The sequence below is a fragment of the Streptomyces sp. NPDC102462 genome (assembly GCF_044765425.1).
In the GTDB taxonomy this organism is placed as follows: Bacteria; Actinomycetota; Actinomycetes; order Streptomycetales; family Streptomycetaceae; genus Streptomyces.
This window is the reverse complement of the sequence record NZ_JBIWKB010000012.1, coordinates 27,353-84,499: the sequence shown is the minus strand read 5'-3', so window position 1 is coordinate 84,499 and position 57,147 is coordinate 27,353. Positions and strand designations below refer to the sequence as shown.

Here is a 57,147-nt window from a genome sequence, read left to right as displayed (position 1 = left end):
CATTGTGACCTTGGAGATAGGCGTCCCCCCGATCCAAGTCCACTTCTTGAAGAGAGGAATCAGCGGAGCCGCTGCGAGATGACCTTCGACACACCGTCGCCCTGCATGGAGACACCGTAGAGCGCGTCGGCGACCTCCATCGTGCGCTTCTGGTGGGTGATCACGATCAGCTGGGATGCCTCCTGCAACTCCTGCATGATGCGGATCAGCCGCTGGAGGTTGGTGTCGTCGAGGGCGGCCTCGACCTCGTCCATGACGTAGAAGGGGCTGGGCCGGGCCTTGAAGATGGACACGAGCAGCGCGACGGCGGTGAGCGAGCGCTCCCCGCCGGACAGCAGGGACAGCCGCTTGACCTTCTTGCCCGGCGGCCGGGCCTCCACGTCCACGCCCGTGGTGAGCATGTTGTCCGGGTCGGTCAGCACAAGCCGTCCGTCGCCGCCCGGGAAGAGCCGGCTGAAGACGCCCTCGAACTCCCGGGCCGTGTCCCGGTACGCCTCCGTGAAGACCTGCTCGACGCGCTCGTCGACCTCCTTCACCACTTGAAGCAGGTCGGCGCGCGTCTTCTTCAGGTCCTCCAGCTGCTCACTGAGGAACTTGTGCCGTTCCTCCAGCGCCGCGAACTCCTCCAGGGCGAGCGGGTTCACCTTGCCGAGCTGCTGGTAGGCGCGCTCGGCGGCCTTCAGCCGCTTCTCCTGCTCGGCGCGCACGAACGGCCGCGGACGATTGCGCGGGTGCTCCGGGTCGTCGGGCAGCTCCTCGCCCTCGGCGGGCGGTGAGGGCGGCACGGGCTGGTGCGGGCCGTACTCGCCGACGAGCCCGGCCGGCTCCACGCCCAGCTCCTCCAGCGCCTTGGTCTCCAACTGCTCCATCCGCAGCCGCTTCTCCGCGCCGAGCACTTCCCCCCGGTGCACCGAGTCGGTCAGCTTGTCGAGTTCGGCCTTGAGGTCACGCCCGGCGTTCCGGGCGGCGGTCAGCTCCTGCTCCCGGCGCGCCTTGGCCGCCTCGGCGGCGGTGCGCTCCGCGTCGGCCCGGCCCAGCGACACCTCGACGTGCGCGAGCAACTGCCGCGCGCCGAAGGCCACGGCCTGCGCCACCGACGCCTCGTACCGCAGGCGGGCGCGCCGCTGTTCGGCACGCGCGCGTGCCTCGCGTTCGGCGCGGGCGCCCCGGTCGAGCGCGTCGGCCCGGCCGGCCAGTCCCTTGACCCGCTCCTCGTGGGTGCGGACCTGGAGCCGTGCCTCCATCTCGGTCTGCCGGGCGTTGGCACCGTCTGCGGCCAGCCGGTCCCGCACAAAGGTGTCGGGCTCCTCCTCGATCGGCATCTCCTCGGCGACGGCGAGCCGTTCGGCCAGCTCCTCGGCCTCCCGCACGGCCCGGTCCAGTGCCTCCTGCGCCCGGGCCGCCGCCGCGGTGGACCGCTCCGCCTCGCCGGCCGCGCCCCGCGCCTGCCCGGCGAGCCGCCCGAGCTGCTGGGCGACGGCCGACTTCTCCCGGTCGGCGGCCCGGCGCCGCTCCCCCAGCTCCTCCACCAGCGCGGCGCACTCCCGGCGCCGCTCCTGGGCCGCGCCCTGCGCCTCGGTCAGCGCCGCGCACCGCACGCCCAGCTCGTCGAGTTCGGCGGCCGCCTCGTCGACGGACGCCTGCACCTCCAGCAGGCTCGGCGCCCCGGCCGACCCGCCGTGCGCCACATGGGCGCCGAGCAGATCGCCCTCGGCGGTGACGGCGGTCAGCTCGGGCTGCGCCTGGACCAGGTCCTCGGCGTCTTCCAGGGTGCCGACCACGACGACGCCGCGCAGCAGCCGCCGCACGGCGGGCATCAGCTCGGCGGGGCCCTGGACGAGATCGGCGGCGTACGGGGGTCCGTCCGGGCGTGGCTGCCGCGGTACGTCGTCGGGGGCACCGCCGAGCAGCAGCGCCGCGCGGCCCGCGTCCTGCTTGCGCAGCAGCCGGATGGCGTCGGCGGCCGTGGCGGGCGTGGTCACCGCGATGGCGTCCGCTGCAGCGCCGAAGGCCGCCGCGAGCGCGGTCTCGTGGCCCGGCGCCACGGTGAGCAGTTCCGCCGCCGGGCCGAGCACGCCGGTGAGCCGGTCCCTCGCCCCGAGCAGCGCGCCGGTGCCGTCCTTGCGGCGCAGGCCGAGCGCCAGCGCCTCGTGCCGGGCCTGGGTCGCGGCGCGCCGGCGCTCCGCCGCGGTGGCCGCCTCCCGCGCGGCCGTCAGTGCGGACTCCGCCTCGGCCAGCGCCGCCTTCGCCGCGTCGTGCCGCTCGGCGAGTTCGGCGTCGCCGGCGTCGAGGCCGTCGACCTCGGCCTTCAGCGCCTCGTACTCCTCCTGTGCCCGTACGGCCCGCTCCTGGGCCTCGTCTCGTGCCGCGGCCAGCCGGTCGATCTCGGACTGGGCCGCGGCGGCGCGCGAGCGGGCCGCGTTGACCTGCCCGTTCAGCCGGGCCAGGCCCTCGCGGCGGTCGGCGATGGCGCGTGCCATGTCCTTCAGCCGGCGTTCTTCGACGGCGAGTTCGCGTTCCAGTTCGGCGCGGTGGGTGACGGTGTCGTCGAGGGCGCGCTGGGCCGCCTCCAGGGCCGCCTCCAGCTCGGCCTCCTGCTCACGGATGCGGGCGGCCTCCCGTTCCATGTCCTCCGGGTCCCGGCCGCGCCGCTCCTCGGGCGGTGCGGCCGTGGCGCTCTTGACCCGGGCGTTGGCCAGCGAGATCGTCCCGCGTACCCGCTCGGCCAGCTGGGACAGCTCGTACCAGGTCTGCTGGGCGCGCTGCAGCCGGGGCGTGAGCCGGCGCACCTCGTCCTCAAGCAGCGCCTCGCGCTGGAGCGCCTTCCGCAGTTCCTGTTCGGCGGTCTCCTTGCGCTCCTTGAGCGCGGCCTCGTCGGCGATCTCGGCCTTCAGCGCCTCCCGCAGCCGTACCAGGTCGTCGGCGAGCAGCCGCAGCCGCGCGTCCCGCAGGTCGGCCTGGATCACGGCCGCCCGGCGCGCGACCGCCGCCTGCCGGCCGAGCGGCTTGAGCTGGCGGCGCAGTTCGTCGGTGAGGTCCTGCACGCGCGCGAGGTTGGCCTGCATCGCGTCCAGTTTCCTGAGCGCCTTCTCCTTGCGCTTGCGGTGCTTGAGGACGCCGGCGGCCTCCTCGATGAAGGCGCGGCGGCCCGTGGGATCGGCGTGCAGGACGGAGTCGAGCTGGCCCTGGCCGACGATGACGTGCATCTCGCGGCCGATGCCGGAGTCCGACAGCAGTTCCTGGATGTCGAGGAGGCGGCAGGTGTCGCCGTTGATCTGGTACTCGCTGCCGCCGTTGCGGAACATGATCCGCGTGATGGTGACCTCGGAGTACTCGATGGGCAGCGCGCCGTCGGAGTTGTCGATGGTCAGGGACACCTCGGCCCGGCCGAGCGGCGGGCGGCCGGTGGTGCCGGCGAAGATGACGTCCTCCATCTTGCCGCCGCGCAGCGACTTGGCACCCTGCTCGCCCATGACCCAGCTGAGCGCGTCGACGACGTTGGACTTGCCCGAGCCGTTCGGTCCCACGACGCACGTGATCCCCGGTTCGAACCGGAGCGTGGTCGCCGAGGCGAACGACTTGAACCCGCGCAGGGTCAGGGCCTTGAGGTGCACGCCGGTGGACTTTACCCGCCGCCGTCATCTCACTCCATGAACCCTCGCAACCTCGCGGTTTCACGCATGAACATGCAGGGCACACCACACGTTAAAGACGGTGAAAGGATGCGCGGGGCAGGGAAAGACCCGGGCGGCGGGGCCGGGCAAGAAAGAAGGGACGCCGAGGCGTCCCTTGCAACTCTGACAACTTAGCGGTTGATACGGGCGGCCCAACCACTGCGTATGCCGTCGTGGAGCGATGCAGTGATCAGGTGAGCGCAGGCTCCGCCTGGTGTGCGTCGATGCTCTCCATGATCCTGTCGTGAGAAGCGGCAGCCGTCAGCGCCTCGTTCTCGGCCTGGATCCGTACGAGCTCGGATTCCAGGTCCTGGACGCGCTGCTGGAGCCGTCGCATCTCGGCGAGGAGTCGAGGGTCGGAGCCGCCGACGTAACCGAGAAGCGCCTTTGCCATGATGGATGGTCCTCCACACTGAGTGACCGACCGAAGCGGTGTGGGTCGTGAGGGATTCGCACCCGCGGTGCTTGACACTGTCGAGTGTTGCTCTGCCGATGCTCCATGCCAAACAGCTAAGGTGCGCGGGGCTTTCAGCGTCTCACCAAAAAGTTTGACGGTCAACACGATCACGCCCCGTATCGGCGCTCGTCCCGGGGGCGCGCGGCCCGCAAAGGGGCTGCGCTGCGGCTCCTGCGGGGTCCTCAGGGCGTGGCGATCAGTTGTGCCGGGGAGCCTGCCACGACCGGGCGTTCTTGGCAACCACCAGGTCATTTCCGCTTCGGGCGGGTGCCGGTGGCAGGCCCGTCCGCTGCGGCCCGCGGCGCCGCTCCGTGGGGCGTCAGCGTACGGCGAATCCCTCATAGCCCCCGCGGGGTGTGTCCCATATCTCGGTGACGCCGTCCACCCGCCCGGGCGTGTCGCCGCGCTGCAACCAGTCGAGGAGCCCTTCGCAGCCCTCTCGGGGGCCCTCGGCGACCACCTGGACCCGTCCGTCCCCCAGATTGAGAGCAAAACCACTCAGGTCGCCGATCTCCAGGGCCTTGGCGCGCGTGAACCAGCGGAAACCCACGCCCTGGACGTGTCCGCGCACCCAGGCGACCAGCCGTACTTCCTCGCTCATGGCTGCAACCTAACCGGCCAATGTCTCCAGGGGCACTTCCGCCCCAGGCGCCATGCGGTACCGTCCCGACCCAATGAATCTCATATGAAACTCACTCGATCGAGTGAGTTGGGTTGGCCCACGGGATCGCATGGGGGGGTCGACCGCGAGACCGAGGAAGGCCAGGACATGGGACGCCACCGACGCTCCGCCGCCGGCCGCGCCACGGGTCGCGCCACGGGTGTCACCCCGCCGCGCGGCTCCGCTCCGCGGAACCCCGACTCGCGGTACGCGCACGTGGACGGCCGCGCCCCGCTGGGCATCGCCCCCTATCTGAACCCGGGTGCGTACACCGAGGCCGACGCGAGGAGCACGGCGTACCTGTACGCGACGGACGACGGCTATGTCCCCGGGCCGGACAGGGGTCACGGTCCCGGGGCATACGGCGATGACGGACCCGGTGCAGCCGGCGGTCACGGCCCCGGGGCAGCCGGCGGTCACGGCCCCGGGGCGGACGGCGGCGGCTTCTTCGCGGCGGAGCTCGCCGACGCGGACGACGACACGGCCCGTGAGCCCGGGCACCGGCGCAGGAAGAAGGCCGCGACTCCGGTACGCACGGGTCTGCTCGGTGTCTCCGCGGCCGTCGCCCTCGGCACGGTCGCGGTGGCCACGGGCGTGGTGCCCGGACTGGAGGACTACAAGATCGGCGGCACCGGCGGCAGCGACAACGTGCAGGCCGACGGGGCGCCCGGCAACACGGCCACCGAGCAGGGCGGCACCTCCGGTAGCGCCGCACCCGGCCGCGACACCGGCCGGGGCACCAGCCCCGAAACCCCCGGGGCGGCCTCTCCCGCGCCGTCCGCCCCGGCCTCGTCGGCGCCCGCCCCGTCCCGGACGGCGACGACGAAGCCGTCGGCCACGGCCACGCCCACGAAGCCGCGGACCGAGCGACCGTCGGCGCCGGCCGCCGCGGAGCCGGCGAAACCGACGAAGCAGGCGTCCGCGCCGGCGACGGTCTCCGCGCGGGCCGCCGCCGAGGCGGAGGTGCTGCGGCTGGTCAACGAGGAGCGGGCGAAGGTGGGCTGCGACGCCCTGGTGGCGAACGGCGCGCTGGCCCGGCTGGCCGAGGCGTTCAGCGAGGACATGGCCGCGCGTGACTTCTTCGACCACACCGACCCCGACGGGGCGACCCCGTGGGACCGGGCGACCGCGGCCGGCGTCACCGGCCTCGGCGGCGAGAACATAGCCCGGGGGCAGGCCGACGCGGCCGCCGTGATGGCCGCCTGGATGGACAGCCCCGGGCACCGGGCCAACATACTGAACTGCGACTTCAAGACCCTGGGCGTCGGCGTGCACTTCGCCTCCGGCGGCCCCTGGTGGACCCAGGACTTCGGCTACTGACCCGGCCCGGGCCGCAGCGCTGTCTTTTGGTTAGTGCAACCTACCGGTTAGCGCTGTGCTCACGTACGCTTGCGGCATGACCGCGACCCAGGAGCGCCCCACGGAGCAGCGCCTCCCCTACGACGTGTTCGCCCGGGCCTGCCCGTCGCGCGGCACGCTGGAGCATGTCACGGGGCGCTGGGGCGCGCTCACCCTGGGCGCCCTGCACGAGGGCTCGTACCGCTTCAACGAATTGCGCCGCCGTGTCGACGGCGTGAGCGAGAAGATGCTGTCCCAGACGCTGCACGCGCTGGAGCGCGACGGCCTGGTGCACCGCGAGGCCCAGCCGACGAACCCGCCCCGGGTGGACTACGAGCTGACGGCCCTGGGCCGCGAGGTCGCCGAGCGGCTGCTGGCCCTCATCCAGTGTGTGGAGGGCTCCATGGACGACATCCTGACCGCCCGCGCGGCGTACGACGCCCGTACCGCTACCCCCTGACGCGCGGCGGGCGCTGGCACGTCGGGCAGAAATAGCTGGACCTGTTCATCCAGGGGCGGCGGCGTATCGGTGTGCCGCAGCGCCGGCAGGGCAGCCCCTCGCGCCCGTACGCGTCCAGGGACCGGTCGAAGTAGCCCGATTCGCCGTTCACGTTGACGTAGAGGCTGTCGAAGCTGGTGCCGCCGACGGCGAGGGCCGCGTTCAGCACGTCGCGCACATGGCCCAGCAACTCGGCCGTGCGCGGCCGGGTGAAGTGCTCCGTCGGACGCTCGTAGTGGATCCGGGCCCGCCAAAGGGCCTCGTCCGCGTAGATGTTGCCGACGCCGCTGATCAACGACTGGTCCAGCAGGGCCCGTTTGATGGTGGTCCGCTTCCGGCGCAGCGCCCGGTGGAAGGCGTCGTCGTCGAAGAGCGGATCGAGCGGGTCGCGGGCGATGTGCGCGATGACGTCGGGCAGCCCCTCGGGGGTGGTGGGGTGCAACGACAGCCCGCCGAAGGTGCGTTGGTCGACGAAGCGCAGCTCCGTGCCCAGGTCGTCGGCGAACCGCACGCGGATCCTCAGGTGCTTCTCGTCCGGCGCCGCGTGTGGCCGGACCAGCAGCTGACCGCTCATCCCGAGATGGGCCAGGACCGACTGGTCCGTGTCCTCCAGCGGCAGCCACAAGTACTTGCCCCGGCGACGGGGAACGCCCAGGCGGTGGCCCTTGAGGCGGTGGGCGAAGTCGTCGGCGCCGGCCATGTGACGGCGTACGGCACGCGGGTGCAGCACCTCGGTCTCGGCGACGGTGCGGTGCGCGACCCACCGCTCCAGACCGCGGCGTACGACCTCGACCTCGGGCAACTCGGGCATGGGACCCCCGTGACGGACCGTGTGGGAAGCCGAGCGCCCGCCCCCCGTCGGGGGGCGGGCGGTTCGGATGTGCTGGTGGTCAGGCGGGCGCGGCCGTCGCGTCGGGGTCGTCGCCGGCCTCCGCGGCGCCCTGCCCCGTCTTGGCGCGCTCGTCCGCCGCGGCCCGGATGGACCGCCAGGCGGACTCGGCGGCCTGCTGTTCCGCCTCCTTCTTGCTGCGGCCGGTGCCGGTGCCGTACGAGACGCCTCCGACGCGGGCGGCAGCAGTGAAGGTCTTCTCGTGATCGGGTCCGGTCTCCGTGACCAGGTACTCGGGCACGCCGAGCCCTTCCATCGCGGTCAGTTCCTGGAGGCTGGTCTTCCAGTCCAGGCCGGCTCCGAGGTTCGAGGACTTCTCGATCAGCGGGTCGAAGAGCCGGTGCACCAGCTCGGACGCCGCGTCGAGGCCCTGGTCGAGATAGACCGCGCCGATCACCGCTTCGAGGGTGTCGGCGAGGATGGATGCCTTGTCCCGGCCGCCCGTGCCCTCTTCACCGCGGCCGAGCCGGATGAAGGAGCCCAGTTCGAGACCGCGGCCCACCTCCGCGAGCGCACGCGAGTTCACCACCGCGGCCCGCAGCTTGGCCAGCTGGCCCTCGGGCAGGTCGGGGTGGATGCGGTACAGCGTGTCCGTGACGACGAGGCCGAGGACGGAGTCCCCCAGGAACTCCAGCCGCTCGTTCGTCGGCAGACCGCCGTTCTCGTACGCGTAGGAACGGTGGGTCAGTGCTCGCACCAGAAGGGCGGACTCGACCTTGTAGCCGAGCCGCCCTTCCAGAAGCGTGTGGGACGAGGCCGTGTTGTCCGCTGGTCCGCTTCCGCTCGCGCGGGAAGAGTTTTTCTTCGGCGTGGACACAGTGCCTCTCACCAGCCGCTCAGACCTCTAGAACCTGGCGCTTGTTGTAGGTGCCGCACGACGGGCACGCGATGTGCTGCTGCTTGGGCTCGTGGCAGCGCTCGCACGCAACCAGGGTGGGGACCGCAGCCTTCCACTGCGACCGGCGGTGGCGCGTGTTGCTGCGCGACATCTTCCGCTTCGGAACAGCCACGGCTACTTCTCCTGCTTCTCGTCGGCGCGTGCTGATCGAAGCACGTCGCCGCCCATCTCGTCCTTCTCGCCGTCCGTCATGGTGTCGGCGAGTCCCTGCAAAGCCGCCCACCGGATGTCGACGGCGGCATGGTGGTGGTCCGGTTCGTCCGCGAGCCGCGCTCCACACTCGGAGCACAGACCCGGACAGTCGTCCCGGCACACCGGCTGCATCGGCAGTGCGAGCACCACCGCATCGCGCAGCACGGGTTCGAGGTCGATGAGTCCGTCCTCGACGAAGAGCCTGCTCTCGTCGTCCTCGGCGTCGTCGCCCGGTTCCGCGATCACGCGGCCCCGGTCGTCGGCGTCAGGGTACGAGAACATCTCCTGGAAGTCCGCTTCGAGCCGCAGCTCGACCGGCTCCAGACACCTTACGCACTCCCCCTGGGCGTTGGCACGGGCGGTACCCGTGACGAGCACCCCTTCCATGACCGACTCAAGTCGGAGTTCGAGTTCCACCGGGGCGCCTTCCGGTACCCCGACGACCCCCTGCAGACCGAAGTCCCGGGGGGCGTCGACCATGCGGGTCAGCCGCTGGAGCGCGCCCGGACGCCGCCCCAGCTCGTGTGTGTCGAACACGAACGGGTTGCGGTGGTCGAGGCGGGTGTTGGCGGCCATTCCTGCTTTCGGTCTTCTGAACTCAGAGGGACGCCGCCCGGCGGTGTTCCGGGGCAGCGCTGATCGCGGATGTGGGTGCGACCGAAGAGCCAGGATACTGGACCTTTCGCTCACGGCCCAATCCGTGGCCGGCTACAGGCCCCGGCCCTGCTCGTAGGCGCGCAACTGCTCGGCGCTGATCATGCTGGTGTCGAAGAGGCTGGTCTCGTCGAGGGCGTAGCCCTGCTGGGCCGGCGGCCGGCCCTGGGCGTCCTGTGCCGGGTCGTAGCCGGCCTGCTGGGCGTCGTAGCCCTGGAAGGCGGCGTCCGCGGCCGGGGCGTAGCCGGGGGCGGCGTACTGGTCGCTCTGCTGGTAGCCGTACGGGTCCTGCTGCGCGTAGCCCTGCTGGCCCTGCTGGTGCGGGAAGCCGGCGTACGGGTCGGGCTGCTGCTGGTAGCCGTAGGCGGGCTGGGGCTCGTATCCCGCGGCGGGCTGCTGGGCGGGCCGGGGCGGCGCGGGCTGCTGCTGTGCCGGCATCCCGGCCGGGGCGTCGGCCAGGGCGGCGAGGTCGGCGAGGTAGTCGGCGTCGCTGGAGTGCTGGTAGGTCGTCGTGTCGTCGGCGAGGGCGCCGAGGTCGTCGGTGGCGATGCGGCCGTGCAGCTTCTGGCGGCCGCGGCCGACGGCCTCCAGGGTCTTGGCCAGCACCGCTTCGAAGGCGCCCAGCTTGACGTCCACGTACTCGTCGGCGGTGCGCCGCAGGGTCTCCGGGTCGTGGCTGCGCTCGGGGGCGTCCTCGTCCTCGTAGCCGGCCTCGTCCAGGCCGGGGCCGGTGCCCAGCAGCTTCTCGCGGCCACGGCCGACGGAGCCGAGGGTCTTGGTGAGGACGACCTCGAAGTTGGCGAGCTTGGAGTCCACGTAGTCGTCGGCCTCGGCCCGGATCTCCTCGGCCTCCTTGCGGGCCTCGGCGAGGATCCGGTCCGCCTCGGACTGGGAGCGGCGGGCGATCTCGGTGCCGGCGACCAGCGAGCCGCGCTCGGCGTGCGCGCTCTGGATGATCTGCTCGGCCTCCTGGCGGGCCTGCTCGACCATCTGCTCACGGCCGCCGATCAGCTCCTGGGCCTGGGCGAGGGAGCCGGGCAGGGCCTGGCGCACCTCTTCGAGCATCGCGAGCAGGTCGGCGCGGTTGACCACGCACGACGCCGACATGGGCATGGCCCGGGCGCTGGAGACCGCGGCCACGATCTCGTCGAGCTTCTTCTGCACGTCCACCTGTGCTCGCCACTCTCTACAGCTGTGTTGGAGACGGACGGGACGACTGTAGCCCCATCAGTCCTTGCGGAGGCGCTTGTTGAGGGCGTCGAGGACCACCGGGGGCACCAGGTGCGAGACGTCGCCGCCCCATGTCGCGACCTCCTTGACGAGGGAGGAGGAGAGGAAGCTGTAGGTGGGGTTGGTGGGCACGAAGAGGGTTTCGACGCCGGACAGGCCGTTGTTCATCTGCGCCATCTGCAGCTCGTAGTCGAAGTCGCTGACGGCGCGCAGGCCCTTGACGATGGCGGGGATGTCGCGCTCCTTGCAGAAGTCGACCAGCAGGCCGTGGAAGGACTCGACCCGGACGTTGCCGTACTCGGCGGTGACCTGGCGGATCAGGTCGATCCGCTCGTCGATCTCGAACAGGCCCTTCTTGGACTTGTTGATCATGACCGCGACATAGACCTCGTCGTACAGACGGGAGGCGCGGGAGATGATGTCGAGATGTCCGTTGGTGATGGGGTCGAACGACCCGGGACAGACGGCGCGGCGCACTTGTGATCCCTCGCTCTCCGATCCGGTCATCGTGCGTCTTCGCACGTAGAGGCGGCGCGACCGTACCAAAACGTTCCCTCGCCGTAGCGACGGGCCCGGAGCGCTTCGAAGCCGTCCGGCCAGTGGAAATCCCCGCCTCTGGTGCTGCGCTCCACGGTGACGAGGGCTTGCCTGGCGAGCCAGCCCTCCGTGCGGAGTGTGAGCAGGATCTCCCGAAGATCGTCGTCGGATACGGCGTACGGGGGATCGAGGAAGACGATGTCGTACGGCTCGGCCGGCGCCGGCGCGCGCACGACCTGCTCCGCGCGGCCCGCCCTGACCTCGGCGCCCGGCAGGCCCAGGGCGCGCACGTTCTCACGGACCGTGCGGGCGGCCCGGGCATCGGCCTCCACGAGCAGCGTGTGGCCGGCCCCGCGGGACAGCGCCTCCAGGCCGACGGCGCCCGAGCCCGCGTAGAGGTCGAGGACCCGCTCGCCGTCCAGGGGGCCGCCCAGCAGGGACTGCCAGGTGGAGAAGAGCCCTTCACGCGCCCGGTCGGAGGTGGGGCGGGTTCCGTTGCCCGGCGGAACGGCCAGACGGCGTCCGCCGGCCCGGCCGGCGATCACGCGGGTCATCTCGGGTCCTTGTCGGGGTGCTGGGGCACGGGGTGCGCTCGGGTGGTGGCGCTCCCAGTGTCTCAGCCCTTGTCGAGATACTGCTCCCGCTCCTCGTCCAGCAGGGCGTCAAGGGCCGTCCGCAGCCCGGGCAGCCGCTCCAGTTCGGGGTCGGCGGCGACCACCGCGGCCGCCTCCTCGCGGGCCTCGGCGATGATCTCCTCGTCCTCGATGACGGCGAGGACCCGCAGGCTGGAGCGGGCGCCGGACTGGGCCTGGCCGAGGACGTCGCCCTCCCGGCGCTGTTCCAGGTCGATGCGGGACAGTTCGAAGCCGTCGAGGGTGGCGGCGACCGCGTTCAGCCGCTGGCGGGCCGCGCTCGCCTCGGGCATCTCGGTGACCAGCAGGCACAGCCCGGGTGCCGAGCCACGGCCGACACGGCCGCGCAGCTGGTGCAGTTGGGAGACGCCGAAGCGGTCCGCGTCCATGATCACCATGGCGGTGGCGTTCGGCACGTTGACGCCGACCTCGATGACGGTCGTGGCCACCAGGACGTCGGTCTCGCCGGCCGTGAAGCGCCGCATGACCGCGTCCTTGTCGTCGGGCTGCATCCGGCCGTGCAGGACCTCGACCGTCAGGTCGCGCAGGGGGCCGGCCGAGAGCTGGGCCGCCACGTCCACGACGGCCAGCGGGGGCCGCTTCTCGGCCTCGTCCTCCGGTGACTTCCCGGCGCCGCTCTTCTTCGGATCGTCGCCCTCCTCGCCGTCGTCGCCGATGCGCGGGCAGACGACGTACGCCTGGTGCCCGCCCGCGACCTCCTCGCGCACCCGCTCCCAGGCACGCGCGAGGAAGTGGGGCTTGTCGGCGGCCGGCACGACATGGCTCGCGATCGGCGAACGCCCGGCGGGCAGTTGGTCGAGGACGGAGGTCTCCAGGTCGCCGAAGACGGTCATGGCGACGGTCCGCGGGATCGGCGTCGCCGTCATGACCAGCAGATGCGGGGGCTGCCTCCCCTTGCCGCGCAGGGCGTCGCGCTGCTCCACGCCGAAGCGGTGCTGCTCGTCCACGACGACCAGGCCGAGGTCGTGGAACTGCACCTTGTCCTCGATCAGCGCATGCGTGCCGATCACGATCCCGGCCTCCCCGGTGACCAGGTCGAGCAGTGCCTGCCTGCGGGCCGCGGCGCCCATGGAACCGGTGAGCAGCACCACCTTGGTGGCCTGTTCGGCGCCGCCCAGCATCCCGCCCTCGGCCAGCTCGCCCATCATCTCCACGATCGAGCGGTGGTGCTGCTGGGCCAGCACCTCGGTCGGCGCGAGCATGGCGGCCTGGCCGCCCGCGTCCACCACGGCGAGCATGGCGCGCAGCGCGACCATGGTCTTCCCGCTGCCCACCTCGCCCTGGAGCAGCCGGTGCATCGGGTGGTCGGTGGCCAGGTCGTCGAAGATCTCCTGGGAGACCTTGCGCTGGCCGTCGGTGAGCGTGAAGGGCAGCCGGTCGTCGAAGGCGGCCAGCAGGCCGTCGGGGGCGGGTCTGCGCGGCACGGCGGGAAGCTGGGCGTCGGCGTGCCGGCGGCGGGCGAGGGCCACCTGGAGGACGAACGCCTCGTCCCACTTGAGGCGGGCGCGGGCGTCGGCGATGTCCGCCTTGGTGTGCGGGCGGTGGATCTTGAGCAGGGCCTCGGGCAGGCAGACCAGGCCGCGGCCCTCGCGCAGGGACTCGGGCAGCGGGTCCGCGGCGTCGCGGGCGCCGGGCAGCACCGTCTGCATCGCCTTGCCGATCTTCCAGGACTCCAGCTTGGCGGTGGCCGGGTAGATCGGGATCAGGGCGCCGGCCCAGCTCTCCGCGGTCTCCGCGGCCTCGTCGTCGGCGCCGCGCAGCAGTTCGTACGCCGGATGGGCGAGTTGGAGCCGCCGGTTGAAGACGGAGACCTTGCCCGAGAACATCGCGCGGGTGCCCGGCAGGAGTTCCTTGTGCGGCTTGTGCACGCCGTTGCCGAAGAAGACCAGTTGGAGCCGCCCGCTGCCGTCCGTGATCGTCACCTCCAGCCGCTGGCCCTTGCCGCGGGGGGCCCTGGCGGAGGCGAAGGTGTGCAGCCGGGCGTCGGCGACCTGGGCGACCACCGTGACGTGCTCGTCCATCGGGAGGTCGGCGAGGTGGGTGAGCTGCCCGCGCTCCTCGTATCTGCGGGGGTAGTGGTGCAGCAGGTCGCCGACGGTGCGCAGGCCGAGGTGCTCGGCCATCACCTTCGCGGTGGCGGGGCCGAGCACTGACCTCAGCGGTTGGTTCAGTGGTTCTTCCAGTGCGGGCACGAGATCCATTGCACACCACACCACCGACAATGCCGTATACGTCGAGGGAAACCCCTGGTCAGACGGGCTGTTCGGGCTCTAGGATGACGCGCTCAGGACCATGCCCGCGGTCACCGCCTCACCGGACCGCCCGACCCCGCGCCGTCGCGAAGTCCCCCCACCGGCGCTGCGACGATGGACTCCCAGACCTCACAGCAGTCCCAGTTACCCCCATCACCTCATACGTTCCAGGTCGACCTGCGTGGACTGGTGGACCTGCTCTCCCATCACCTGTACTCCAGCCCGAAGGTCTATCTGCGCGAGCTGCTGCAGAACGCGGTGGACGCCATCACCGCCCGGCGGGCCGAACAGCCCGGCGCCCCGGCCCGGGTGCGGCTGCACGCCGACGGCCGCACGCTGCGGGTGGAGGACACCGGCGTCGGGCTCACCGAGCCGGACGTGCACGCCCTGCTGGCGACGATCGGCCGCAGCTCCAAGCGGGCGGACGGCCTTCAGGAGGCCCGCTCGGACTTCCTCGGCCAGTTCGGCATCGGGCTGCTCGCCTGCTTCCTGGTCGCCGAACGCATCCGGGTGGTCAGCCGCAGCGCCCGCACGCCCGGCGCCCCGCCCGTGGAGTGGACCGCGCGCGACGACGGTTCGTACACGGTGCGGACCCTGCCGGACGCCGAGCGGCCCGAGGCGGGCACCACCGTCCACCTGGTGGCGCGGGCCGGGGCCGGCGCCTGGCTCGCGCCCGAGCGGGTCCGCGCGCTGGCACGGGACTTCGGTTCCCTGCTGCCGTACGACGTGCGGGTCGGCGACGAGCCGGTCACCGACCTGCCGGCGCCCTGGGACCGCCCCCACCCCACCCCCGCGGCCCGCCGGGTGGCGCTGGCCCGGCACTGCCACGACCTGTTCGGCTTCACCCCGCTCGACTCGATCGACCTGGACGTGCCGCTGGCCGGCGTCCGCGGGGTGGCGTACGTGCTGCCGGCGGCGGTCAGCCCCGCACAGCGGGCGACGCACCGGGTGCACCTGAAGGGGATGCTGCTCACCGAGCACGCCGAACAGCTGCTGCCCGACTGGGCGTTCTTCGTGCGCTGCGTGCTGGACACGGACAGTCTGCGGCCCACCGCCTCGCGGGAATCGCTCTACGAGGACGAGACCCTGGCCGCCGTGCGGGACGCGCTCGGCGAGCGGATCCGCTCCTGGCTGACCGCGCTGGCGGCGAACGACCCGGAGCGGCTCGCCGGCTTCCTGTCGGTGCACCACCTCGGCGTGAAGTCCCTGGCGCGGCACGACACGCAGATGCTGCGCACGATGCTGCCATGGCTGCCCTTCGAGACGACCGACGGGCAGCTGTCCCTCGAGGAGTTCGCGCGGCGCCACCCGGTGGTGCACTTCACACGCACGGTCGAGGAGTACCGGCAGGTCGCGCCGATCGCGTCCGCGCAGGGCATCGGCGTGGTCAACGGCGGCTACACGTACGACAGCGAACTGGTCGCGGCCCTGCCGTCGGTGCGCCCGGGCACGGTGGTCGCCGAACTGGACGCGGACACCGTGACCGCCCACCTGGACGCGGTGGACCCGGCCGAGGAACTGGCCCTGTCCGGGTTCCTGGCCGCCGCCCGGGCGAAGCTCGACCCGCTGGGCTGCGACGTGGTCCTGCGCGCCTTCCACCCGCTGTCCGTGCCCGCGCTGCACCTGGACGACCGGGCGGCCCGGCACGAGCAGGCCCGCGCCGAGGCCGAGGGGCAGGCCGACGACCTGTGGGCGGCCATCCTCGGCTCGCTGCGCGGCAGCGCCCCGCGCGCGCGGCTCGTGCTCAACCACCTCAGCCCGCTGATCCGCAGGATCGGCGCGCTGCGGGACGCCGAGCTGATCGGCACGGCCACCGAGTCCCTGTACGGGCAGGCCCTGCTGATGGCGCAGCGCCCGCTGCGGCCCGCCGACTCGGCACTGCTCAACCGCGCGTTCATCGGCCTGCTGGAGTGGGCCACACACGGGGAGGACGGTCGCCGATGAGCGGCATCACGGACTTCGACGCGCTGCGCCGGGCGATGGCCGAGAACAGCGAGCGGCCGGAGGGCCCGGCGCGCAACGCGCGCGCGGAACAACTGCTCGCCGACGCGGAGCGGCTGGACATCCCGCTCGCCGTCATCGAAGCGCTCGGACACCAGCTGAAGGTCTACAACTACAGCTCCGAGAAGGACAAGATGTTCGTCCCGTTCGCGCGGCTGCTGCGCATGTGGGACGAGCGCCCGGAGGACTTCGACGCGTACGAGACCCACTCCCTGCACTGGGTCTTCAAGTGGATGTCGGCCGGCATGCTGGACCAGCCGCACATCCCGCTCGCCTCCGTCGAGAGATGGCTGGCCGAGATGGCGCACCGCTACCGGCTGGCCGGGTACTCCGAACGGGCCGTGCACGCGGCCGAGTTCAGCGTCGCCGCGCACATCGGCGAGCTGGACCGCGCCGAGCGGGCGTACGCGGCATGGCTGGCCGCCGACCGGGACGACATGGCCGACTGCCACGCGTGCGAACTGCACGGGCAGGGCGGCTGGCAGGTGCGGCGCGGCCGGGACGCCGAGGCGATCGAGCTGTGGCGGCCGGTCCTGGCGGGCGAGTACACCTGCGCCCACGAGCCGCACACCGTCCTCGCGTCCTCTCTGGCGCCGCTGCTGCGCCTCGGCCGCGCGGAGCAGGCCCGCGCCCACCACCTGCGCGGCTTCCGGCTGGTGCGGCCCATGGAGAGCATGCGCGGCGCGTACGCGGACCATGTGGAGTTCTGCGCGCTGACCGGCAACGAGGCGCGCGGCCTGGAACTGCTCGCCGAGCGTCCTGCGTACTTCACGGACACCGGGCAGCCACGCAGCCGGCTGGACTTCCTCGCCGTGGTGACCCTGCTGATGGACCGCATGACCGAGCTGGGGCTCGGCGGGCAGCGGGTGCCCGGCCCGGAAGGACGGGCGTGGAGCGCGGGGGAACTCGCCGCCCACGCGCGCGCGAAGGCCCTGGAGCTGGCCGCGCGGTTCGACCGGCGCAACGGCACTTCGTACGTCGGCGAGCGCACGCGCACGCGGATGGCGCAGCGCCCGCTCGTGGAACGGCTGCCGCTGGGGGTGCGCACGGCCGTCGTGCGCAGCCCCGCACCGCCCGCGCCCGCCGCCGCCCCGGCAGCCCCGGCGGCCGAGCCCGACCTGCCCGCCCTGCTCGCCGAGGCACGGCGGCTGACGGACACGCTGCGGCCGCACGCCGTCGAGGCGTGGGCGGCGTTCGCCCGAGCCGCCGAGGGCGCCGAGCTGGACGCGCGCACCCGCGCGGAGATCGCCGACCACGCGGCGATGGACCGCGGTCCCGACGGCGTCGAGCTGTTCGAACGGGCCGCCGAGCTGTACGCGGAGGCGGGCGACGCCGGGGAGGCACTGGCGGCACGCGCGCGTGCGGCGTACGTACGCGCCCTGTCGGGCCGCATCGCCGAAGGGCTCGCGACGGTCGCCGGTCCCTACGACGACGTGCTCGCGCTGTACGCCGAGGACGCCACCGGCCTGCGCCAGACGGCGGCGGTGCTGATGAGCCGGGCGCGGATCCTGATGCGGCGGCTGTACGAGGACCATGACGGGGCGCCGGACGCCGCCCCGGCGGCCGAGCGGGCCGTACGGGAGCTGCTGGCCCTGGTCGACGGCCGCACGGAGGGCGACGTACGGCTGATCTCCCGCCTCGCCGAGGGGCGGGCGATGCTCGCGCAGCTCGCCGAGCACTCCGGGGACGTCGACGCGGCGGCCGGCCTGTTCCGGCAGGCCGTGGACCGGTACGTGGACGCGGGACTGCCGTGGTTCGCGGTGGAGTACGAGGCACGGCTGGCCGCCCTCGCCCACCGGCGCGACGACATGGCGGAGGCGGAGCGTGCGCTGCGGGCGGCCCTGGAGCACGGCGGGCCGTACGTGGAGGCCGTCGGCCGGGCCCAGCTGCACCTCCAGCTCGCCGAGGTCGTCGGCGGCCGGGGCGAGCTGCGGGAGGCGGCGGAGCATGCGCTGGAGGCGGCGCACTGGGCCGACGAGGCCGCGCAGAGCGGCACGCTGGGCTCCTGGGCCCGGCACCAGCTGGGCGGCTTCCTGCTGCGGCAGGGGCGGTTCGCGGAGGCCGCCGAGGTGCTGGAGTCGGCGCTGCCCGACCTGAGGGCCGAGACGCACGGCGAGGGCGCGATCGTGCAGACGCAGTGGTGGCTCGGGGACTGCCTGAGCGAGCTGGGCGAGCACCGGGCCGCCGCCGAACGCCGGCTGCAGGCCGCCGAGATCGCCCGGCACTGGCCCGAGCAGCACGATCACGCCACGCTCGCCCATCTCGCCGCCGAGTCCCTGGGGCAGGCCGGGCTGCCCGCCGAGGCGGAACGGGCCTATGCGCGGGCGGGCGGCCTGTGGCGCTCGCTCGGCGACGTCCACGGCCTGGTGCGCTCGCTGCGCGCCCGGGCGTGGCTGGCGCTGGGCGACGCGGCCGGGGCCGACGGGGCGCGGGAGCTGATGACCGAGGCGGTCCGGGAGTGCGCGGCGGCACGGGAGGCGGCCGGCGACGGGCCGGCCCGGCACCGGCTGACGTTCGAACTCGCGCACACGCACCGGCAGTTCGGCGATCTGCTGGCCCGCTCGGTGGCCGAGGAGGCCGACGACGACGCGATCCGGGCCGCGTTCGAGGACGCGCTGTCCCAGATCACCCTGGCGATCGAGGTGTTCGCGGTGCAGGCCGGCGAGGCCCTGCACGAACGCACCGGAGCCGAGCTGGCCGCGGGCTGGCTGGAGGCCGACCTGGGCCGGCCGACCGCGGCGGCCCTACGCGCGCGTACGGTGCTGGAGGCGTACGCGGGGGCCGACGAGGCGGACCGGACGGTACGGGAGCGGCGGGCGGAGGCGGCCCAGATGCTGGACCTCGCGACCCGGCAGGAGGAGGACTGACGTCCGGGGCACTCGACGTCACTCCCGGTCACTCCACGCCGACCAGGAGCAGTGCTCCCTGCCGCCCTCCTCGGTAGACGACCGTGTCGACGGCGAGGTACGACTCGCGCACGCGTGCCTCCAGCCGGTCGGCGGCCTCGGGGGGCGCGTCGTCGCCGAGGACGATGGTGACCAGTTCCCCGCCGGCCTGAAGCATGCGGTCCAGGACGGCCTCCGCGGTGGCGGTGACGTCCGAGCCGATCACCGCGACGTCGCCCTCGATGAGGCCGAGGACGTCGCCGGCCTGGCAGATGCCGGCCATGGTCCAGGACTGCCGTTCGGCGACCGTGACCTCGGCGTAGCGGGTGGCGCCCGCGGCGGAGGTCATCTGGACGACGTCCTCGTCGAAGCGGCGCTCCGGCTCGTGCACGGCGAGCGCGGCGATCCCCTGGACCGCTGAGCGCGTCGGGATGAGGGCGACCCGGACGCCCTCGGCGCGGGCCTCCTCGGCCGCGGCGGCGGCGGTGTGCCGCAGTTCGGCGTCGTTCGGCAGCAGCACGACCTCGCGCGCGTGGGCCCGCCGTACCGCCTCGACCAGTTCGCCGCTCGCCGGCGGCTCGCCGGGACGGGCCAGCACGGTGGTGGCCCCGGCCTCGGTGTACAGCCCGGCCAGTCCCTCACCGGGCACGACCGCGACGACGGCCCGCTGCGCCCGCTCCCGGGGCGGCAGTACGCCGCCGCGGGTGTGGACGTCGCCACGGCCGAAGTGGGTGATCCGGATCCGGTACGGCCGCCCGGCCTCGATGCCCGCCTCCACCGCGGCACCCGCGTCGTCGACGTGCACATGGACGTTCCACAGCCCGTCGCCGCCGACCACGACGAGGGAGTCCCCGAGACCGTCGAGCCGGTCCCGCAGCCGGTCCACGGCGGCGTCGTCGGCCTCCAGCAGATAGATCACCTCGTAGCCGGGGCCGCCCGGCTCCGCCCCGCCCCGGCACCCGGCGTCCTCGGCACCGGCCGCCCCGGGCCCGGACGCGGGTGCGGCGGGCCGCTCCATGTCCGTGCCGGGCGCCACGCGCGCGTACGCCCCGCGTACCGGAACCGCTGCGCCCGGTGCCTCGCCGGTGAACGTCTCGACCAGGGCGGCGAGCACCGCCACCAGTCCCCGGCCGCCCGCGTCGACCACCCCGGCCCGCTCCAGGACGGCCAGCTGCCCCGGGGTCGCCGCCAGGGCCGTGACTGCCCCCGCGTAGGCGGCCCGCGCCACCGCCCCGCAGCCGCCCTCGACGTCCCCGGCCGCTTCCGCCGCCGCCGAGGCGACCGAGAGCACGGTGCCCTCGACCGGATGGGCCACGGCCCGGCGGGCGGAGTCGGCGGCGTGCCGCAGGGCGAGCCGCAGCTCGGGCCCGTCGATGTGGGCCGTTGCACCCGGGCCGCCCGTCCCGTCCTGGCCGGCGCCGGCGGTGAGCACCTGCGCCATGCCGCGCAGCAGCTGCGCGAGGATCGTCCCGGAGTTGCCGCGGGCCCCGATCAGGGCGCCGTGCGCCATGGCGTGCAGGGCCTCGGCCGGCGACGGCGCGGCGTCCTGTCCGGCGCCCGCCTCGTACCCGGAGAACACCGCCTCGACCGCGGCGGCGGCCGACTCCAGCGTCAGGTACAGGTTCGTCCCCGTGTCGCCGTCCGCCACCGGGTAGACGTTGATCGCGTCGATCTCCTCCCGGGCCCGGCCCAGCGCCCGGAGCGCATGACCGCACCAGCTGCGCACCGCGAGAGCATCGAAGAATGTCTGCGGCACCTGGGCCACCTGCGCCTCCCTGAGCCGGCCGGACGTGGACGCAGCGTAGACCCAGGACCCCCGCGGACCCGAGCAGGGCCGCGCACGGGCCCTGAGCTGCCATGGTAGTTTCGTGGTACCGGCGCAGACGTTGTATGCTGCTCCGGTTGCCCGATCCCGATCGGGCCATTCCCCTGGCAACGCCACTCAAGATCTCGGATCCAAGGATCTCGATCCCGGCATGCCGGGATCAACCGTAAGTGCATCTGAAGTCTTTGGAGTGACCCGTGGCTGCCAACTGCGACGTCTGCGGCAAGGGGCCGGGCTTCGGCAACAACATCTCGCACTCGCACCGCCGTACGTCCCGTCGCTGGAACCCGAACATCCAGCGTGTGCGTACCGTGGTCGGCGGGACGCCGAAGCGCGTGAACGCCTGCACCTCGTGCATCAAGGCCGGCAAGGTCTCGCGCTGACGCACTGCTGAGCGCGCGGCCACCGTCGGTTCGCCGCATAGAGCCGGTCCACTTCCGGGTGGACCGGCTTTTTGCCGTGTCCGTACGTCGCGGTGTCTCACCGGTGACGCCGTGTGCCCGCCGGGCGTCCGCGCGGGTCCTCAGCCCTGCCGCAGGCGCCACCCGTGGTCCACGGGACCGATACCGTCGCCCAGTGCGAACCCGCCCGCGATGGCCCCGGTGACGTACTCCTTGGCCGCGGCCACCGCCTCTGGCACGGACCGGCCCCGCGCCAGCCCCACGGCGATCGCGGACGCCAGCGTGCAGCCGGTGCCGTGCGTGTGCCGGTTGTCGAGCCGGGGCGATCTCAGCCAGTGCTCCCGCGTACCGTCCGTGAGCAGGTCCACGGCGTCCCCGGGCAGATGCCCGCCCTTGATCAGCGCCCAGGCCGGCCCGTACGCCAGCAGGGCCGCGGCGGCCTCGCGCATCCCGGACTCCGAGGCGACGCGCACGCCGGTGAGTTGGGCGACCTCGTCCAGGTTCGGGGTGACCACCGTCGCCACCGGAAGCAGCCTCCCGAGCACCGAGTCCAGGGCCGTGGCGGCCAGCAGCGGATCGCCGTGCTTGGAGACGCTGACCGGGTCGACGACCGCGGGCACATCGGTCCCGCCGATCAACTCGGCGACCGCCTCCACGAGTTCGGCGGAGCCCAGCATCCCGGTCTTCACCGCCTGGACGCCGATGTCGTCCACGACGCTGCGGTACTGGGCCCGCACCGCCGCCACCGGCAACTCCCAGGCGCCCTGCACTCCGAGCGAGTTCTGCGCGGTGACCGCGGTGATCACGCTCATGCCGTGCGCACCCAGCGCCAGCATGGTCTTCAGGTCGGCCTGGATGCCCGCTCCCCCGCCGGAGTCGGAGCCGGCGACCGTCAGCACCCTCGGTGGCGGGCTCATGACTCGATGCCCCCGAAGTGGTCCCAGCCGCCCTTGCTGGTCCAGGGCGCCCCGTCGACCGTGACCTGCGGCAGCGCCGAGGGGTTCAGGACCTCGCCGATCACCTTCCAGCGGGCCGGCAGCTTCACGTCCGGCGGGAAGGTCGCCACGATCGCATGGTCCTCGCCGCCCGTCAGCACCCACTGGAGCGGGTCGACGCCGACGGCCTGCCCGATGTCGTTCATCTGGGACGGGATGTCGATGGCGCCGGACCGGATGTCGATGCGGACCTTGCTGGCCTCCGCGATGTGCCCGAGGTCGGCGATCAGACCGTCGCTCACGTCGCACATCGCGGTCGCGCCAAGACCCGCGGCGGCCGGACCCGCGTGATAGGGCGGCTCGGGGCGCCGATGGGCCTCGACGAAGGCGCGCGGCGAGCGAAAACCCCGGGAGAGCACCGCGTACCCGGCGGCGGACCAGCCGAGCCAGCCGGTGACCGCGACGAGGTCGCCGGGCTGCGCGCCCGCCCGGGTCACCGGCTCCTGGTTGCGCAGATCGCCGAGCGCGGTGATCGACACCATGATCGTGTCACCGCGCACCACATCGCCGCCGACCACCGAGGCGCCGGCGACCTGGCACTCGTCGCGCAGCCCGTCCATCAGCTCGCTGGGCCAGGTGACCGGGAGTTCGGCGGGCACGACCAGGCCGAGCAGCAGGGCGGTGGGCACGGCGCCCATGGCCGCGATGTCGGCGAGGTTCTGCGCGGCGGCCTTGCGCCCCACGTCGTACGCCGTCGACCAGTCGCGGCGGAAGTGCCGCCCCTCCAGCAGGATGTCGGTGCTCGCCACCACCCGGCGGTCGGGCGCGGCGACCACCGCGGCGTCGTCGCCGGGCCCCACCCGGACCGCCGGGGTGGTCGTCAGACGGGAGGTGAGCTCCCTGATGAGCCCGAATTCCCCCAGCTCACCAACAGTGCCCTTCATTTCCCTTTCGCCCCTTCTATGCCTGCCCGCGCCCGCTCGCGCTGCATCGTCGTCCTCGATACGGTCGAGACGGCCGTCAACTTCCGTCGTGCCCGCACCCCGGCGCGCGGTCCCCGCTCTCCGCAGGTCTCCCCGTGGCGAGCGGCGACGCGATACCGTGGCGTTCCTTTTCCCCACATGATCCTCGTGGCCGCCCTGGAGGTTCCGTGGTACAGGCGTACATCCTGATCCAGACGGAGGTCGGCAAGGCGTCGACCGTCGCCGAGACGATCAGCAAGCTCCCTGGAGTGATCCAGGCCGAGGACGTGACGGGACCTTATGACGTCATCGTGCGCGCACAAGCGGACACCGTGGACGATCTGGGCCGCATGGTGGTCGCCAAGGTCCAGCAAGTGGACGGCATCACCCGCACCCTGACCTGCCCGGTCGTCCATCTGTAGCCCCCGTCTACCCTTGGCCGGTGAACATCTACCGTCGCCGGCCGTTCGGTCTGCCCGCGCTGGCCCTGCTGATCTCCGTCGCGGGCTGCTCCTCAGCAGACGACGACGCCACCGTCGCGGTTCCCAGCCCGGACGCGAAGACGGCCGGGTTGTGTCAGAACCTGGACAAGGCGCTGCCACGGACGCTGGACGGGCGGAGCCGCAAGGACCCCGAGCCCCGGTCCGCCTTCACGGCGGGCTGGGGAAGCCCGGCGATCATACTGCGCTGCGGTGTCGCCCGGCCGCCGAAGATGGTCGACCCCCGGGTCGCGAAGGGCGACGACCCCGACGCGATCAGTGGCGGCGTGAACGGCGTCGACTGGCTGATGGAGAAGCAGTCCGACGGATCGATGCGGTTCACCACGGCAAACCGCGAGGCATATGTACAGGTAACGCTGCCGAAGGCGGACGCCGACCGGTCGAGTTCAGCGGTACTGGTCGCCCTGGCCCCGGCGGTGAAGAAGGCGATCCCCGAGGGAATCGCCTCAATGACCTGATGGATCCCGCCTACGTTCCTGCAGCACCCGAAGGGGCGCGGGGCTCTGTCGATATGCGGCTCCGCCGCGCGGGCGCGACCAGCCACGACGTACCCGCAGCCGACAACGCAACCGCGGACACCCGAGGACGTCAACCGGCTGAACCGCGGAGCACTCAGCGGAGGCCCGTAGAACGCCGCAGCGCCGCCCGTACCAGCAGGTCCACCAGTTCGGGATAGCTGATCCCGGACGCCTGCCACATCTGCGGGTACATCGAGATCGGCGTGAAGCCGGGCATCGTGTTGATCTCGTTGATCACGAACTCGCCGTCCTCGGTGAGGAAGAAGTCCGCGCGGACCAGTCCCTCGCAGGAGGCCGCCTCGAAGGCCGCCACGGCCAGCCGCCGCACCTCGGCGGTCTCCTCCTCGGACAGCGGCGCGGGCACGATGCCGGGCGTGGAGTCGATGTACTTGGCCTCGAAGTCGTAGTACGCGTGCGCCTCCGGCGGCGGGATCTCGGCCGGTACGGAGGCCCGCGGCCCGTCCTCGAACTCCAGCACCCCGCACTCGATCTCGCGGCCCCGCAGCGCGGCCTCGACCAGGATCTTCGGGTCGTGCGCCTGGGCCTCGGCGATCGCCTCGTCCAGCCCGGACAGGTCGTCGACCTTGGTGATGCCGATCGACGACCCCGCGCGCGCGGGCTTCACGAACAGCGGCCAGCCGTGCTTCCCGGCGAAGTCGACGATCCGTTTGCGGGCCGCGGACTCGTCCCGCGCCCACTCCCGCGGCCGGATCACCAGGTACGGGCCGACCTTGAGCCCGAAGGAGGTGAGGATCCGCTTCATGTACTCCTTGTCCTGGCCGACGGCCGAGGCGAGCACGCCCGAGCCCACGTACGGCACACCGGACAGTTCCAGCAGCCCCTGGAGGGTGCCGTCCTCGCCGTACGGGCCGTGCAGCACCGGGAAGACCACGTCGACCTCGCCCAGCGCCTTCGGCACGGAGCCCGGTTCGCTGTAGACGACCTCGCGGTTGCCGGGGTCGACGGGGAGGACCACGGCCCCCTCGCTCGACTCGGCCAGTTCCTCGACGTCGGGCGTGCGCCGTTCGGCGATGGCCATGCGTTCGGGGGCGTCCGCGGTGAGCACCCAACGCCCGTCCCGCGTGATGCCGATCGGCAGCACGTCGTACTGGGTGCGGTCGATGGCGCGCAGTACGGCGCCCGCGGTGACCATGGAGATCCCGTGTTCGGAGCTGCGCCCGCCGAACACGACGGCCACACGCGGCTTGCGAGGCTGCTGCCCGGGGCTCTGGGGGAGGTTCTCGGTGCTCATATCGCGTTGAGAGTACCCGTTGGTAGAGGTCGGAGACAGCGTCGACCCCGAACGCAAACGGACCAAATACGGCCCACTTCGCTCAGCGTCGTTCGGGTTTGGCGCTGCGCGACATGAGTTCCTTGAGGGCCACCACCGGCGGCTTGCCCTCGTGCACGATGCCGACGACCGTCTCCGTGATGGGCATGTCGACGCCGTGCCGGCGGGCCAGATCGAGCACGGACTCGCAGGACTTGACGCCCTCGGCGGTCTGGCTGGTGACCGCGATGGTCTCCTCCAGGGTCATGCCCTTGCCGAGGTTGGTGCCGAAGGTGTGGTTGCGGGACAGCGGCGAGGAGCAGGTGGCCACCAGGTCGCCGAGGCCCGCGAGTCCGGAGAAGGTCAGCGGGTCGGCGCCCAGGGCCGCGCCGAGCCGGGTGGTCTCGGCGAGCCCGCGCGTGATCAGCGAACCCTTGGCGTTGTCGCCGAGCCCCATGCCGTCGGCGATGCCCACGGCCAGGCCGATGACGTTCTTCACGGCGCCGCCCAGCTCGCAGCCCACCACGTCCGTGTTGGTGTACGGACGGAAGTAGGGCGTGTGGCAGTGGGCCTGGAGCCGCCGGGCCACCGCCTCGTCGGTGCAGGCGACGACGGCCGCCGCCGGCATCCGGGCGGCGATCTCACGGGCCAGGTTGGGGCCGGTGACCACGGCGATCCGGTCGTGGCCGACCTTGGCGACGTCCTCGATCACCTCGCTCATCCGCATCGTGGAGCCGAGTTCCACGCCCTTCATGAGGGAGACGAGGACCGTGTCGGGCGCGAGCAGCGGCACCCAGGCGGCGAGGTTGTCGCGCAGCGTCTGCGAGGGCACCGACAGGACCGTGAAGTCGGCGCCCGCGGCGGCCTCGGCGGGGTCGACGGTGGCCCGCAGGTTCGCCGGCAGTTCGACCCCGGGGAAGTAGTCGGGGTTGGTCCGGGTGGAGTTGATCGCCTCCGCGACCTCCGGGCGCCGGGCCCACAGGGTGACCTCGCATCCCGCGTCGGCCAGCACCATCCCGAACGCCGTGCCCCATGAACCGGCGCTGAAGACCGCCGCCTTGACAGGCTCGCTCACTTGCCGCCGTCCCCTTCCTGACCGGTCTGCGCCCGCGTCCTGCGCCGCTGCTCGATCCGCTCCCGGCGCGGATCGTACGGGGTGTCGGGCGCCTTCTCGCCGCGGATCTCCTCCAGCTGGCGGGTGATGGCGGCCATGATGACCTCGGTGGCCTCCTTGAGGACGTCCGCGGTCATCTCCTGGCCGTAGAAGCGCGACAGGTCCACCGGCGGGCCCGCGAGCACGCGGTGCGTCTTGCGCGGCAGCAGGTTCGGCTTCTTGGCGTACGGCGGAAGCAGTTCGTTGCAGCCCCACTGGGCGACGGGCACGACCGGGCACTTGGTCTGCAGGGCCACGCGCGCGGCACCGGTCTTGCCCGTCATGGGCCAGCCGTCCGGGTCGCGGGTGAGGGTGCCCTCGGGGTAGAAGGCGACGCACTCGCCGCGCTCCACCGCGTCGATGGCGGCCCGGAAGGCGCTGAGCGCGTCGGTGCTCTCCCGGTACACGGGGATCTGCCCGGTGCCGCGCATCGCGGCGCCGACGAATCCCTTCTTGAAAAGACCGCTCTTCGCCAGGAATCGCGGCACCCGTCCGGTGTTGTACTGATAGTGCGCGTACCCGAGGGGATCGATGTGGGAATTATGGTTCACCGCGGTGATAAATCCGCCCTCGGCCGGAATGTGCTCCATTCCACGCCAGTCCCGCTTGATCAGAACCACCAGCGGCGGTTTGCAGATCACCGCGGCGAAGCGGTACCAGAAGCCGATTCTGCGGCGGGACACTCGTCCACCTTCCTCTAGAGCCTGGGGAGCCGGACAAGTGTCGCTCCAGGCCGCCGGTCTGTCGAGAACACCGTACGCCCCGCCACCCGGGCCACCCGATGACCCGGGTGACAATGAGCGCGACGAGAGAGGGACGGTACGTCGGTGCAGTGGACCTTGGTCATCCCCCTGAAGCCCTTGGCGCTGGCCAAGAGCAGACTCTCGGACACCGCCGCAGACGGGCTGCGTCCGGGACTGGCCCTGGCGTTCGCACAGGACACGGTGGCGGCGGCGCTGGCCTGTGCGGCGGTGCGGGATGTGGCGGTCGTCACGGACGACGCGGTGGCCGGCCCGGAGCTCGCGGCGCTGGGCGCCCGCATCGTCCCGGACGAGCCGGGCGACGGTCTGAACGCCGCCCTGGCGCATGCGGCCGAAGTCGTCCGGTCGGCACGCCCGAAAGCCCCGGTGGCGGCGCTGAACGCCGATCTGCCGGCCCTGCGTCCGCCGGAATTGGCCCGGGTGCTCGATGCCGCGGCCGCATTCCCGCGCGCCTTTCTCCCCGATGCCGCCGGAATCGGCACGACGCTCCTTGCGGCGACCCCGGGCCGGGAATTGCGCCCGGCTTTCGGCGGCGATTCCCGCGCCCGGCACGGTGCGTCGGGTGCGGTGGAACTCCGGCTCGACGCGGTGGACTCGGTACGGCAGGACGTGGACACCGGCGACGATCTGCGCGCGGCGCTGGCGCTCGGCGTGGGCCCGCGCACCGCGGCGGCGGCCGCGGGCCTGCTGACCCCCGGGCAGTAGGCTGCGGCCATGCAGGCGACCGCGTACACGTACGACCCCGAGACCCGCAGCGGGCAGGTGCTGCTGGACGACGGCACCCCGGTGCCCTTCGACGCGCCGGCGTTCGACGCGGGCGGGCTGCGGCTGCTGCGGCCGGGACAGCGGGTGCGGATCGAGACGGAACCGGCGGCCGGCACCGGCCCAGGGCTGCGGATCACCCTGGTGACCCTGCAGACGCTCTGAGCGTCGAATTGGGCGCCGGGAACGCCGAAAAGCCCCCGGGACGCGCCGCGGGCCGGACTCCCGAGGGAGTCCGGCCCGGCGTGTGAGTGCCCCGGGTGCCCTTACGCCTTGCGGGCGGTGGCCTTCTTGGCGGTGGTCTTGCGAGCCGTCGACTTCTTGGCCGGAGCCTTCTTCGCGGGGGCCTTCTTGGCCGTCGCCTTCTTGGCGGTGGCCTTCTTCGCCGTGGTCTTCTTGGCGGCCGCCGTCGTCTTCTTGGCGGTCGTCTTCTTCGCCGTGGTCTTCTTGGCGGCCGGCGTGGTCTTCTTGGCCGGCGCCTTCTTCGCCGCGGCCTTCTTCGTCGCTGCCACGCCCTTCTTGGCGGCGGTCTTCTTGGCGGCGGCCTTCTTGACCGTCGCGGAAGCACCGCCGGTCAGGCTGCCCTTGGGTGCCTTCTTGACCGAGACCTCGCCGCCACGCGGGAGCTTCTTCGAGCCGCTCACCAGGTCCTTGAAGCCCTGACCGGCACGGAAGCGGGGCACCGAGGTCTTCTTGACCCGAACCCGCTCGCCCGTCTGGGGGTTACGGGCGTAGCGGGCGGGGCGGTCCACCTTCTCGAAGGACCCGAAGCCGGTGACCGAGACCCGCTCGCCCGCGACGACCGCGCGGACGATGGCGTCCAGGACATGATCGACAGCATCGGCGGCCTGCTGGCGGCCACCCATCTTGTCGGCAATCGCTTCTACGAGCTGCGCCTTGTTCACGTCTTCCCCTTCGGAGACATCGCCAGAACGAAAGTGATCTAGCTTTTTCGCACGTTAGGCAGATATATACCGCAAATCAAACACGAAACGGGCTAATCACCCTTGTGCCGCAACGGACTCGGTCCTCTCGGACTTGTTCAGCGTTCCTCTTCGGGGAATCGACCCGCGTCGAGGTCCGCGGTGAACCGGTCGAGCCGCCTTGCCGCGTCGGCGAGATCGTGCTTGGCCGCGGCCGTAATGACCAGCAGCTTCCGGGTCAGCGCCATCCGTACGCCCTCCGGGACTTGCAGTGCGCGCACCCTTGTGTGCGCTTCCTTCAGTTGGTCCGCGACCGCCGCATAGAGCTGGAGTTGGCCGTCGTGTTCCATGCACAGATTGTGCCATCTGGGGCGAGTTGTCGCCTGCCCAGGGGGCAACTGCCGCCGCTGAGGCCCCTCCGGACGCCCGCGCGATCCATCGCCCCGCTGGACGTCTACCCCGCTGATCACCCACGTAACGTGGGGAGTTGAGAGGCGGACGGGGGCGGTCGGGGTCCGTTCGGGTGCAGACATGGCTGTACCCCCAATCGTGGCGATCGGGGGTACAGAGGGGGTGTTGGCGTGGCCGAAACTCGACCTGTCGGGCCGGTTGGCTCAGACCTTCAGCGTCCGCGGCTTGTGGGCGGGCCGCTTCGCCTCGTACGCGGCGATGTCGGCCTCGTTCTGGAGGGTGATGGAGATGTCGTCCAGTCCGTTCAGCAGCCGCCAGCGGGAGTTCTCGTCCAGCTCGAAGGAGGCGGTGATGCCCTCGGCACGCACCTCACGTGCCTCAAGGTCCACAGTGACCTCAGCAGTGACGTCCTTCTCGGTCAGCTCCCACAGCGCGTCCACGATCTTCTGCTCCAGGACCACCGTGAGCAGGCCGTTCTTCAGCGAGTTGCCGCGGAAGATGTCGGCGAACCGGGCGGAGATCACCGCCTTGAAGCCGTAGTTCTGCAGCGCCCAGACCGCGTGCTCACGGGAGGAGCCGGTGCCGAAGTCGGGGCCGGCGACCAGCACGGTCGCGCCCTGCCGCTCGGGCCGGTTGAGGATGAACTCGGGATCCTTGCGCCAGGCCTCGAACAGCCCGTCCTCGAATCCGTCCCGCGTCACCTTCTTCAGCCAGTGGGCGGGGATGATCTGGTCGGTGTCGACGTTGCTGCGGCGCAGCGGTACGGCCCGGCCGGTGTGCGTGGTGAATGCTTCCATGGCTCTCAGACTCCAGCGGGCGTACGGGTGTCGGCGTCGGACAGATCGGCGGGGGACGCGAGGTGGCCCAGGACCGCCGTGGCGGCCGCGACCTGCGGCGACACCAGGTGCGTACGGCCGCCCTTGCCCTGCCGGCCCTCGAAGTTGCGGTTGGAGGTGGACGCGGAGCGCTCACCCGGGGCGAGCTGGTCGGGGTTCATGCCCAGACACATCGAGCAGCCCGCGTGCCGCCATTCGGCGCCGGCCTCCTTGAAGACCACGTCCAGGCCCTCGGAGACGGCCTGGAGACCGACCCGCGCGGAGCCCGGGACGACCAGCATCCGTACGCCGTCGGCGACTTTGCGGTCCTTGAGGACGCCGGCGGCGGCGCGCAGGTCCTCGATGCGGCCGTTGGTGCACGAGCCTACGAAGACGGTGTCCACCCGGATGGAACGCAGCGCCTGTCCGGCCTCCAACCCCATGTATTCCAGGGCCTTTTCGGCGGCCAGCCGCTCCGAGGCGTCGTCGTACGAAGCCGGGTCGGGGACCGCGGACGAAAGGGGTGCGCCCTGGCCGGGGTTGGTGCCCCAGGTGACGAACGGCGAGAGCTCGTCGGCCTTGATGACCACCTCGGCGTCGAAGACCGCGTCCTCGTCGGTGCGCAGCGTCTTCCAGTACTCCACCGCGGCGTCCCAGTCGGCGCCCTCGGGGGCGTGCGGGCGGCCCTTGAGGTAGGCGAAGGTGGTCTCATCGGGGGCGATCATGCCCGCGCGGGCGCCGGCCTCGATCGACATGTTGCAGATGGTCATCCGGGCCTCCATCGAGAGCTTCTCGATGGCGGAGCCGCGGTACTCCAGGATGTAGCCCTGGCCGCCGCCGGTGCCGATCTTCGCGATGATCGCCAGGATCAGGTCCTTGGCGGTGACGCCCGCGGGCAGTTCGCCCTCGATCGTGATCGCCATGGTCTTCGGGCGGGCCAGGGGCAGCGTCTGGGTGGCCAGCACGTGCTCCACCTGGGAGGTGCCGATGCCGAACGCCAGCGCGCCGAAGGCGCCGTGCGTGGAGGTGTGGGAGTCGCCGCAGACGACCGTCGCACCGGGCTGGGTCAGGCCCAGCTGGGGGCCGACCACGTGCACCACGCCCTGCTCGACGTCGCCCAGCGGGTGCAGCCGCACCCCGAACTCGGCGCAGTTCTTGCGCAGGGTCTCCAGCTGGACACGGGAGACCGGGTCGGCGATCGGCTTGTCGATGTCGAGGGTCGGGGTGTTGTGGTCCTCGGTCGCGATGGTGAGGTCGAGGCGGCGCACCCGGCGGCCGTTCTGCCTGAGGCCGTCGAAGGCCTGCGGGCTGGTCACCTCGTGCAGCAGGTGCAGATCGATGAAGAGGAGGTCGGGCTCGCCCTCGGCGCGCCGGACGACATGGTCGTCCCAGACCTTCTCCGCGAGTGTCCTACCCATCGCTTTCCCTCCGGCCGGCAGTGCTGCACCGGCCCAACTAGAGATTTCTCCGGAAACGGCGCCCGCGCCCCTGTTCCCCGGGCGTCCGCCGCCAAGCCCGTCGGTCTGCGGGCCACTGTGTCTTCCAGGGTGGCGTGTTCCACCGAAAATTGAACTTGCGTTTCACAGAGTGAGACGCGAGTATCGTTGCATGGACAACAGTAGCGGCGTCGGCGTTCTGGACAAGGCGGCCCTCGTCCTGAGCGCTCTGGAGTCCGGTCCGGCCACCCTCGCGGGTCTGGTCGGCGCCACCGGACTGGCACGACCCACGGCCCACCGGCTGGCCGTGGCGCTGGAACACCACCGCCTGGTGGCACGCGACATGCAGGGCCGTTTCATCCTCGGACCGCGGCTGGCCGAGCTGGCCGCGGCGGCGGGCGAGGACCGCCTGCTGGCGACGGCGGGCCCGGTGCTCACGCACCTGCGGGACATCACCGGAGAGAGCGCACAGCTCTACCGGCGCCAGGGCGACATGCGCATCTGTGTGGCCGCCGCGGAACGGCTGTCCGGACTGCGGGACACGGTCCCGGTCGGCTCCACGCTCACGATGAAGGCGGGTTCGTCCGCGCAGATCCTGCTCGCCTGGGAGGAGCCCGAGCGGCTGCACCGCGGTCTGCAGGGCGCGCGCTTCACCGCGACGGCCCTGTCCGGAGTGCGGCGCCGCGGCTGGGCCCAGTCCATCGGCGAGCGCGAGCCGGGCGTGGCGTCGGTCTCCGCGCCGGTGCGCGGCCCCTCGAACCGCGTCGTGGCGGCCGTGTCCGTCTCCGGCCCCATCGAGCGACTCACCCGGCACCCGGGCCGGATGCACGCCCAGGCGGTCATCGACGCCGCCGCCCGCCTCTCCGAGGCCCTACGCCGCTCAGGCTGACCCCCAGCAGACCGCGTCCCCCGTCGGAAGGACCAGCCCCAACGCCGCGGCCCCAACCGACGGGCCCCCACCCCACCCACCCCAGGGGCGCGAGGAACTGCGCGCTCAACCACGCACGACCCGCAGATCAAACAACACCCCAGCCACCCCAAGGGGCGCGAGGAACTGCGCGACAAGCCACAACGCACCCGCACCCGAAGGACAGCCGAGGCCCCACAGAGGGGCGCGGGGAACTGCGCGACAAGCCACAACGCACCCGCACCGGAAAGACGGCCGAGGCCCCACAGAGGGGCGCGAGGAACTGCGCGACAAGCCACAACGCACCCGCACCGGAAAGACGGCCGAGGCCCCACAGAGGGGCGCGGGGAACTACGCAACCAGCCACAGACCGACCAACAGGCCGAACAACAGAAAACGGCCCCCCACCTCAGCACACCGGCTAAGGCGAAGAGCCATCGTCCCGTACCCCCGACCGGATTCGAACCGGCGCTACCGCCTTGAGAGGGCGGCGTGCTAGGCCGCTACACAACGGGGGCGAGGATCGTGCGTTTCCGCAGATCCGAGCTGGTCTACCTGGACTCGAACCAAGACTAACTGAACCAGAATCAGTCGTGCTGCCAATTACACCATAGACCAATGATGGTTTAGACCAGTTCAGTACCCCCGACCGGATTCGAACCGGCGCTACCGCCTTGAGAGGGCGGCGTGCTAGGCCGCTACACAACGGGGGCCCAAGCGTCCCGACAGGATCGAGACCGTACCCCCGACCGGATTCGAACCGGCGCTACTGCCTTGAGAGGGCAGCGTGCTAGGCCGCTACACAACGGGGGCTTGCGGATGAGATCCGCGGATGCAGATGAGCTCTGCGAGCTGGCCTACCTGGACTCGAACCAAGACTAACTGAACCAGAATCAGTCGTGCTGCCAATTACACCATAGGCCACTGGAACGCAAGCCCCTGAGGGGATCTTGTTCTAGCTGTGCGCCCGGTTCCCTGGCCTTCCGGCCCGCTCACCGCGGCGCAGGAAGAACATTACCCGAAGGTGGACGGGGCTCCAAAACGGGTATCCGCGCGGACGATCGCGGGAAGTTCGGCCAGCGAGGAGATCCGGTGGGCCGCCGCGACGGCCGCGGCGACGGCCGGCGCCCCGCCGCGGTCGATCCACACGGACAGCAACCCGGCGTCGGCCGCGCCCCGTCCGTCGATCTCCGGGTGGTCGCCGACGTACGCCACCTCGTGCGGTGGCAGGTCCAGGGCCGCGCAGGCCGCCAGGAACGCCTGCGGCGCGGGCTTGGAGACGCCGAGTTCCGCCGCGCACAGCACCGTCTCGAAGCGGTCGCGCACCCCGAGGGCGCGCAGCTTGTGCTCCTGAACGTGGATGCTCGAATTGGACAGCACGGCGTGCCGGTGGCTTACGGCGAGGTCGTCGAGGACGGGCAGCACGTCGGGGAACAGGCTCCACGCGGCCTCGTAGTGCGCGATGTAACGCCGAAACCACGCCTCGGCCTCGTCGTCGGTCAGCTCCGCCCCGAGGAAGTCCCGCACCCGGTCCCGGCGCTGCTCCTCGAAGCCGGCCTCACCGGCTCCGAACCGCGCCCACTGAAGGTCGGTGATCTCCCGCCAGCGCGCGAGGGCCTGCTCCACGCCGTCGTACGCGTGCAGCAGGCCCTCGGCCGCCAGATGGGCCCGCATGCCGGCCCGGTCGGCGGACGTGTAGTCGAAAAGGGTGTCGTCGACGTCCCAGACCACGGCTCGGATGCTCATGGGCCGACGGTAGCGCGCGGCCGGGCCGCGCGCCGCCGTCATGCGCCGTGCCGTTATGCCGTAAGCCGTGCCAGGGCCGCGTCGACGCGGGCCAGCGTCCGCTCCTTGCCGAGCACTTGCAGGGACTCGAACAGGGGCAGGCCGACCGTACGGCCGGTGACCGCGACCCGCACCGGGGCCTGGGCCTTGCCCAGCTTGAGACCGTGGGCCTCGCCGGCCGCCAGGACGGCCTCCTTCAGCGAGTCCGGGGACGTCCAGTCGGCGGACTCCAGCCTCTCGCGGGCCGTGCGGAGCAACGCGTCGGAGCCCTCCTTCATCGCCTTCGCCCAGCTCGCCTCGTCGAAGACCGGCTCCGGCAGGAACAGGAAGTCGACGTTGTCGGTGATCTCCGAAAGGACCTTCAGACGGGTCTGCGCGTGCGGGGCGATGGCCTGCCACTTCGTCTCGTCGAAGCGCTCGGGCGCCCAGGGCGCGAACGGGGCCTGGAGCCAGGGGCGGCAGCGCTCGGTGAAGTCCTTCACGTCCAGCAGCCGGATGTGGTCGGCGTTGATGGCCTCGCACTTCTTCAGGTCGAAGCGGGCCGGGTTGGGGTTCACATCGGCGATGTCGAAGGCCGCGACCATCTCGTCGACGGTGAAGATGTCCTGGTCGGCGGAGAGCGACCAGCCGAGCAGGGAGAGGTAGTTGAGCAGCCCCTCGGGGAGGAAGCCGCGCTCCCGGTAGAGGTTCAGGGACGACTGCGGGTCCCGCTTGGAGAGCTTCTTGTTGCCCTCGCCCATCACGTACGGGAGATGGCCGAACTCCGGGATGCCCTGCGCGATGCCCAGCTCGATCAGGGCCTTGTAAAGGGCGATCTGGCGGGGGGTCGAGGAGAGCAGGTCCTCGCCGCGCAGGACGTGGGTGATCTCCATGAGGGCGTCGTCGACCGGGTTGACCAGCGTGTACAGCGGCGCGCCGTTGGCGCGGACGATGCCGTAGTCGGGCACGTTCTCCGGGGTGAAGGTCAGCTCGCCGCGGACCAGGTCGGTGAAGGTGATCGTCTCGTCCGGCATGCGGAAGCGGACGATCGGGGTGCGGCCCTGGGCCTGGTACTGCTCGATCTGCGCGGCGGTCAGGTCGCGGCAGTGGCCGTCGTACCCGGAGGGCCGGCCGGCCGCGCGGGCCGCCTCACGGCGGGCGTCCAGCTCCTCCTGGGAGCAGTAGCAGTGGTAGGCGTGGCCGGCGTCGAGGAGCTTGGTCGCGACATCCCGGTAGAGGTCCATGCGCTGCGACTGGCGGTACGGCGCGTGGGGGCCGCCGACCCCCGGTCCCTCGTCCCAGTCGAAGCCCAGCCAGCGCATCGCGTCGAGCAGCTGGTCGTAGGACTCCTCGGAGTCCCGGGCCGCGTCGGTGTCCTCGATGCGGAAGACGAGCGTGCCCTGGTGGTGCCGGGCGAACGCCCAGTTGAACAGGGCGGTGCGGACCAGGCCCACATGGGGGTTACCGGTGGGCGAGGGGCAGAAACGGACGCGTACAGGAGAGCCGGGTGCGCTAGCCACGCTTGACAACCTTGTTGGTGAGAGTGCCGATGCCTTCGATGGTGACGGCGACCTCGTCGCCGACGTTGAGGGGGCCGACCCCAGCGGGGGTGCCGGTGAGGACCACGTCGCCGGGGAGCAACGTCATGGCCTCGGTGATGTTGACGATCAGGTCCTCGATGGGGTGGATCATCTCGCTCGTGCGGCCCAGCTGGCGCTGTTCGCCGTTGACGGTGAGCTGGAGGGTGAGGTCGTTCGCGCGCTCCAGGTCCAGGTCGGTCTCCACCCAGGGGCCGAGCGGGCAGGAGGTGTCGAAGCCCTTGGCCCTGGCCCACTGCTTCTCGCGCCGCTGGACGTCACGGGCGGTGATGTCGTTGGCGCAGGTGTAACCGAAGATCACGTCCTTGACGCGGTCGCGCGGGACCTCGCGGCACATCCGGCCGATGACCACGGCCAGCTCGGCCTCGTGGTGCAGTTCCGTGGAGAACGACGGGTACTGGATCTCGTCGCCGGGGCCGATCACCGAGGTGGACGGCTTGAAGAAGGCGAACGGGGCGTCGGGGACCGCGTTGCCGAGTTCTTTCGCGTGCTCGGCGTAGTTGCGGCCGAAGGCCACGACCTTGTTGGGGAGCACCGGCGGGAGCAGCCGCACCTTGCTCAGCGGGACCTTGGTCCCGGACAGTTCGTGGTCCGCGAACGGGATGCCCTTGATGATGTCGAGGACGAGTTCGTCCTGCTTGTCGCCCTCGACCGCGCCGAAGGCGACGTTCCCGTCGATGGAGAACCTGGCGATGCGCACGGGATGCTTGCGCCCCTTAACTGAGAAGACCCGCGTCGGCTTGCGACCGGCTGGATGTCGGCTGGAGTCTGACGCTCCAGGCTAACGCGGCACGGGGGCCGTGACCTCGCGGATTACCGGACAGGCGGATGACCGGGCACGACGAAGGGCGCCACCGCGGAGGTGGCGCCCGTGCCACCGGAGCCCCGATGCCCATGCCACACAGCCCGGAGTAGGCGAGGCCCGCCGCCAGGGCCCCGATGCCGGTGGCACGCGGCCCGGGGATGGGCAGGACGAGCCACCAGGGGCACCGATACCCGTGCCACGCAGCCCGGGGCGGGCCAGCCGGACCGACGGCGCGCCGACGTCCGTGGCACCCGGCCCGGAGTGAGCCGAGCACGCGCCGGGCCCCTGATCGCCCTGCCGCCCCGGACCCGGGCACCCCGCAGACGACGAGACGGCCCCACGAAGCCCCGACATCCCCGCGCACACAGCCCGGGAATGGGCAGGGCAAGCGCCAGGGCACCGATGCCCGTGGCACGCAGCCCAGAGCGAGCAGAGCGCCCGCCAGGGCCATCGCCCTGCCGCCCCGGACCGCGACACCCCGCAGACGACGAGACGGCCCGACGAAGCCCGGTGCGCACAGCCCGGAATGGGCAAAGCCCGCCGCCGGGGCGCCGATGCCCGTGCCGCGCAGTCCAGGGCGGGCCGGGCGGACCGACGGGGCGACGACGTCCGTGGCAGGTAGCCCGAGGGCGGCGCGGGCCGACGGGGCCCAACGGCCGCGGCGGGCCGGGCCGGGCGGCCCCTGCGCGTACTACTCCGCGGGGGTCGCCGCGGCCGGGACCTCCATGAGGACCGTGCGCCGCGGGTTGGCGGTCTGGGCCGGCAGGTCGAGGGAGTGCTCCGGCAGTTCCGGTGCCCGCAGCCCGTCGGCGTCGTCGAGGTGGGTGAGAGTGGTGCGACGCGGGTTGGCTATGGTGCGGAACATCATCGTGGTCTTCACGGCTGTAGGAACCCTGTCCTGTGTGGGTTGGCAGATACTTCCCTCTTGTAAAGCGTCAGGCTAAACATCCGATTCCCCGGCGCCGTCGTGAAGCGCCCGTGATGGGCGTGTGAGTTTGCTCACGAATCCAGGCACAAACCGGTCAATCCTGACGGTCAACTCGCCTCAGCGAAACGGACATTGCGTCCCTGAAGCTGGCATTCCGCTCCTGATCATCGCGACTGGGACACGGTCCGGCGGTCGGCGACTCGCTGGAGTAAGTCCGTTATGTGCGAGATCTTTTTCCACGTCTCGTGACGCCGCACTCACACGCTGTCACAGAGGTCATGTGCTGGCCCACGGGCCTTGTTGGAGATCCGGCACTGTGCTGGAATTCCACGGACCGCCGCGGGATCGAGCCGGCGCTCAGGGGGCGCGAAGCAGCGCCGAGTGGCGGCGAGACAGGGGGAGCCAGCGCCGGTCACTCACGACCACCCGGGGGGCGTATTCAGGGCGCTCCCCGACAACGCCGACACCGCCCGTCCGCTCACGCGGAGGGGCGCCTGGTCCAGAGGTTGCGACGCTAGTGCAGGGACGTTTCAAGAGGGATGGCAGCGCTCCGGCGGAGCCGGAGGCGCACGGCGGGACCGGCCGCGGCGCCTCGCCCCAGCACGCCCAGAACCCGGGCCCGGCCCCGTCCGGCGACGGCGGAGAGCGCCCCGGGCGCCCCGCTGCCCCGTCCACACCGCCGAGCCCCGCGCCCCCGGTCAAGCCCGCCAAGGGCCCGACCGGCCCCGGATCGCGAATAGCCCTGCGCAACTGGCGTATCTCCACGCGTCTGGTGTCGCTGCTCACGCTTCCCGTGGTCGCGGCCACCTCGCTGGGCGCGCTGCGCATCAACCAGTCCATGGACGACATCCAGCAGCTCGACAACATGAAGCTGCTGACGGCCATGACGAAGCAGGCGACCGAACTCGCCGCGGCGCTCCAGGAGGAGCGCGACCAGTCCGCAGGACCGCTGGCGCACGGCCTGAAGACGGACAACTTCACCGTCAAGGGCTACCAGGACCGCACCGACCGGGCCCTGACCAACTTCCTCAACGCCTCCGAGGACATCGACGCCGCGAGCAAGGACGGCAACCTCCAGGGCGTCCGCGACAGCCTCGTCGGCCTGGCCGGCCAGCTGGACAACCTGGCCAAGATCCGCCGCTCCGCGTACCAGTCCAAGGACAACTCGACCCAGACGGTCGAGGCGTACCACCGGCTGATCACCCAGCTGATCGGCCTCTCCTCGGACATGGCCCAGGCGTCCAGCAACCCGGAGATGATCCAGCGCACCCGCGCCCTGGCGGCCTTCTCCACCGCCAAGGAGTACGCGTCCGTGCAGCGCGCCGTCATCGCCGCGGCCCTGCCCGACACCAACAAGACGCTCGGCAACCTCTCCGACAACGACCGCCTCTACGGCGATTCGGCGCTGCAGAGCGAGTCCTCCGAGCTGAACATCTTCCGCAAGCTCTACTCCGAGCAGGGCGCCGAGGAACTTCTCAAGCCCATCGACGAGGGCAACCCGACCATCGAGTCCGCGGACACCTACGCCAAGCGCGCGCTCGGCGGCGAAGAGGGCATCAACGGGCTGCCGAAGCGGTCCTACCGCGACTGGGTCGACGACAGCTCGACCAAGATCGAGCAGATGAAGAAGATCGAGCACACGCTGCTCGAAGAGATGGAGCAGAAGGCCCGCGAGCTGCGCAGCGCCACCGAGCGCGACGCGATCATCTCCGGTGCGCTGATCCTGCTCGTCCTCGGTGTCTCCCTGGTCGGCGCGTTCGTCGTCGCCCGGTCCATGATCCGCTCGCTGCGCCGGCTCCAGGACACCGCGACCAAGGTCGCCCAGGACCGGCTGCCCGAGCTGGTCAAGCAGCTGTCCGAGTCGGACCCGCAGGACGTCGACACGTCCGTGGAGTCGGTCGGTGTGCACTCCCGGGACGAGATCGGCCAGGTGGCCGCGGCCTTCGACGACGTGCACCGCGAGGCGGTCCGCCTCGCCGCCGAGCAGGCCCTGCTGCGGGGCAACGTCAACGCGATGTTCACCAACCTCTCGCGCCGCTCCCAGGGCCTCATCCAGCGTCAGCTGTCGCTCATCTCCGAACTGGAGTCCCGCGAGGCCGACCCGGACCAGCTGTCCTCGCTGTTCAAGCTCGACCACCTCGCCACCCGTATGCGCCGCAACGGCGAGAACCTGCTCGTCCTCGCCGGTGAGGAGCCCGGCCGCCGCTGGACCCGGCCGGTCCCGCTGGTCGACGTGCTGCGCGCCGCCGCCTCCGAGGTGGAGCAGTACGAGCGGATCGAGCTGGCCTCGGTGCCGACCACCGAGGTCGCGGGACGCGTCGTCAACGACCTCGTGCACCTGCTCGCCGAGCTGCTGGAGAACGCGACCTCGTTCTCCTCGCCGCAGACGAAGGTCAAGGTCACCGGTCATGCGCTGCCCGACGGCCGGGTGCTGATCGAGATCCACGACACCGGCATCGGCCTCTCCCCCGAAGACCTCGCGGCGATCAACGAGCGGCTTGCCTCGCCGCCCACCGTGGACGTCTCCGTCTCCCGCCGCATGGGCCTGTTCGTGGTCGGCCGGCTGTCGCAGCGGCACGGCATCCGCATCCAGCTGCGCCCGTCCGACTCGGGTGGCACGACGGCGCTGGTCATGCTGCCCGTCGATGTCGCCCAGGGCGGCAAGAAGCCCGCTCCGGGCAAGCCGGGTGTGCCCGCCACGGGCGGCCCGGCCGCCGCGCAGGCCGCCGCGGGCGCTGCCGCGGCCCGGCGGGGTGCCGCCCAGGGCGGCCCGGGTCCCCTCGGTGCCGGTGGGCCCGGCGGCGGTGGCCGGCTCGGCGCCGGATCCGGTGCGCGCGGCCAGGTCGGCGCCGGCCAGGGTCCGCGGGCCGCACTGCCCGGCACGGGTCAGGGTGGCCGGCCGGGTGCGCACGCCGGCGCACGCGGGCCGCAGCAGGGCCCGCCCAGCCCGGCCGGAGCGGGCGCCGGAGCCTTCGGCGGTCAGGCGCCGGGCGCTCCGCAGGGCCTGCAGGCGGCCGGCTCAGGCGGACCCGAGCAGGACGTCTTCGGCGGCCGTCCTCCGGTGCCACCGCAGCGTGGCGGCGCCGACCAGGGCCGGCAGCCGCAGCTGCCGCCGCGCGGCGGGCCGCGGGCCGAGCTGCCGGGCGGCAACCCGCAGCAGCGCACGCCCAGCTGGAGCGACGAGAACGCGCAGCCGCCGCTGTCCCGGGCCTCGCTCGACACCCCGCGCGGCCATGACGAGCAGGATCCGGCGCAGACCTCGCGCATGCCGCGGTTCGACGACCGCCAGGGCCCCGGCGCGACGGCGGAGATGCCGGCGATCCCCGCGGGCGACGCCTCCCAGGGTCCGGCCGCCACGGGCGAGTTCCCCCGGCCGGACTTCACCGGTGCGAACGGCACGCAGAACACCGGCCAGTTCGACCGCTCCGGCTTCGACGCCCCGCAGGGCGGCGGCGGCTCGTTCGGCCGCCCTGGCGGGCCCGGTCGGCAGGACTCGGGCCAGTTCGTGCGCTCCGACGTCTTCGGTACGCCGAGCGGCCGGCAAGACGCCCCCGCCCCGGACCGGTTCGCCGCCCAGCAGGCGTACGACGACGGTTCCACCGGGCAGTTCCCGGCGCAGGGCTATGACAACGGCTCCACGGGGCAGTTCCCGGCGCAGGGTTACGACAACGGCTCCACCGGCCAGTTCCCCGCACAGGGCTATGACAACGGCTCCACCGGCCAGTTCCCCGCACAGGGCTATGACAACGGCTCCACCGGCCAGTTCCCCGCACAGGGCTACGACAACGGCTCCACCGGCCAGCACGCGCTGCCCGGCCGGCCGGGCCAGCAGCACACGGGCCAGTTCGAACGGCCGCAGACCAACGGCCGGGGCACCGACTTCTCCGGGCAGCGCCCCGCGGTGCCGCCGCGGCGCGCGCGCCGTCAGGAACCGGAGGCGCTGCCCCCGGCGAGCGGTCCCGGAGACGGCCGTACCCCGCTGTACGACACCCTGGAGACCAACTGGTTCCGCGGCGGCCAGCAGGGCAACGGCTCGGCTCCGGCCGGGCAGCAGCCGCAGGACGGACCGGCTCCTTCGGCGGGCCCGCAGCATCCCGTCACGAGTTCCTGGCGCAGCTCGCCGAACGACGAACTCGTCCGGCAGGCCGAGCGGGTGCGCCAGCCCGCGGCGGGCGGGGTCACCACCTCAGGCCTGCCGCGCCGGGTACCCCGGGCGAACCTCGTCCCGGGCACGGCTCAGCAGCAACAGCACCAAAGCGGTCCGCAGGTCTCACGCGCGCCCGATGACGTGCGTGGCCGGCTGACCAATCTCCGTCGGGGTATCGCGCAGGGTCGTCAGGTCAACAACGGCCAGACCGGCAGCTTCCCGAGCCCCACTCACCAGCAGGAGCGTTAGTTGAGCCAGATGAGCCAGGCGGCACAGAATCTCAACTGGTTGATCACCAACTTCGTGGACAACACCCCCGGGGTGTCCCACACCGTCGTCGTGTCCGCCGACGGACTCCTTCTGGCGATGTCGGAAGGCTTTCCCCGGGACCGCGCCGACCAGCTCGCGGCCGTCGCCTCCGGGCTCACCTCGCTGACGGCCGGGGCCTCCCGGATCTTCGAGGGGGGCGATGTGTCGCAGACGGTCGTCGAGATGGAACGCGGGTTCCTCTTCCTCATGTCCATCTCGGACGGCTCGTCCCTCGCCGTCCTCGCCCACCCCGAGTGCGACATCGGCCTCGTCGGCTACGAGATGGCGCTCCTCGTCGACCGCGCGGGCGCCGTCCTCACACCCGACCTGCGCGCCGAACTACAGGGCAGTCTGCTGCACTGACCGGCCCCGGATCCACCCAGCTCACCAAATCACCGTCCGGCCGCCACAAACCCCCCACCGGCCCCGTCAGACGGCACGACTGACCGACCTGCTGTCCCGCCCGGAGGATTCATGACCCCGCCCACCGCCTCTCATGATCCGTACGCGGAGCCGTACGGGGACGAGGGCGACCAGCCGCTGGTACGTCCCTACGCGATGACCGGCGGCCGGACCCGGCCGCGCTACCAGCTCGCCATCGAGGCACTGATCAGCACCACGGCCGACCCGGCAGCGCTCATGGGGCTGCTCCCGGAGCACCAGCGCATCTGCCACCTGTGCCGCGAGGTGAAGTCCGTGGCCGAGGTGTCCGCGCTCCTCACCATGCCCCTGGGCGTGGCCCGGATCCTGGTCGCCGACCTCGCCGAGGCCGGCCTGGTCGCCATCCACCAGCCGGGTGGCGACGAGAACAACGGCGGTGCACCGGACGTGACACTGCTCGAAAGGGTGCTCAGTGGACTTCGCAAGCTCTGACGGGGGCCGGGCCACCACCTCCGCGAAGATCGTGGTGGCGGGTGGCTTCGGCGTCGGCAAGACGACCTTCGTCGGTGCCGTCTCCGAGATCAACCCGCTGCGCACGGAGGCCGTGATGACGTCCGCCAGCGCGGGCATCGACGACCTCACCCACACCGGGGACAAGACCACCACCACGGTGGCCATGGACTTCGGCCGCATCACGCTCGACCAGGACCTGATCCTGTACCTGTTCGGCACCCCCGGCCAGGACCGGTTCTGGTTCATGTGGGACGACCTGGTGCGCGGCGCCATCGGCGCCGTGGTCCTGGTGGACACCCGCCGGCTCGCGGACTGCTTCCCCGCGGTCGACTACTTCGAGAACAGCGGTCTGCCGTTCGTCATCGCGCTCAACGGCTTCGACGGCCACCAGCCGTACACCCCCGACGAGGTGCGCGAGGCGCTGCAGATCGGGCCGGACACGCCGATCATCACGACGGACGCCCGGCACCGGTCCGACGCCAAGAGCGCGCTGATCACTCTGGTCGAGCACGCCCTGATGGCACGGCTGAGGTAGCGATCAAGTCAGCAGTGACATACGGCAGTTGTCGTACGGACAGCGGAGCGGGCTGTGGCTTTTGACACGGTCGGCTCCGCTGTTCATAACGTTTCGGCAGAGGAATCGGATGGTACGGCCACGCGTCGCGGTCGACCGGTGCCGCTGCGCTCACAAAGGCCCCGTCTTTTGACGGGGCTCGCTCTTTATGACCGTTTTATCTGCGGTCCGGATCACTCGGAATCCCTGGTTTCCACTGTTTGGAAGTGCGCTGGTCGACGTGCTGGAATGCCTGAACTGCCCATTAGTCAAAGACGTACTCAGTAGCTGAGTGGGGCTGGGTGGTCCCTGACCTACGGGGCTCTGAGAGACTGCGGCACGACGTAGGTGCCCGCCGCCGAGAGGTTGTTGGTCGAGTGAGGCGAAGCAAGAGCGGTCCCGAGCCGTCGGCCCGGGGAAACTTCACCCCGCCGCCGCGCGCTGCGGCGCCCACCCCTGTGCCCGGCCCGGAGCGGTCGGCGGCCCCCGCCCCGCGCGGCGGCCGCCTCTCTCCGCGCAACTGGCGGGTGCCCACCCGGCTGAACGCGATCCTGCTGATACCCGTGGTGGTCGGCCTCGTCATGGGCGGCTTCCAGGTGAAGAGTTCGATCGACACCTGGCAGGAGGCCCGGGACGCGGAGAGCACCGCCCGCCTGGTCCGCGCCGCCCTCACCTATGCCGACGCCCTCTACGTCGAGCGTGACGTCTCCGCGGCGCCCCTGCTGCTGAACACCGACAAGGACACCGTCGCCGAGACCCGCAAGAAGACCGACCAGGCCGCCGCCGCCTTCGACGAGGCCGCCCAGGGCATGCCGCACAAGGCCGGCCTGGAGCGCCGTCTGAAGCTGTTCCGGCAGGAGGAACCGAAGCTCCAGGGCCTGCGCGCCAGCGCCTACACCACCAAGCTCACCGGCGTGAACACCGAAGAGGGATACGTCGGCATCGCCCATCCCCTGATGGAGTTCGCCAACGAACTCGGTCTGGGCACCGGCAACATCACCTCCTACGGCCGTACCGTCTACGCCATCTCGCTGACCAAGGCCGCGCTGTCGCTGGAGCGTTCCATCGGCATGCATCTGCTGGTCAAGCCCGGCCCGGACGCGCCGAACCTGGCCACCCAGCGGGTCGCCCTGTCCTCCTACGCCTACCTGGAGCGGGTCGCCGTCGAGGAGTACCGCGCCGGTGGCACCGACGCGGACGCGCAGAAGCTCGTCGACGCCGAGAAGAAGATCAAGGCCGACGGCGCCGCGCTGGCCCAGGAGGCCAGGGCCAAGGACCCGAAGTACGTGGCCCCGCCGTCCAACACGACCACGATGGTCTCGGCCGTGGCCACGCTGCCGGACACCGGCGCGCCCGCCCGTGAGCAGCTCGCCCAGAAGGGCATCACCGCGCAGAACTGGTGGGCGGTCAACACCCTCAAGTTCAACGCGTACCGCCAGATCGAGTCGGACCTGGCCGACAAGGCGGTGAGCGAGGCCTCCGGCATCGCCGACGACGCCCGGACCTCCGCGCTCATCACGGGTGCCGCGGTCGTGGTCGCGCTGCTCGTCGCGTTCATCCTGGCCGGTGCCGTCGCCCGGCAGATGAGCCGCTCCATGCGGCAGCTGCGCAACGCCGCCTTCGGCATCGCCGAGCAGCGCCTGCCGATGCTGGTCGACCAGCTCTCGCGCACCGACCCCGGCCGCGTCGACACCCGGGTCGCCCCGATCCCGATCGCCTCGACCGACGAGATCGGCGAGGTCGCCCGGGCCTTCGACCAGGTCCACCGCGAGGCCGTCCGGCTCGCCGCCGAGCAGGCCCTGCTGCGGGGCAACATCAACGCGATCTTCACCAATCTCTCGCGCCGCAACCAGTCGCTGATCGAGGGCCAGCTGACCCTGATCACCGACCTGGAGAACAACGAGGCCGACCCGGACCAGCTGGAGAACCTGTTCCGGCTGGACCATCTGGCGACCCGTATGCGGCGCAACGGCGAGAACCTGCTCGTCCTCGCCGGCGAGGAACCCGGCCGCCGCTGGGACCAGCCCGTCCCGCTCGTCGACGTGCTGCGCGCCGCCTCCTCCGAGGTGGAGCAGTACGAGCGCATCGAACTGTCGGGCGTGCCGGAGGCCGAGATCCACGGGCGCGCGGTCACCGACCTCGTGCATCTGCTGGCCGAGCTGCTGGAGAACGCGACGACGTTCTCCTCTCCGCAGACCAAGGTTCGCGTCACCGCCACCCGGCTGCCGGACGGCCGGATCATGATCGAGATCCATGACAAGGGCATCGGCCTGACCGCCGAGGACTTCGCGGACATCAACCACAAGCTCGCCAACCCGCCGACCGTGGACGCGGCGGTCTCCCAGCGCATGGGCCTGTTCGTGGTCGGCCGCCTGTCCGACCGGCACGGCATCCGGGTCCAGCTGCGGCCCTCCGGAGAGCAGGCGGGCACCACCTCCCTGGTCATGCTCCCCGACGCCATCACCCATGGCGGTGGCGGTGAACAGCCCCTGGACCGCGAGGAGTTCACGGTCTCGCAGATCATCCCGGAGCAGCAGTTCCAGGGCGAGAACTTCACCCAGCCGGCGCCGATGCGCACCGCCGCCGAACTCGGCTTCGACGACAGCCGCTACCCCGACGTCCCCGACGACATCCGCGAACTGGACCCGGTGGGCCGCTCGCTGATGCGCGAGGAGCGCCGCGCGGCCCTGGAGTCCCAGGCACAGGACCCGGCCCAGCCCGCCCAGGCGCAGCAGGAGACCCCCGAGGCGCCGTCCTACGTCGAGGAGTTCGGCACACCGGGCTACGACACCGGCGGTAGCGGCTACCAGGAACAGCCCGCGGCCTACGACCCGCAGCCGGCCTACGAGGAGCCGGGCCGTGCGGCGTACGACGAGCAGTACTTCGCGACGGGCGGCGGCCTCCCGCAGGGCGACGCCTTCCCGGCGGGCGGCGGCCTCCCGCAGGGCGACCCCTACCCGGCGGGCGGCGGCTACCCCGAGCCGTCCTATGCGGAGCCCGTGCCGGAGCAGCAGGCCGGCGCCCACGCCGCCGCGGCCGACTCCTTCCGCCCCTTCGAGGAGCAGCCCCAGCAGGGTGGCTGGCCGCAGCAGGACGGTTACCACAACGGCTATCCGGCCCAGTACGCTGCCGAAACGGAATCCGCGCAGGCCGGTGACGTGACGGAGCGGGACCGCGTAGGCTTCGACCGTCCGGGACCGGCTTCCTCCGCCGCCCACGAGCTGACCGACGCCGGGCTGCCCCGCCGCGGATCCACCGCGAGCGGTCCGAACGGCAACGGCGCGGGCGGCGCGGCGGGCGCGCACCAGGAGCCGTCGGCTCCCGCACCGCAGAGCAACGGCGAAGACGTCTGGCGTTCGGCCAACGACGAGCGCTGGCAGCAGGCGTCGCAGCTGCGCAAGCCCAAGGCAGGCGGGGTCACCGCCTCCGGTCTGCCTCGGCGGGTGCCCAAGGCCAACCTGGTCGAGGGCGCCGCGGAAGCCACCCCGCAGGGAGGCCCACAGGTCTCCCGTGCCCCGGAAGACGTCCGGGGCCGGCTGAGCAACCTGCGTCGGGGCGTCCAGCGCGGACGCAACGCGGGCGCAGGCAGTGAAACGAACGGCCAGGGCTTCGGTCCTGACAGCACCTACGACCAGGAGCGTTAGTGTGAGCCCGATGAGCCAGGCGGCACAGAACCTGAACTGGTTGATCACCAACTTCGTGGACAACACCCCGGGGGTGTCCCACACAGTGGTGGTCTCCGCCGACGGACTCCTTCTGGCGATGTCCGAAGGCTTTCCCCGCGACCGCGCCGACCAGCTCGCGGCCGTCGCCTCCGGTCTGACGTCTCTGACGGCAGGCGCCTCCCGGATCTTCGAGGGGGGCAGCGTGAATCAGACGGTTGTGGAGATGGAGCGGGGATTCCTCTTCATCATGTCCATCTCAGACGGCTCGTCCCTCGCAGTCCTGGCACACCCGGAGGCGGACATCGGCCTCATCGGGTACGAGATGGCGCTTTTGGTGGACCGCGCGGGCACGGTTCTCACCCCGGATCTCCGCGCGGAGCTCCAGGGGAGCCTTCTCAACTAACAGACAGACGGTGCGTTTTCGGGTCCCGGGGCCGTAAGGTTTCGGGACGCGGCTTCCCAGGGACGGGTGCCCGGCACGGTCGGAGGAGGAGAAAAGTGGCAACACCCCCAAACGGTTCGTCTGCGGGTAACTGGTCGTACGGCCCTGCCCAGGGCCAGGGCGACGGTTCGGCGAACCGGTACAACTTCCCCTCCACCCCGAGCCACCAGCAGCCGTACGCACCGCAGGGCCCCGGCCCTTCGCCGTACGACCAGCCGCCGGCGCCGCGCATCCAGCCGGTGCAGCCGCAGCGCCGTCCCGAGCCGGCGCCCGCCTCGGCGGCGAACAACCCCCTGGTGCGTCCGTACGCCATGACCGGCGGACGGACCCGCCCGCGGTACCAGCTCGCCATCGAGGCGCTGGTGCACACCACCGCGCAGCCGCACCAGATGCAGGGCCAGTTGCCCGAGCATCAGCGGATCTGCCACCTGTGCCGAGAGATCAAGTCGGTCGCCGAGATCTCGGCGTTGCTGACCATCCCCCTCGGCGTGGCCAGGATCCTCGTCGCCGACTTGGCGGAGGCGGGCCTGGTCGCCATCCATCAGCCCGGCGGCGACGAGAACGCCGGTGGCCAGCCAGACGTGACACTGCTCGAAAGGGTGCTCAGTGGACTTCGCAAGCTCTAGCGGCGGTCCTTCCCGCTCCACCACCTCCGCGAAGATTGTGGTGGCGGGCGGCTTCGGCGTGGGTAAGACCACGTTCGTCGGCGCTGTCTCGGAGATCAACCCGCTGCGCACAGAGGCCGTCATGACGTCCGCTTCGGCAGGCATCGACGACCTCACCCACACCGGGGACAAGACGACCACGACGGTCGCCATGGACTTCGGCCGCATCACCCTGGACCAGGATCTGATCCTGTACCTGTTCGGCACCCCCGGCCAGGACCGGTTCTGGTTCATGTGGGACGACCTGGTGCGTGGGGCCATCGGCGCGATCGTGCTGGTCGACACGCGTCGGCTGGCCGACTGCTTCCCCGCGGTCGACTACTTCGAGAACTCGGGTCTCCCCTTCGTCATCGCGCTGAACGGCTTCGACGGCAATCAGCCGTACTCGCCCGACGAGGTGCGGGAGGCCCTGCAGATCGGGCCGGACACGCCGATCATCACGACGGACGCGCGGCATCGGGCGGATGCCAAGAGCGCGTTGATCACTCTCGTGGAGCATGCGTTGATGGCTCGGCTCCGCTGAGTTGTTTTGGCGGCGTTCGGCCACCGGGGTGCCACTCGTGGTTGTGCGCCGGGTGCGGGTGCTTCGTGGCCGCTCGCGCCGTTCCCCGCGCCCCTATCGGGGCGCGTTCCCCTCTGCGTTCGAGACGTCCCGGCTCCGGTGGTACGGCCACCGGGGTGCCACTCGTGGTTGTGCGCCGGGTGCGGGTGCTTCGTGGCTGGTCGCGCCGTTCCCCGCGCCCCCTTCGGGGCGCGTTCCCCCAAACCCAATACCAAGAAGGGGCCCCTCTCAGTGGAGGGGCCCCTTCTTGGTGTTGGGGGGGGTCAGTGCCAGCTGTGGGGGGCTCGGAAGGTGGGCTCGCGGTCCAGGCGGCGCCAGCCTGCCTTGGCGCGGCCTCGGTGCGCGGGGGCAGCCGCAACGCTGCGGGCGGCGGCACGGGCCAGCAGGATCGCCGTTATCGCGGCGACCTCCTCGGGCTCGGCGTGGCCCTTCTCGACGCGGATGTCGGGAGTGTTCATGGCTGTCAGTCTCCGTGAGAGAGGTTTCCGCGCGGGAACCAGTGGGTTACCGCGGGTCCGCCGGGGTCACTGCGGGGGGTTGCCGTGCTTGCGCGAGGGCAGGTCGGCGTGCTTGGTGTGCAGCATCGCCAGGGACTTGGCCAGCACCTCACGGGTCTCGGCCGGGTCGATGACGTCGTCCACCAGGCCGCGCTCCGCCGCGTAGTACGGGTGCATCAGCTCGGCCTTGTACTCCTTGACCATCTTCTGCCGCATGGCCTCGGGGTCCTCGGCCTCGGCGATCTGCCGGCGGAAGATGACGTTGGCCGCGCCGTCCGCGCCCATCACCGCGATCTCGTTGGTGGGCCAGGCGTAGGTGAGGTCGGCGCCGATGGACTGGCTGTCCATGACGATGTACGCGCCTCCGTACGCCTTGCGGAGGATGAGCGAGATCCTCGGCACGGTCGCGTTGCAGTAGGCGTACAGCAGCTTCGCGCCGTGCCGAATGATCCCGCCGTGCTCCTGGTCGACACCGGGGAGGAATCCAGGGACATCCAGGAAGGTGACGATCGGGACGTTAAAAGCGTCACACATCTGAACAAAGCGCGCAGCTTTTTCACTCGCCTCGATGTCCAGCACGCCCGCGAGCACCTGCGGCTGGTTGGCGACGATGCCGACGACCTGTCCGTCGATGCGGGCCAGCGCGCAGATGATGTTGCGGGCCCAGCGCTCGTGGACCTCCAGGTACTCGCCGTCGTCGACGATCTCCTCGATGACCTTGGCCATGTCGTAGGGGCGGTTGCCGTCCGCCGGGACCAGGTCGAGCAGGGCCTCGCCGCGCCGGTCCACCGGGTCGGCCGACTCCACGCGCGGCGGGTTCTCGCGGTTGTTCTGCGGCAGCAGCGACAGGAGGTAGCGCACCTCCGCGATGCAGGTCTCCTCGTCGTCGTAGGCGAAGTGGCACACCCCGGAGGTCTCGGCGTGCACATCGGCCCCGCCCAGGCCGTTCTGGGTGATCTCCTCGCCGGTGACCGCCTTGACCACGTCGGGCCCGGTGATGAACATCTGCGAGGTCTCACGGACCATGAACACGAAGTCGGTGAGCGCCGGGCTGTAGGCGGCGCCGCCGGCGCACGGCCCGAGCATCACGCTGATCTGCGGGATGACGCCCGACGCCTTGGTGTTGCGCTGGAAGATGCCGCCGTAGCCGGCCAGCGCGGAGACACCCTCCTGGATCCGGGCGCCCGCGCCGTCGTTCAGGGACACCAGCGGGGCACCGGCCGCGATGGCCATGTCCATGATCTTGTGGATCTTGGTGGCGTGCGCCTCGCCCAGCGCGCCGCCGAAGATCCGGAAGTCATGGGCGTAGACGAAGACCGTACGGCCCTCCACCGTGCCCCAGCCGGTGATCACACCGTCCGTGTACGGCTTCTTGGCCTCCAGGCCGAACCCGGTCGCCCGGTGCCGGCGCAGCTGCTCGACCTCCTGGAAGGACCCCGCGTCCAGAAGCAGCTCGATCCGCTCCCGCGCCGTCAGCTTGCCCTTGGCGTGCTGGGCCTCGGTCGCCTTCTCGCTGGGGCCCGCCAGCGCCCGCGCACGGATGTCGTGCAACTCGGCGACCCGCCCGCGCGCGTCCGCCGGTTCGCCGGCCGGCTCACCCGTCGTCTCTTCCAAAACGGTCATGTAGTGACCTTACGAAGGACACCAAGAAAAGCGAGCCGTCGACTCCGTACAGTCTCCGGCCCGTTTTCCTGGTACCCCTGAACAGAACCTCACCGCCATGCAGCCGTTCCGACTGCTCAGAGGGTGTCGCGCTTGTGGAGAGGCAACAAAGTCGTCACCGGGGAGCCACCCCGCATTCGCGCACGGCACATGCCATCGCCGGAGTGACGGGGACCCTCGGACGGCGGTCCGCGGAGAGCCTAGCGGTACGGCCGTCCCGTCGGGGAATCGCGTGACACAGCGTAGAAGGGGCGACACGCCGACGAATGATGTTGAATATTGAACCGGATGGGTCTACGGTCTTCACCGACAGCTCATTGAACATTCAACATCAATGATCTCTTCGTCCCCAAGGAGCACGAAATGGGCATCTTCGGCAGCAAGCACGCCGACCAGACCACCGCCGCGGCGGTGAGCCCCGACCTGGCCTCGGTCACCGGCGACTACACGATCGACCCCGCCCACACCACGATCGGCTTCGTGGCCCGCCACGCCATGGTCACCAACGTCAAGGGCAGCTTCACGGAGCTGTCCGGCACGCTGCACCTCGACGGCACCGACCCGACCAAGTCGACCGCCTCGCTGGACCTCACGATGGACAGCATCGAGACCGGCAACGCCGACCGGGACGGCCACCTGAAGTCGGCCGACTTCTTCAAGACCGACGAGTTCCCGACGATGACCTTCCGCTCCACCAAGGCGGAGTTCCTGGGCGGTGACGAGTACCGCATCACCGGTGACCTGTCCATCCTCGGTGTCACCAAGCCGCTCTCCATCGACCTCGAGTTCAACGGCTCCGCCAAGGACCCCTTCGGTAACGAGCGCGTCGGGTTCGAGGGCAAGGCGGAGATCCTGCGCTCCGAGTGGGGTCTGACCTGGAACGCGACCCTGGAGACGGGTGGTGTCCTGGTCTCCGACAAGATCAAGCTGAACTTCGACATCTCGGCGATCAAGAACGCCTGAGCCGCCGGTCCCCTTTGGGGCCCGGCCTCAGAACCCACCGCCGAAGTCGCCGCCGCCCCCTCCCCCGTCGAAGCCGCCGCCGTCGCCGAACCCGCCCCCGAAGTCGTCGGGGTCGAAATCGGCGCCCGACACATCACCGCCCTGGTAGCCGCCCGCGCCGAAGTCGCCGGAGCCGGTGCCGTAGTCGGCCGCGTACGCCGGGGCGGCCAGCGCGCTGCCGAGCAGCGTGCCGACGAGGAGGCCGGGCAGGATGCCGCCGCCGAAGTAGCCGCCCGCCCAGGGGCCGTAGACCGGGCCCGCGTCCCAGTAGGGGCGGCGGCCGTGGTCGGTGTCGACCTCGCGGACCGCCGGGTCCCGGCCGTCGGCCAGGCGGCTGGCGTCGGCCGCGCAGACCGGGACCTCGCGCGCGGTGCCGCCCGGCGGGGTCCAGGCGGCGTCGGTGACCGAAGGCCCGTGGCGGGGGTCGAAGAAGCAGGGCGGGCGGCGGGCCGGCAGCGGACGGCCCGCACGGCGGGCGGACAGCTGCGCCAGCGAGAAGCGGCCGTCCTCCAGGGCCTGGGTGACGGCGCGTACGTCCTCGGGTCCGCGGGCGTCCGCCATGTACTGCTTCGCCTGCTCGTAGGCGTCCAGCGCCCGCTCGTAGTCCGCGCGCATCGCGTCGTCGGCGCCGGCCTCGGCCGGGTGGAAGTCCAGCCGGTCCAGCTCCTCGCCGAACGCGGTGATGTCCTCGTCCACGACCACCCGCAGCCGGTCGAGGGCGGCCCGCCGTTCCTGCTCCTGGTGCCGACGGCCGCGCCGCACGAGGGCGTAGGCGCCGAGCCCGCCGGCGACCAGCACGGCGGCCGTGACGATCAGCGCCGTACCCGATGAGCCGCCGGCGCCGCCCGAGAAGCGCCAGGACGCCGGGGCCCGCCCGCCCATGTGGGCGAAGGCGCGGTCGGTGAAGTCGGTCAGCTGGGTGCCGGCACTCTCGCCCTGGACGCTGGTGACGAGGTTGCGCACGGCTGTGCGGGACAGGACGGAGGAGTCGGCGCGGGCGTCGAAGCGGTCGCCGAGGCGGACGGCGTACAGGCCGGTGACGCCGGTGGCGGTGCGCAGGTCGGTGAACAGGTTCCGGGTGGGGTAGCCGGCCGGCAGGACGGCGATGAAGACGGGCTTGCCGGCCGCCTCGATCCGGCCGGTCAGCGTCCGCGCGTCCGCCGTCGACAGCTGTCCGGTGGCCGCCGGGTCGACGTACACCGGGCCCTTGCGGAGGGCGTCCGCGATGGACGAGACGCTGGTGGCCGCGGTGGCGCCGGGCGCGAACGTGGTCATGGCGATGAGCGCCAAGGCGGCCAGCAGCAGTGCCGGGAGGCTTCGGGTCCGTCGTACGGCCGCGGGTGCGGCCCTCGGAACGGCCTTCATCCTTCGAAGCTACCCGAAGCCTGCCCTACGGGGTTGTCCGTGGGCATTAGGCACCGGCGCGGAGGTGCCCGGGCGCAGCACGGGTAGGGGCGTGACGGTTGTCGGGCGGCTGCGGCCCTGGTGTGGCTGGTCGCGCCGTTCCCCGCGCCCCTGTCGGGGCGCCGGCGCCAAGCCGCCCGGGCGCAGCACGGGTAGGAGCGTGACGGTTGTCCGGCGGCTGCGGCCCTGGTGTGGCTGGTCGCGCCGTTCCCCGCGCCCCTGTCGGGGCGCGGGGGTTGGGGCGTCTGGGGTTACTTCGCTGGTTCTACTCCTGCTCGGAGGAGGCCGTAGGTGTAGGCGTCCTCCAGGGCCTGCCAGGAGGCTGCGATGACGTTTTCGGCTACGCCCACCGTGGACCATTCGCCGCTGCCGTCGGAGGTGGCGATCAGGACGCGGGTCGTGGACTGGGTGCCGTGCTTGCCTTCCAGGATGCGGACCTTGTAGTCGACGAGGTCGAGCTTGGCGAGCTGCGGGTAGATCTTCTCCAGCGCAACGCGCAGGGCCCGGTCGAGGGCGTTGACCGGGCCGTTGCCCTCCGCCGTGGCGACGATGCGCTCGCCCTTGGCCCAGAGCTTGACCGTGGCCTCGTTGGCGTGGGTGCCGTCGGGGCGGTCCTCAACGATGGCCCGCCAGGACTCGACCCGGAAGTAGGTCAGGGGCCTGCCCTCCGCCTCCGCGCGCAGCAGCAGCTCGAACGAGGCGTCCGCAGCCTCGTAGGTGTAGCCCTTCAGCTCGCGTTCCTTGACCCGCTCGACGACCCGGCCGACCAGTTCGCGGTCGCCGCTCAGGTCGATGCCGAGTTCTCTGCCCTTCAGCTCGATGGAGGCGCGGCCCGCCATGTCGGAGACCAGCATGCGCATGGTGTTGCCGACCCGTTCGGGGTCGATGTGCTGGTACAGGTCCGGGTCGACCTTGATGGCGGAGGCGTGCAGGCCGGCCTTGTGGGCGAAGGCTGAGACGCCGACGTACGGCTGGTGGGTGGACGGGGTGAGGTTGACGACCTCGGCGATCGCGTGCGAGATGCGCGTCGTCTCACGCAGCCGGCCCTCCGGGAGGACCTTCTTGCCGTACTTCAGCTCCAGGGCCGCGACCACCGGGAACAGGTTGGCGTTGCCGACCCGCTCGCCGTAGCCGTTCGCGGTGCACTGCACATGGGTGGCGCCGGCGTCCACGGCCGCGAGGGTGTTGGCCACCGCGCAGCCCGTGTCGTCCTGGGCGTGGATGCCGAGCCGGGCGCCGGTGTCCGCGAGGACCGTGGCGACCACGGCCTGGATCTGGGCGGGCAGCATGCCGCCGTTGGTGTCGCACAGCACCACCACGTCGGCGCCGGCCTCCGCGGCGGTCCGCACGACCGCCTTCGCGTACTCGGGGTTGGCCCGGTAACCGTCGAAGAAGTGCTCGCAGTCGACGAACACCCGGCGGCCCTGCGCGCGCAGATGGGACACGGTGTCGCGGACCATCTCCAGGTTCTCGTCGAGCGTGGTGCGCAGCGCCAGCTCCACGTGCCGGTCGTGTGACTTGGCGACCAGCGTGATGACCGGGGCGCCGGACTCCAGGAGCGCCCTGACCTGCGGGTCGTCCGCGGCCTTGGCGCCCGCGCGACGGGTCGAGCCGAAGGCGACGAGCTGGGCGTGCCGGAAGTCGATCTCCTGCCGGGCGCGGGCGAAGAACTCGGTGTCGCGGGGGTTCGCGCCGGGCCACCCGCCCTCGATGAAGCCCACTCCGAAGTCGTCCAGGTGCCGTGCGATGGCGAGCTTGTCCGCGACGGTGAGGTTGATGCCCTCGCGCTGCGCGCCGTCGCGCAGCGTGGTGTCGAAGACGTGGAACGAGTCGTCGAGCTCGCTGGTTTCCGTCTCGGTCATGGTCTCAAGGCTCCTGTTTGGGATCTCGGTCGTACCGGAATGACCGGCTCCACCGTCCCCCCAATACTCCCCCGCGCTCCGTTCCCGGCTGACGATGGGCCAGGAAACGAAAAAACCCCTCGCGGGTGCGAGAGGTCTGCGCGCGGGTCGAGGACGACGGTGGCCACCCGTACCTGGTCGTACGTGGTGGTCACTGCGGACCGGCGCGCCTGCTGCCAATAATCATGGCGAACGAGAGCACGGGGGCAGTGTGGCACATTCCGCCCCCGGCTCACCGCCCGTCTCAGGATGCGGTCGTCACACGAGACGCCTCGCGAGACGGCACCCGGGTCAGATCCAGGTCCTTCGTCTCCCGCATGGTGATGTACACCACGAGGGACACCGCGGCACAGCCGGCCACGTACCAGAAGAAGCCGGACTCCGCGCCCGCGTTCTTGAACCACAGGGCGACGTATTCCGCCGTGCCGCCGAACAGGGCGTTGGCGATCGCGTAGGGCAGCGCCACGCCGAGCGCGCGTACCCCGGTCGGGAACAGCTCCGCCTTCACGCACGCGTTGATGGAGGTGTAGCCGGTGACCACGACGAGCGCGAGCAGGGTGAGGCCGAGGGCGGGCCAGTAGCCGTCCGCGTGCTTCAGCAGGGTCATGATCGGCACGGTGAGCACGGTGCAGCCGACCGCGAAGGTGATCAGCAGGGGGCGGCGGCCGATCCGGTCGGAGAGCCGGCCCGCGAGGGGTTGCAGACAGGCGAAGACGATCAGCGCGGTGAAGGAGACGAGGGTGGCGGTCTCCTTGGCCAGGCCCGCCGAGTTCGACAGGTACTTGGTGAGGTAGGTGGTGTACGTGTAGTAGGCGACGGTGCCGCCCATGGTCAGCGCGATGACCAGGAACGCCTCCCGCCGGTGCCGCCACAGGGCGCGCAGGGTGCCGCGCTCCTCGCTGCCCGAGGTGTCCTCCGCGTACACCTCGGTCTCCAGCATGGTGCGGCGCAGGTAGAAGACGACCGCGGCGCCGAGCGCGCCCACCACGAACGGGATGCGCCAGCCGTAGCTGTGCAGCGCGTCGTCGGACATGGTGCGCTGCAGGACGATCAGCAGGCCGAGGCCGACGATCTGGCCCGCGGTCATGGACACGTACTGGAAGCTGGAGGCGAAGCCGCGTCTGCGCGGGTCCGTCGCCTCGGTGAGGTAGGTGGCGCTGGCCGCGTACTCGCCGCCCACCGAGAGCCCTTGCAGCAGACGGGCGACGAGCAGGACGAGCGCGCCGCCGTAGCCGGCCACCGCGTAGGTCGGCGCGACGGCGATGAGCACCGCGGACGCGGACATCAGCGTGACCGTCAGGGTCAGCGCCGCCTTGCGTCCCCTGCGGTCGCCCACCCGGCCCAGCAGCCAGCCGCCGACCGGGCGCATGAAGAAGCCGACGGCGAAGATGCCGGCGGTGTTCATCAGCTGGGCGGTGGGGTTGCCGCTCGGGAAGAACGCCCCGGCGAAGTAGGTGGCGAAGCTCGCGTACACGAACCAGTCGAACCACTCGACCATGTTGCCCGCCGAGCCGATCCAGATCCTTTTCCAGTGCTCTCGTCCCATGGACGTAACGTGCCGGGGGTTCGCAGGTGCGACAAGAGTGAACCGCATTGTGTTCATTGCGTTCACGACCGCGTGGGCCTCCGGCGGTTGTGGGGGCGCCCAAGAGACCGGGGGTTCGGACACGTTGGCGGGTGCGGGAGCGTCGTGGTTGCTCGCGCCGTTCCCCGCGCCCCTTTGGGGGCGCGCCTGCCTCCGGCGACGGGCGCCCAAGAGACCGGGGGTTCAGGTTTGCCGACGGGTGCGGGAGCATGGTGGTTGCTCGCGCCGTTCCCCGCGCCCCTTTGGGGGCGCGCCTGCCTCCGGCGACGGGCGCCCAAGAGACCGGGGGTTCGGACACGTTGGCGGGTGCGGGAGCGTCGTGGTTGCTCGCGCCGTTCCCCGCGCCCCTTTGGGGGCGCGCCTGC

General features: G+C 71.6%; 49 protein-coding genes and 5 tRNA genes. 19 read left to right on the top strand and 35 right to left on the bottom strand.

The features are described 5' to 3' along the window. Positions 1-59: 59 nt before the first annotated feature. The 3 genes from smc to ACIRFL_RS13465 form a co-directional block, all read right to left on the bottom strand. Complete coding sequence (gene smc / locus ACIRFL_RS13475) at positions 60-3,614, bottom strand: chromosome segregation protein SMC (protein WP_404027479.1); 3,555 nt, start codon at positions 3,612-3,614, stop codon at positions 60-62. Positions 3,615-3,864: 250 nt separating this feature from the next. Then, positions 3,865-4,068 (bottom strand): hypothetical protein, encoded by a 204-nt coding sequence (locus tag ACIRFL_RS13470; protein WP_055623302.1) that lies wholly within the window; start codon positions 4,066-4,068, stop codon positions 3,865-3,867. Positions 4,069-4,450: 382 nt separating this feature from the next. Continuing rightward, positions 4,451-4,732, bottom strand: coding sequence for an acylphosphatase (locus ACIRFL_RS13465; RefSeq protein ID WP_404027476.1), 282 nt, complete (start codon positions 4,730-4,732; stop codon positions 4,451-4,453). Positions 4,733-4,900: 168 nt separating this feature from the next. On the opposite strand from ACIRFL_RS13465, the gene ACIRFL_RS13460 reads away from it, so the two are divergent. Both ACIRFL_RS13460 and ACIRFL_RS13455 read left to right on the top strand, forming a co-directional pair. Next, entirely contained in the window at positions 4,901-6,112 is a 1,212-nt protein-coding gene (locus tag ACIRFL_RS13460; RefSeq protein WP_404027475.1) for a CAP domain-containing protein, read from the top strand. Positions 6,113-6,188: 76 nt separating this feature from the next. Then, positions 6,189-6,590 carry a winged helix-turn-helix transcriptional regulator gene (locus ACIRFL_RS13455; protein ID WP_404027472.1) on the top strand — a complete coding sequence of 134 codons (402 nt, stop codon included), beginning with the start codon at positions 6,189-6,191 and terminating at the stop codon, positions 6,588-6,590. On the opposite strand, the gene mutM is transcribed toward ACIRFL_RS13455, so the two are convergent. From mutM to recG, 8 genes are all read right to left on the bottom strand, one after another. Then, positions 6,580-7,440: a bifunctional DNA-formamidopyrimidine glycosylase/DNA-(apurinic or apyrimidinic site) lyase gene (mutM, locus tag ACIRFL_RS13450; RefSeq protein ID WP_404027470.1), complete on the bottom strand. Its 861-nt coding sequence runs from the start codon at positions 7,438-7,440 to the stop codon at positions 6,580-6,582. The two genes, ACIRFL_RS13455 and mutM, sit on opposite strands and share 11 nt — an antisense overlap. Positions 7,441-7,519: 79 nt before the next feature. After that, positions 7,520-8,347, bottom strand: a complete 828-nt coding sequence (gene rnc / locus ACIRFL_RS13445) for a ribonuclease III (protein ID WP_404027468.1) — start codon at positions 8,345-8,347, stop codon at positions 7,520-7,522. 7 nt (positions 8,348-8,354) lie between these two features. Then, the gene (rpmF, locus tag ACIRFL_RS13440; protein WP_003951102.1) at positions 8,355-8,528 is read right to left on the bottom strand and encodes a 50S ribosomal protein L32; all 174 of its coding nucleotides are present in this window, start codon (positions 8,526-8,528) and stop codon (positions 8,355-8,357) included. Between the two features lie 2 nt (positions 8,529-8,530). Beyond that, entirely contained in the window at positions 8,531-9,184 is a 654-nt protein-coding gene (locus tag ACIRFL_RS13435; RefSeq protein ID WP_404027467.1) for a YceD family protein, read from the bottom strand. 132 nt (positions 9,185-9,316) lie between these two features. Further along, entirely contained in the window at positions 9,317-10,432 is a 1,116-nt protein-coding gene (locus tag ACIRFL_RS13430; RefSeq protein ID WP_404027465.1) for an ATP synthase F0 subunit B, read from the bottom strand. A 57-nt stretch (positions 10,433-10,489) separates the two neighbouring features. Then, on the bottom strand, positions 10,490-10,969 hold the full coding sequence (gene coaD, locus ACIRFL_RS13425; protein WP_351735754.1) for a pantetheine-phosphate adenylyltransferase: 480 nt from the start codon (positions 10,967-10,969) through the stop codon (positions 10,490-10,492). Positions 10,970-10,995: 26 nt separating this feature from the next. Continuing rightward, positions 10,996-11,583: a 16S rRNA (guanine(966)-N(2))-methyltransferase RsmD gene (gene rsmD / locus ACIRFL_RS13420; protein WP_404027463.1), complete on the bottom strand. Its 588-nt coding sequence runs from the start codon at positions 11,581-11,583 to the stop codon at positions 10,996-10,998. Between the two features lie 62 nt (positions 11,584-11,645). Then, a complete protein-coding gene (gene recG / locus ACIRFL_RS13415; RefSeq protein ID WP_404027461.1) occupies positions 11,646-13,883 on the bottom strand; it encodes an ATP-dependent DNA helicase RecG in 2,238 nt (745 codons plus the stop codon). Positions 13,884-14,048: 165 nt separating this feature from the next. On the opposite strand from recG, the gene ACIRFL_RS13410 reads away from it, so the two are divergent. Together ACIRFL_RS13410 and ACIRFL_RS13405 are read left to right on the top strand one after the other, a co-directional pair. Beyond that, positions 14,049-15,878, top strand: coding sequence for an HSP90 family protein (locus ACIRFL_RS13410; RefSeq protein ID WP_404027458.1), 1,830 nt, complete (start codon positions 14,049-14,051; stop codon positions 15,876-15,878). Further along, on the top strand, positions 15,875-18,802 hold the full coding sequence (locus ACIRFL_RS13405; RefSeq protein WP_404027456.1) for a tetratricopeptide repeat protein: 2,928 nt from the start codon (positions 15,875-15,877) through the stop codon (positions 18,800-18,802). Before ACIRFL_RS13410 ends, ACIRFL_RS13405 begins: the two co-directional genes overlap by 4 nt. 28 nt (positions 18,803-18,830) lie before the next feature. Here the strand turns inward: ACIRFL_RS13405 and ACIRFL_RS13400 are convergent, their stop codons facing one another. Next, positions 18,831-20,585 (bottom strand): DAK2 domain-containing protein, encoded by a 1,755-nt coding sequence (locus ACIRFL_RS13400; protein WP_404027454.1) that lies wholly within the window; start codon positions 20,583-20,585, stop codon positions 18,831-18,833. A gap of 257 nt (positions 20,586-20,842) precedes the next feature. Between ACIRFL_RS13400 and rpmB the strand changes: the two genes are divergently transcribed. Further along, positions 20,843-21,028, top strand: a complete 186-nt coding sequence (rpmB, locus tag ACIRFL_RS13395) for a 50S ribosomal protein L28 (RefSeq protein WP_003993230.1) — start codon at positions 20,843-20,845, stop codon at positions 21,026-21,028. A 140-nt stretch (positions 21,029-21,168) separates the two neighbouring features. Here the strand turns inward: rpmB and thiD are convergent, their stop codons facing one another. Together thiD and ACIRFL_RS13385 are read right to left on the bottom strand one after the other, a co-directional pair. Further along, entirely contained in the window at positions 21,169-21,963 is a 795-nt protein-coding gene (gene thiD, locus ACIRFL_RS13390) for a bifunctional hydroxymethylpyrimidine kinase/phosphomethylpyrimidine kinase (protein ID WP_404027452.1), read from the bottom strand. Further along, complete coding sequence (locus ACIRFL_RS13385; protein ID WP_388712496.1) at positions 21,960-22,925, bottom strand: thiamine-phosphate kinase; 966 nt, start codon at positions 22,923-22,925, stop codon at positions 21,960-21,962. Before ACIRFL_RS13385 ends, thiD begins: the two co-directional genes overlap by 4 nt. 206 nt (positions 22,926-23,131) lie before the next feature. Here ACIRFL_RS13385 and ACIRFL_RS13380 point away from each other — a divergent pair, with 206 nt between their 5' ends. Both ACIRFL_RS13380 and ACIRFL_RS13375 read left to right on the top strand, forming a co-directional pair. Next, a complete protein-coding gene (locus tag ACIRFL_RS13380; RefSeq protein ID WP_030952852.1) occupies positions 23,132-23,365 on the top strand; it encodes an Lrp/AsnC family transcriptional regulator in 234 nt (77 codons plus the stop codon). Between the two features lie 20 nt (positions 23,366-23,385). Further along, positions 23,386-23,901 (top strand): DUF3515 domain-containing protein, encoded by a 516-nt coding sequence (locus ACIRFL_RS13375; protein WP_404027448.1) that lies wholly within the window; start codon positions 23,386-23,388, stop codon positions 23,899-23,901. A gap of 154 nt (positions 23,902-24,055) precedes the next feature. On the opposite strand, the gene ACIRFL_RS13370 is transcribed toward ACIRFL_RS13375, so the two are convergent. The 3 genes from ACIRFL_RS13370 to ACIRFL_RS13360 form a co-directional block, all read right to left on the bottom strand. Continuing rightward, positions 24,056-25,213: a D-alanine--D-alanine ligase family protein gene (locus tag ACIRFL_RS13370; RefSeq protein ID WP_404027446.1), complete on the bottom strand. Its 1,158-nt coding sequence runs from the start codon at positions 25,211-25,213 to the stop codon at positions 24,056-24,058. A gap of 82 nt (positions 25,214-25,295) precedes the next feature. Continuing rightward, complete coding sequence (locus ACIRFL_RS13365; RefSeq protein WP_404027443.1) at positions 25,296-26,306, bottom strand: NAD(P)H-dependent glycerol-3-phosphate dehydrogenase; 1,011 nt, start codon at positions 26,304-26,306, stop codon at positions 25,296-25,298. After that, complete coding sequence (locus ACIRFL_RS13360) at positions 26,303-27,067, bottom strand: lysophospholipid acyltransferase family protein (protein ID WP_404027441.1); 765 nt, start codon at positions 27,065-27,067, stop codon at positions 26,303-26,305. The genes ACIRFL_RS13365 and ACIRFL_RS13360 overlap by 4 nt, the downstream gene beginning before the upstream one ends. A 144-nt stretch (positions 27,068-27,211) precedes the next feature. Between ACIRFL_RS13360 and cofC the strand changes: the two genes are divergently transcribed. After that, the gene (gene cofC / locus ACIRFL_RS13355; protein ID WP_404027439.1) at positions 27,212-27,850 is read left to right on the top strand and encodes a 2-phospho-L-lactate guanylyltransferase; all 639 of its coding nucleotides are present in this window, start codon (positions 27,212-27,214) and stop codon (positions 27,848-27,850) included. A 9-nt stretch (positions 27,851-27,859) separates the two neighbouring features. After that, on the top strand, positions 27,860-28,072 hold the full coding sequence (locus ACIRFL_RS13350) for a hypothetical protein (RefSeq protein WP_404027437.1): 213 nt from the start codon (positions 27,860-27,862) through the stop codon (positions 28,070-28,072). A 101-nt stretch (positions 28,073-28,173) separates the two neighbouring features. Here ACIRFL_RS13350 and ACIRFL_RS13345 read toward each other — a convergent pair whose 3' ends face one another. The 4 genes from ACIRFL_RS13345 to leuC all read right to left on the bottom strand — a co-directional run bounded on the left by ACIRFL_RS13345 (position 28,174) and on the right by leuC (position 31,474). Next, entirely contained in the window at positions 28,174-28,812 is a 639-nt protein-coding gene (locus ACIRFL_RS13345) for an HU family DNA-binding protein (RefSeq protein ID WP_404027435.1), read from the bottom strand. A 137-nt stretch (positions 28,813-28,949) separates the two neighbouring features. Further along, positions 28,950-29,180 (bottom strand): hypothetical protein, encoded by a 231-nt coding sequence (locus ACIRFL_RS13340; RefSeq protein ID WP_351735582.1) that lies wholly within the window; start codon positions 29,178-29,180, stop codon positions 28,950-28,952. 264 nt (positions 29,181-29,444) lie between these two features. Continuing rightward, positions 29,445-30,038, bottom strand: a complete 594-nt coding sequence (leuD, locus tag ACIRFL_RS13335; protein WP_404027433.1) for a 3-isopropylmalate dehydratase small subunit — start codon at positions 30,036-30,038, stop codon at positions 29,445-29,447. 5 nt (positions 30,039-30,043) lie between these two features. Continuing rightward, positions 30,044-31,474: a 3-isopropylmalate dehydratase large subunit gene (leuC, locus tag ACIRFL_RS13330; protein WP_404027430.1), complete on the bottom strand. Its 1,431-nt coding sequence runs from the start codon at positions 31,472-31,474 to the stop codon at positions 30,044-30,046. Between the two features lie 190 nt (positions 31,475-31,664). Between leuC and ndgR the strand changes: the two genes are divergently transcribed. Continuing rightward, positions 31,665-32,381: an IclR family transcriptional regulator NdgR gene (ndgR, locus tag ACIRFL_RS13325; protein WP_404027428.1), complete on the top strand. Its 717-nt coding sequence runs from the start codon at positions 31,665-31,667 to the stop codon at positions 32,379-32,381. A 463-nt stretch (positions 32,382-32,844) separates the two neighbouring features. On the opposite strand, the gene ACIRFL_RS13320 is transcribed toward ndgR, so the two are convergent. From ACIRFL_RS13320 to ACIRFL_RS13280, 9 genes are all read right to left on the bottom strand, one after another. Next, positions 32,845-32,917 (bottom strand) — tRNA-Glu (locus ACIRFL_RS13320). 28 nt (positions 32,918-32,945) lie between these two features. Then, positions 32,946-33,017: transfer RNA gene (locus ACIRFL_RS13315), tRNA-Gln, on the bottom strand. A gap of 22 nt (positions 33,018-33,039) precedes the next feature. After that, a tRNA-Glu gene (locus ACIRFL_RS13310) sits at positions 33,040-33,112 on the bottom strand. Positions 33,113-33,139: 27 nt separating this feature from the next. Continuing rightward, positions 33,140-33,212: transfer RNA gene (locus ACIRFL_RS13305), tRNA-Glu, on the bottom strand. A 39-nt stretch (positions 33,213-33,251) separates the two neighbouring features. Continuing rightward, positions 33,252-33,323: transfer RNA gene (locus ACIRFL_RS13300), tRNA-Gln, on the bottom strand. A 90-nt stretch (positions 33,324-33,413) separates the two neighbouring features. After that, positions 33,414-34,145, bottom strand: coding sequence for an HAD family hydrolase (locus ACIRFL_RS13295; RefSeq protein ID WP_404027425.1), 732 nt, complete (start codon positions 34,143-34,145; stop codon positions 33,414-33,416). A 53-nt stretch (positions 34,146-34,198) separates the two neighbouring features. Then, positions 34,199-35,683 (bottom strand): glutamate--tRNA ligase, encoded by a 1,485-nt coding sequence (gene gltX / locus ACIRFL_RS13290; RefSeq protein WP_404027422.1) that lies wholly within the window; start codon positions 35,681-35,683, stop codon positions 34,199-34,201. Further along, on the bottom strand, positions 35,676-36,461 hold the full coding sequence (locus tag ACIRFL_RS13285) for a fumarylacetoacetate hydrolase family protein (protein ID WP_121890772.1): 786 nt from the start codon (positions 36,459-36,461) through the stop codon (positions 35,676-35,678). Before ACIRFL_RS13285 ends, gltX begins: the two co-directional genes overlap by 8 nt. 796 nt (positions 36,462-37,257) lie before the next feature. After that, entirely contained in the window at positions 37,258-37,446 is a 189-nt protein-coding gene (locus ACIRFL_RS13280; protein WP_404027419.1) for a hypothetical protein, read from the bottom strand. A gap of 565 nt (positions 37,447-38,011) precedes the next feature. Between ACIRFL_RS13280 and ACIRFL_RS13275 the strand changes: the two genes are divergently transcribed. The 8 genes from ACIRFL_RS13275 (at position 38,012) to ACIRFL_RS13240 (ending at position 48,692) form a co-directional block, all read left to right on the top strand. Then, positions 38,012-41,890 carry a nitrate- and nitrite sensing domain-containing protein gene (locus tag ACIRFL_RS13275; protein ID WP_404027417.1) on the top strand — a complete coding sequence of 1,293 codons (3,879 nt, stop codon included), beginning with the start codon at positions 38,012-38,014 and terminating at the stop codon, positions 41,888-41,890. A 9-nt stretch (positions 41,891-41,899) separates the two neighbouring features. Then, a complete protein-coding gene (locus ACIRFL_RS13270; protein WP_404027637.1) occupies positions 41,900-42,313 on the top strand; it encodes a roadblock/LC7 domain-containing protein in 414 nt (137 codons plus the stop codon). A 111-nt stretch (positions 42,314-42,424) separates the two neighbouring features. Next, the gene (locus tag ACIRFL_RS13265) at positions 42,425-42,823 is read left to right on the top strand and encodes a DUF742 domain-containing protein (protein ID WP_121890765.1); all 399 of its coding nucleotides are present in this window, start codon (positions 42,425-42,427) and stop codon (positions 42,821-42,823) included. Next, positions 42,804-43,379: a GTP-binding protein gene (locus tag ACIRFL_RS13260; protein WP_404027414.1), complete on the top strand. Its 576-nt coding sequence runs from the start codon at positions 42,804-42,806 to the stop codon at positions 43,377-43,379. The genes ACIRFL_RS13265 and ACIRFL_RS13260 overlap by 20 nt, the downstream gene beginning before the upstream one ends. A 395-nt stretch (positions 43,380-43,774) precedes the next feature. Further along, positions 43,775-47,041 (top strand): nitrate- and nitrite sensing domain-containing protein, encoded by a 3,267-nt coding sequence (locus ACIRFL_RS13255; protein ID WP_404027412.1) that lies wholly within the window; start codon positions 43,775-43,777, stop codon positions 47,039-47,041. Positions 47,042-47,051: 10 nt separating this feature from the next. After that, on the top strand, positions 47,052-47,465 hold the full coding sequence (locus ACIRFL_RS13250; protein ID WP_004983065.1) for a roadblock/LC7 domain-containing protein: 414 nt from the start codon (positions 47,052-47,054) through the stop codon (positions 47,463-47,465). A 95-nt stretch (positions 47,466-47,560) separates the two neighbouring features. Continuing rightward, entirely contained in the window at positions 47,561-48,130 is a 570-nt protein-coding gene (locus ACIRFL_RS13245; protein WP_404027410.1) for a DUF742 domain-containing protein, read from the top strand. Next, positions 48,111-48,692, top strand: a complete 582-nt coding sequence (locus tag ACIRFL_RS13240) for an ATP/GTP-binding protein (protein ID WP_029183992.1) — start codon at positions 48,111-48,113, stop codon at positions 48,690-48,692. The genes ACIRFL_RS13245 and ACIRFL_RS13240 overlap by 20 nt, the downstream gene beginning before the upstream one ends. Before the next feature lie 302 nt (positions 48,693-48,994). On the opposite strand, the gene ACIRFL_RS13235 is transcribed toward ACIRFL_RS13240, so the two are convergent. Both ACIRFL_RS13235 and ACIRFL_RS13230 read right to left on the bottom strand, forming a co-directional pair. Beyond that, positions 48,995-49,189 (bottom strand): acyl-CoA carboxylase subunit epsilon, encoded by a 195-nt coding sequence (locus ACIRFL_RS13235; RefSeq protein ID WP_404027407.1) that lies wholly within the window; start codon positions 49,187-49,189, stop codon positions 48,995-48,997. A 66-nt stretch (positions 49,190-49,255) separates the two neighbouring features. Continuing rightward, positions 49,256-50,851 (bottom strand): acyl-CoA carboxylase subunit beta, encoded by a 1,596-nt coding sequence (locus ACIRFL_RS13230; RefSeq protein ID WP_404027406.1) that lies wholly within the window; start codon positions 50,849-50,851, stop codon positions 49,256-49,258. A gap of 402 nt (positions 50,852-51,253) precedes the next feature. Here ACIRFL_RS13230 and ACIRFL_RS13225 point away from each other — a divergent pair, with 402 nt between their 5' ends. Then, entirely contained in the window at positions 51,254-51,853 is a 600-nt protein-coding gene (locus ACIRFL_RS13225; RefSeq protein WP_404027404.1) for a YceI family protein, read from the top strand. Positions 51,854-51,880: 27 nt separating this feature from the next. On the opposite strand, the gene ACIRFL_RS13220 is transcribed toward ACIRFL_RS13225, so the two are convergent. The 3 genes from ACIRFL_RS13220 to ACIRFL_RS13210 form a co-directional block, all read right to left on the bottom strand. Continuing rightward, a complete protein-coding gene (locus ACIRFL_RS13220; protein WP_404027402.1) occupies positions 51,881-53,257 on the bottom strand; it encodes a hypothetical protein in 1,377 nt (458 codons plus the stop codon). A 290-nt stretch (positions 53,258-53,547) separates the two neighbouring features. Then, positions 53,548-55,158 carry a citramalate synthase gene (gene cimA / locus ACIRFL_RS13215; RefSeq protein ID WP_404027400.1) on the bottom strand — a complete coding sequence of 537 codons (1,611 nt, stop codon included), beginning with the start codon at positions 55,156-55,158 and terminating at the stop codon, positions 53,548-53,550. 283 nt (positions 55,159-55,441) lie between these two features. Then, on the bottom strand, positions 55,442-56,743 hold the full coding sequence (locus ACIRFL_RS13210; protein ID WP_404027397.1) for an MFS transporter: 1,302 nt from the start codon (positions 56,741-56,743) through the stop codon (positions 55,442-55,444). Positions 56,744-57,147 lie beyond the last annotated feature (404 nt).

Coding starts and splice junctions, on each gene's coding strand:
- ACIRFL_RS13220 (WP_404027402.1), bottom strand. CDS start 53,257: ATGAAGGCCGTTCCGAGGGCCGCACCCGCGGCCGTACGACGGACCCGA.
- ACIRFL_RS13230 (WP_404027406.1), bottom strand. CDS start 50,851: ATGACCGTTTTGGAAGAGACGACGGGTGAGCCGGCCGGCGAACCGGCG.
- ACIRFL_RS13405 (WP_404027456.1), top strand. CDS start 15,875: ATGAGCGGCATCACGGACTTCGACGCGCTGCGCCGGGCGATGGCCGAG.
- leuC (WP_404027430.1), bottom strand. CDS start 31,474: ATGGGTAGGACACTCGCGGAGAAGGTCTGGGACGACCATGTCGTCCGG.
- ACIRFL_RS13370 (WP_404027446.1), bottom strand. CDS start 25,213: ATGAGCACCGAGAACCTCCCCCAGAGCCCCGGGCAGCAGCCTCGCAAG.
- ACIRFL_RS13295 (WP_404027425.1), bottom strand. CDS start 34,145: ATGAGCATCCGAGCCGTGGTCTGGGACGTCGACGACACCCTTTTCGAC.
- ACIRFL_RS13350 (WP_404027437.1), top strand. CDS start 27,860: ATGCAGGCGACCGCGTACACGTACGACCCCGAGACCCGCAGCGGGCAG.
- ACIRFL_RS13210 (WP_404027397.1), bottom strand. CDS start 56,743: ATGGGACGAGAGCACTGGAAAAGGATCTGGATCGGCTCGGCGGGCAAC.
- rsmD (WP_404027463.1), bottom strand. CDS start 11,583: ATGACCCGCGTGATCGCCGGCCGGGCCGGCGGACGCCGTCTGGCCGTT.
- ndgR (WP_404027428.1), top strand. CDS start 31,665: ATGGACAACAGTAGCGGCGTCGGCGTTCTGGACAAGGCGGCCCTCGTC.
- ACIRFL_RS13340 (WP_351735582.1), bottom strand. CDS start 29,180: ATGGAACACGACGGCCAACTCCAGCTCTATGCGGCGGTCGCGGACCAA.
- ACIRFL_RS13435 (WP_404027467.1), bottom strand. CDS start 9,184: ATGGCCGCCAACACCCGCCTCGACCACCGCAACCCGTTCGTGTTCGAC.
- ACIRFL_RS13465 (WP_404027476.1), bottom strand. CDS start 4,732: ATGAGCGAGGAAGTACGGCTGGTCGCCTGGGTGCGCGGACACGTCCAG.
- ACIRFL_RS13265 (WP_121890765.1), top strand. CDS start 42,425: ATGACCCCGCCCACCGCCTCTCATGATCCGTACGCGGAGCCGTACGGG.
- ACIRFL_RS13455 (WP_404027472.1), top strand. CDS start 6,189: ATGACCGCGACCCAGGAGCGCCCCACGGAGCAGCGCCTCCCCTACGAC.
- mutM (WP_404027470.1), bottom strand. CDS start 7,440: ATGCCCGAGTTGCCCGAGGTCGAGGTCGTACGCCGCGGTCTGGAGCGG.
- ACIRFL_RS13385 (WP_388712496.1), bottom strand. CDS start 22,925: ATGAAGGGCACTGTTGGTGAGCTGGGGGAATTCGGGCTCATCAGGGAG.
- thiD (WP_404027452.1), bottom strand. CDS start 21,963: ATGAGCCCGCCACCGAGGGTGCTGACGGTCGCCGGCTCCGACTCCGGC.
- leuD (WP_404027433.1), bottom strand. CDS start 30,038: ATGGAAGCATTCACCACGCACACCGGCCGGGCCGTACCGCTGCGCCGC.
- recG (WP_404027461.1), bottom strand. CDS start 13,883: ATGGATCTCGTGCCCGCACTGGAAGAACCACTGAACCAACCGCTGAGG.
- cimA (WP_404027400.1), bottom strand. CDS start 55,158: ATGACCGAGACGGAAACCAGCGAGCTCGACGACTCGTTCCACGTCTTC.
- ACIRFL_RS13270 (WP_404027637.1), top strand. CDS start 41,900: ATGAGCCAGGCGGCACAGAATCTCAACTGGTTGATCACCAACTTCGTG.
- ACIRFL_RS13460 (WP_404027475.1), top strand. CDS start 4,901: ATGGGACGCCACCGACGCTCCGCCGCCGGCCGCGCCACGGGTCGCGCC.
- ACIRFL_RS13225 (WP_404027404.1), top strand. CDS start 51,254: ATGGGCATCTTCGGCAGCAAGCACGCCGACCAGACCACCGCCGCGGCG.
- ACIRFL_RS13235 (WP_404027407.1), bottom strand. CDS start 49,189: ATGAACACTCCCGACATCCGCGTCGAGAAGGGCCACGCCGAGCCCGAG.
- ACIRFL_RS13250 (WP_004983065.1), top strand. CDS start 47,052: ATGAGCCAGGCGGCACAGAACCTGAACTGGTTGATCACCAACTTCGTG.
- ACIRFL_RS13470 (WP_055623302.1), bottom strand. CDS start 4,068: ATGGCAAAGGCGCTTCTCGGTTACGTCGGCGGCTCCGACCCTCGACTC.
- ACIRFL_RS13410 (WP_404027458.1), top strand. CDS start 14,049: ATGGACTCCCAGACCTCACAGCAGTCCCAGTTACCCCCATCACCTCAT.